The sequence below is a fragment of the Herbaspirillum rhizosphaerae genome, assembly GCF_046025915.1.
GTDB lineage: Bacteria > Pseudomonadota > Gammaproteobacteria > Burkholderiales > Burkholderiaceae_D > Herbaspirillum > Herbaspirillum rhizosphaerae_A.
This window is the reverse complement of record NZ_JAQQFR010000002.1, coordinates 57,479-113,850: the sequence shown is the minus strand read 5'-3', so window position 1 is coordinate 113,850 and position 56,372 is coordinate 57,479. Positions and strand designations below refer to the sequence as shown.

Genomic DNA, 56,372 nt, shown 5'->3' with positions numbered 1-56,372 from the left:
CGTCGTCGCCGCCGGGAAAGTGGCGCCTTCACCGAGGCCGAGTAGCAGACGCGCCAGCAGCAAGGACACCAGACCGCCCGCGAAACCCGTCAACACGGTCGCCAACGCCCACAGCAAGCCGCAATAAATCAGCGTGCGGCGCGCGCCGAATTTGTCGCTGACCCAGCCGCCGATAATCTGAAACACTAAATAGGGATAAGCGAAGGCCGAAAAGACCAGACCGATTTCCGTCTTCGAGAGGTTGAATTCCTTGCCAAAACCAGCCGCGGCGGTGCTGACGTTGACACGATCCAGGTAGGTGATGAAATACATCATGCATAACATCAATAGCACGACCGTGGTCGCGCGCAAACGCAGGTGTCTCATTGCATTGTCTCCAGTATTGGTACACCGGCACGCCGTGAAGCCGCTCTCTCGGGCGGCTTCGATTCCTCTGCGGGATATTGCTTCGCCGGGTTTTCGTTATTGATCCACGTAACCGGCGCAGCGCTTCTTCATGAAGGCGTGCTGCCCGGCGTTCTTTCCTCCGTTATTGCTTTTTTCTTTGCCGTGCTGTCTTGCGCTCCTTACAGCGCAAGACAGCACGGATACCACTGATACGACTGATACGATCTAGCGGATTCAGGCGACCTTCAACACTGGCTTGCTTTTCTTGGCGGTCAGGTTGTCCATCGCCGCCTGCACACCGCTGCCGGCCAGCTTCACGCCCGCCAGCTTCAGGCCCATTTCGCAACCGGACAGTGTCGCCATCAAGGTCAGATCGTTGGCTTCGCCCAGATGGCCGATGCGGAACATTCCGCCCTTCATCTTGCCCAGACCGGTTCCCAGCGACATGTCAAAGTTTTCGTAAATCACCTTGCGGATCGCATCGGCGTCAAAACCTGCCGGCGTCATCACACCGGTCAGCACCGGCGAATACACGGCCGGATCGGCGCACTGAATCTCCAGGCCCCAGGCCGTGACCGCCTGACGGCAGGCTTCGGCCAGACGCTCGTGACGTGCGAAAACGTTGTCCAGACCTTCGCCGAGGATCATGTCCAGCGCTTCATGCAAGCCATAGAGCAAATTGGTGTTCGGGGTGTACGGCCAGTAACCGGTGGCGTTCATCTCGATGATTTCAGTCCAGCCCCAGAAAGCCTTCGGCAGCTTGGAAGTCTTGCTGGCCTCGATAGCCTTCTTCGAGACCGCATTGAAGCTGATACCCGGCGGCAGCATCAGACCCTTTTGCGAACCCGAGACGGTAACGTCAACGCCCCACTCGTCATGGCGATAGTCTGCCGACGCCAGGCCGGAGATCGTATCCACCAGCAGCAGCGCCGGATGGCCGGCGGCATCGATGGCCTTGCGTACCGACGCGATGTCGGATGTCACACCGGTGGAAGTTTCGTTGTGCACCACGCAGACGGCCTTGATCTGATGGCCGCTGTCCTTGCGCAGACGTTCTTCAATCAGATCAGCCTGCACGCCGCGACGCCAGCCTTCAACACCCGGCAAGCCGAGGAATTCCGGTTTCAGGCCCAGCGCTTCCGCCATCTTCTTCCACAGCGTGGCGAAATGGCCGGTCTCATACATCAGCACGGTATCGCCAGGGCTCAGGGTATTGGTCAGCGCCGCCTCCCATGCACCGGTGCCGGATGCCGGATAGATCACCACCGGTTGCTCGGTCTTGAAAATCTTCTTGATACCCGCCAGCACATGCAAGCCCAGCGCGCCGAATTCCGGACCGCGATGGTCGATGGTCGGATAGCTCATGGCGCGCAAGATGCGATCAGGCACAGGGCTAGGACCAGGGATTTGCAAGAAATGGCGGCCGGCTGGATGAAAGTCTAGTTTTAACATTTACTCCTCCTTTGAAATCTTCACTTTGTTGAATTTTGTATTTTGAATGCAAAATACTTTATCAGCGAGATTCGGCCAGGTAAAGGTTTTTTTGATCCTGACAGCCCTTACCCCAGGTATCGAGTCGGCCCATGTTTTTGGTAAAAACTGCTTAAATAGATATACTTAGGATCACCAATGGGCGTTTCAGGCCAATATTTTTCATCTATACAACAGCGTAAAGCTGGTATTTTTGGCAATGAAACGAACACTGTTAAAATACGCCTCAGTAGGACATTAAGGATTTTGAATGCAAAATTCAGCAATTGGACTCGATATCAACGAGCCCCTGAACAAACCTGAAAACACCCCCGCCGCCCTGCCAAAACTGGAGCGCCAGCGTCTGCACGACACCGTCGTCGAGCACCTGCGCAATCTGATTGTTGAAGCAGTGCTGGTTCCCGGTACCAAACTGAACGAGCGCGAGCTGTGCGAAACGCTCGGCATTTCACGCACGCCCCTGCGTGAAGCATTGAAGGTATTGGCAGCCGAAGGCCTGATCGAAATTTCACCCAACCGCGGCGCGTCGGTATCCAAGATGTCCGAAACCGAGATCTGGGAAACCTTCGAACTCATGAGCGGCCTGGAAGCGATGTCCGGCGAGCTGGCCTGCGAGCGCATCACGCCGGTGGAAGTCGCCGAGATCAAGGCGCTGCACTACGCCATGCTGGCCTGCAAAGCGCAGAACGACCTGCCCGGCTACTACAGCCGCAACCAGACCATCCACAACAAGATCAACGAAGCCGCGCGCAACTCGGTGCTGCATCAGACCTACCTCGGCCTGAACCGCCGTCTACAGGCGCTGCGCTTCAAATCCAACTTCCGCCCCGAAAAATGGGACAGCGCCGCGCACGATCACGACGAGATGGTCAAAGCGCTGGAAGCACGCGACGGCAAGCGCCTGGCGGCAGTCCTGCGCCAGCATTTGCTGGACAAGCGCGATGCGGTGTTGAACGTGCCGGTGCCGGTCGCCGCTGCAGATACGCCCGCAGGCAAAACCAATAATCAATAAAAACAGTTGTGATTTGTCACTGGAAGCCATCGCTTGCGATGGCTTTTTTTATGGCTGCGCTGCATAGACTGCGTCTTACACGCACCTCTTGCCAGTTTCCATAGCGCGCAACAGACGAGCGAAATAAAGCCGCAGATCAAATCAAAGCCTTGACTCTGCGAGCACAGCAAAAGCAGAAAGGGTAATGGGGAGAAAAAGGGAGAGACAACAAATGCGGAAGATAAAAAGCAAAAATGGAAGCCGGGACTGCGCTTCCAATCTTTAACTTTGCTTTTGATGCTGTTTTTACGAAGGCACGATTGGACTTGAACCAACGACCCCGCGATGTAAAAAACCTTACGGATTTACGCTTCGTAATGGTAGCGGCACGAGGCCACCTCAATATCTGTTTCGGTTACCCGATAAACCAGTCGATTTGTATCATCAATGCGTCGCGACCAAAATCCGCTTAAATTCTCTTTCAACGGCTCCGGTTTTCCGATTCCATCAAACGGGTCTCGCATTGTTGCCTCCAACAGCTTGTTAATTCTCTTCAGCGTTTTTTTGTCCTGAGAGTGCCAATATTCATAGCTCCCCCATCCTTCCGGACTGAACTTCAGATTCCTCATGGGCGTCACTTCCTACATCAATCAGATTATGACGCTCAGCTTGACCAGCATTCAGCTGTGCGATGGATCGAGCCAAATGAGCTGCATTCGCGGGCGACTTCAGCAGATGAACCGTCTCCAAAAGACTACTGTAATATTCAAACGACATAACAACAGCGTCCGGCGCATCGCGACGAGCGATCACAGTGACATCTGCGTCATCAACGGCTTGATCTATCACGGCTTTCAAGCTATTTCGAGCGTCAGAGAAATTAATAATGCGCATTTCTATGTTTCTTCCTACCACAATTGGTATTAACACCTTTTAGGTGACCAATCCTCATGATGCAAACCGAGTCTTGGTTGACGATTCTCGCTAGTTTTGCTGTGTCATATTGTTTGTGTAACTAAATAGGTTATTCGGACCTTGTTAGCTCTTCTTGTTATGGGGTTGCCGCATGAAATTGCGCGCTTTATATCGGACTACATGTACAAGTAGTTGAACAAGTATAGGTGATTTAAGCTACATGTCAACGTTTTTTATGGCTGCGCTGCGTGAACGAGGCTTTATGCCTCCCCTCACCAACATCCATCGCGCACAATGGACAGACGAAATAACACCGCATGGCAAACGCTGCAAGCACAGCAAAATCAGAAAGGAAAATGGAAGAAAAAGGAAGGACAACAAATGCGGAAGACAAAAAGCAAAAATGGAAGCCGGGACTGCGCTTCCATTATTTCATTTTGCTTTTGATGCTGTTTTTACGAAGCCTCAGTTGCATGAACTTTCTGCTTCGATACCAATATTCAACAACATCAAGAATATTGGTAGGCACGATTGGACTCGAACCAACGACCCCTACCATGTCAAGGTAGTGCTCTAACCAGCTGAGCTACGCGCCTAGTGAAGAAGCGAGATTATAGGGGCATTTTTTATTTTTGGCTAGTCTTCGCGAAAAGTTTTTTAAAAAATCTTGTTCGCCGCTTCTTTCTCGATCTTTCAACGACCAGCCAACCCGCCGCAAAGCCTATTGCCTTCTGGCTTCCAGCACGCCCTTCACTTCGCGGATCACGGCCAGCGCCTTGATCAGTTGCGCAGTCGAGCCGATCTCGGCAGTGAATCCCATGCGCGCCTGCCCCTTCACGCTTTGCGTGCTGACGCCGATGACGTTGATCTTTTCGCGCAAGAAAATTTCTGAAATATCGCGCAGCAGGCCCTGACGGTCGCCGGCCAGCACGAAGATATCAACCGGATAAACCGTGTCCTTGCCCGAGTTGCCCCATTCGGTCTGGATGACGCGTTCGGGCGCCTTGCTGCTCATCTCGGCGAAGTTCTTGCACGTCAGCCGATGGATGGATACGCCCTTGCCGCGCGTGACGAAGCCGACGATGCTGTCCGGCGGCGCCGGTTTGCAGCAGCGTGCCAGTTGCGTCATCAGGCCTTCGGTGCCGACCACCAGCACGCCGGATTTGGCGCCCTGCACCACGCTCGATGCGCGGCTCTTGCGGGTGATGGAGGCTTCGTCGGTTTCGGTGTGCTTGCTTTCCTTGCCCTCTTCGCCTTCATGCAGCATCTGTTCGATCTGGCGCGGGCTGAATTCGTCCTTGCCCAGCGACAGGCAGAGGTCGTCGACCTTGCCGAAGCCGAGCTTGTGCGCGAGTTCTTCCAGGTTGACGGCAGTTTTGCCTTCGCGCTGCAGCGTTTTTTCCAGCACGGTGCGGCCGTGGGCCAGCGTCTCTTCCTGTTCGATGGCGTTGAACCAGGCGCGCACCTTGGAACGCGTGCGCGAACTGGCGGCGTAACCCGGACTCAGCCAGTCACGCGACGGGCCGACGCCGGGGCCGCTCTTGACGGTGATGATGTCGACGGTCTGGCCGTTTTTCAGCGGCGTGTTCAGCGGCACCATGACGCCGTCGACGCGTGCGCCGCGGCAGCGATGGCCGACGTCGCTGTGCAAGTGATACGCGAAGTCGATCGGCGTGGCGCCGTTGGGCAACTCGATCACGCGTGCTTGTGGCGTCAGTACGTAGATGCGCTCATCGAGCGTAGTCGACTTGAGCTTCTCGACCCAGTCGCGGCGCACTTCTTCCTGCTCGACCACGGCGTCGGAGACTTCGCTCTTCCACGCCAGCAGCTGACGCAGCCAGGCGATCTTTTCATCGTACTTTTGCGCCGCGAAATTGGAGCCGCCGCTTTCCTTGTAGCGCCAGTGCGCCGCCACACCGTATTCGGCGAAGTGATGCATCTCGTGCGTGCGGATCTGCACTTCCAGCGGGCGGCCGTCTTCGGCGATCACGACCGTATGCAGCGACTGATAGCCGTTCTGCTTGGGACGCGAAATGTAATCGTCAAACTCTTTGGGAATCGGCACCCAGATGTTGTGGATGATGCCGAGTACCGTGTAGCAGGTCTTGATGTCGTCCACGATGACGCGGAAGGCGCGCACGTCGTACAGTTCGGAGAAATCGATGGCCTTGCCGCGCATCTTGTTCCAGATGCTGTAGATGTGCTTGGGACGGCCGGAGACTTCCGCCTTGATATCGGCGGCGGTCAGCTCGGTACGCAAGCGGTCGATGGCGGTAGCGACAAACTCCGCGCGCTCGATGCGCTTTTCTTCCAGCATCTTGGCGATGCGCTTGTAGGTGACAGGCTCGATGAAGCGGAAAGACAAATCCTCCAGCTCCCACTTGAGCTGCCAGATGCCGAGGCGATTAGCCAGCGGCGCGTAGAGATCGAAGGTCTCGCGCGCATATTGCGCGGTGGTCTCGTTCTCCAGCTTGTTTTCGGCGAAATAACGCAAGGTCGTCACGCGCGACGCCAGACGCACCAGCACCACGCGCATATCGCTGGCCATCGCCAGCAACATCTTGCGCAAGGTTTCGACCTGCGCCGCAGCCTGTTGCGCCGCGTTTTTGCCGCGCAAGACTTCTTGCGGATGGTGGAAGGTCAGGCTGTGGAAACGCATCAGCTGGCGCACACCCGCGACCAGATCGCCGATGTCCTTGCCGAACTGATCTTCAATCGTCGCTGCAGCATCCAGATTGAGCGCATGCAGCTCGAACAGCAGACCGGCGATGCGTGTTTCGGCATCGACGTTCAGCGCGGTCAGCACGCTGACTACGCCCTGCACAAACTGCAAGGCATCCTGCCCCGATGGGATCGGCTTGCCGGCATACAGAGGCGCGACAAACGCCAGCGCGCTCAATACGCGCGCGGCGTCATCCGGACTCAATCCGGCGACGATGGGGGCGGTGCCCTCTTGCGGAACTGCGACGACTGAAACCATGAAACCTTGCTTGGATTATTTTTGAGCAGCGACGATGATGATCTCGACCAGCAATTCAGGACGGGCCAGCTTGGCCTCGACGGTAGCGCGCGGCGGCGTGTTGCCTGCAGGCACCCAGCTATCCCAGACCGAATTCATGCCTTCAAAATCCTTCACGTCGGCGATATAGATCTGGCACGACAGGATGTTTTCCTTGCTGCTGCCGGCTTCCGCCAGCAGACGGTCGATGTGGCCCAGCACTTCACGTGTCTGGCCTTCGATGTTTTGCGTGGTGTCTTCGGCGATCTGGCCGGCCAGATAGACGGTACCGTTATGAATCGCGGCTTCGGAGAGACGCTTGCCGACGTGGAGACGTTGTACTGTCATGATGTTTCCTCTGTAAGTGTGTGGGTTGATGTCCGGTGCTGCCGGCGCTATTGCCCTATCGCCGTTGCAGCCCGTTTTTGATGTTGGACGGTTCAACCTGTTAGTAATTCCATCGTTTCAGTCGATTTCATCGACTGAAACTGTTCAAACTGTTCAGCCGAGCAAAAAGTCTTTAGCCACCTGGATCTGCTCGGCATGCATAAATGTCGGCGCATGGCCGACACCATCAAACTCCACCAGCTTGGCCTTGGGACCGCGTTGCGTCATCGCCTGCGCCACCTCCGGCAACAGCAGGTCAGATTGCTTGCCGCGCACCAGCAGCGTCGGGCAGCGGATCGCATCATAGGCAGCCCACAACATCGCCTCGCCCATGCTCGCCGCTTCCGGTGTCATGGTCTTGAACGGCTCAGACAACCGCAGATCATAGTGGCGCGTCCACTTGCCGTCCTTGTCCTGGCGCAAAACATCCGCAGCCAGCTTGTGCCACTCCTCATCCGTATGCGGCCCAAAACTTGCCGAAATGGTGCGAATATATTGCGCCGCCTCATCAAAGGTAGTGAAGCGGACGTCCTGCCCGATGTACTCACCGATACGCGCCAATGCCGACGCGTTGATCGAAGGACCGATATCGTTGAGCACCAGACGGCGAATCGGATTCTCCGGCATCGATGCAAGACCCATGCCGATCAGCCCGCCCATTGACGTGCCGAACCAGTCCACCGACTCCGCATCCAGACGCGCCAGCAAGGTCACCATGTCGCTCACATACTGCGGAATCACGTAATACTGCGGCGCCTGCAAGCGCCCCGACCGGCCGCGCCCGACCACATCCGGGCACACCACCCGATACGTCTCGGACAACTCGCGCGCCATCACATCAAAATCGTCCCCCACGCGGGTCACGCCATGCACGCACACCAGCACATTGGGATTATGAGGATTGCCCCACTCCTTGTAAGCCATCGAATGCAAACCGGCAGGCGAAATACATTGAACTGTCTTCAATACAGCTTGTGTCATGGTCTCGACCAAGTCAGGTTGGAATACTCGATATTTTACTCCCTGACACGCCTGTTGTAGACCGGAAAGAGAAATGGAGACCAAGGCCAGACCAGAGACCGGCCCATGCCTGCTTACGGGCAACGCGGGCGTTAAAACGGCAGGAAACAGGAAGTCGTCATCACAATAGGCTGATTTCGGACGGAGTCGCTGCTATAATGCGTTCCTTTTCCGCGATACGACATCGCGAAAAACAGCTGCCTGAGTGGTGAAATTGGTAGACACAGCGGACTTAAAATCCGCCGCTTACCTGGAAAGGGGCGTACCGGTTCAAGTCCGGTCTCAGGTACCAAGAAGCTGTTTCAAAGCAAGTCCAAAGAAATTCAAAAGCCCGCACGCCGTATGGCCTTGCGGGCTTTTTTCTGGTGTTTTTTGATCCGGCCTTCACCGGCGAGCAAATGCTCACGACACGGTCGTACGCCTACATGTGCCAACTCACAAAAAAGCTACATCATTCGGTTTCGGAAGGGCCGCTATTCTTAAGCTCTGCAAACTTACCAGCCATCGTCGGATTGCCTCGCGTCAGTTTCTTAATTGTCACGTCCTGCGCTTTGTCGTTGGCAAGACGAAGATTCCGGTCAGTGCCGAGCAGGGCCTCCTTCGTCTTCTGCAGATGGTCAATAGACTTGTCGATTTCATCAATCGCCGTTTGGAAACGCTTAGAAGCGAGTTCGTAGTTCTTTCCAAATGCGGTCTTAAATGTCTCAAGCTCTGTTTCAAAGTTCGTGACATCCACGTTTTGCGCCTTGACCAGCGCAAGCTCTGATTTGTACTTGAGCGAGTTCATCGCTGCATTGCGCAGTAGCGTGATCATAGGGAGAAAAAACTGCGGCCGGACGATGTACATCTTGGGGTAGCGATGGAATACATCAACAATCCCGGTATTGTAGAGCTCACTTTCGGGTTCGAGCAGAGAGACCAGCACCGCATACTCGCACCCTTTCTCGGTTCTATCCTTATCGAGTTCCTTCAGGAAGTCTTCGTTCTTGTTCTTCGTGGCGGTACGATCACCTTCATTCTTCATTTCAAACATGATCGAGACAATTTCAGTGCCTGCCTCATCTGAGTCGCGAAAGATATAGTCTCCCTTACTGCCAGTCCGCGCGTCGTTGTCTTTCTCGAAATATGCCCTCGGAAATGCAGTCGCTCGAATACGATTGAACTCCGTCTCGCAGTGCTGTTCAAGGGTTTCTCCAACCATCTTGGTCGATAGGCGCGCCTTCATGTCTCGAAGACGCTCGATAGCATCATCGCGATCCTTAATCTGGGTCTCGTATTTATCTTTTAACGACTTTTCCGCAAGTTGCTTCTCAAGCTCTGCTCTTGCAACGCTCCCCTTCAGGTCGTCACGCTCTTTTTCTACTGCACCGACTGCTTCAGTAATCGCAAGCTTTTGTGAAACTTCGATGGCGTCGAGTTTGGCCTTAAGAGCCTGAATCTCCGCATCCTTAGTCGTAGCGGTTCTTTGCAGTTCATTTGCTAGCTTCGCCTCGGCTAGCTGAGAAGCGGTTTTTTTGTCATTCTTCGCCTGTTCAAGTTCGTTCGAAAGCGCATCGCGATCTTTCTCCACAACGCTAAGAGCCTCTGCCACTGCTAGTTTCCGAGCCATTTCTTCACCAGCGAGTTTGGATCTTAATTCCTGAATCTCCGCATCCTTCGTGTTGGAAGTCCTTTGGAGTTCGTTTGCAAGCCTCACTTCGGCTAACTGAGAGGCTGTTTGCTTTTCATTCTTCGCCTGCTCAAGTTCGTTTGAAAGTGCATCGCGATCTTTCTCCACTGCGCTAAGAGCTTCAGCCACTGCGAGTTTTCGAGCGATCTCTTCACCATCGAGTTTGGTTTTCAGTTCCTGAATCTCAACATCTTTAATTGTGGCAGCCCTCTGCATCTCGCTAGCAATTTTTGCTTGAGCCAACTCAATGGCATTCCGTTTGTCTTGCTCCGCCAGCTCAAGGCGCTCGTGCAACTGCTGCTCAAACTCGCTATCGTGCACCTGCTTTAGGATGTTTGCGTATCCAGCCTCGTCGATCTTGAATGCTTTCGCGCAGTGGGGACAGATTATCTCGTGCATGTTTACTTTCCTTCCGCTTTCGCCAAAATTTTTGTGAGCATTTCTGGCACGACTCCTTGAGTCTTCAACGTGGCCATCCGATACGCAAGTTGATTCTTGGAGAGACTAATTCCAGCAGCAGCTTCAACGTCGTTGCAGGCGCTGATCCATTCAGCCCAATTGGTAGCCAAGAACGCTTCAAGTTGATCGTCAAAAATCGCAACCTCGTCAGCAACAATGGCAGAAGGAAAGTCTTCTTCATTTCGACCGAAGTACTTTAATATCTTGCGATTCGCGGCTACATGCCCCTTTCGCTCCTCATCAATCTTGTCTTGCGACTTCCCGTTAGCCTTTGCTCTCGCTTCAAAGTCGCTATCCGCATCAAAGAGCGCGTAAGCCGGAATGCCAATCAAGGTTAAGATCGCGTGCGCAAGAGGAATCGATGTTTTCCCGCCTACAGGGACAATAGAAATTCCAGCGGCCTCAAGGGCTCCGAGAGATGCCTTATCGCCAATACCATAAAACACTGACGATTCCGTGGTGCCTTCCACGACAAAAGCTCGATTGGCAAAGAGCGCCACAGCAAGCTGATTCGTCACGACGTTATCAAGCTGACGATCAACTACATCGGCACTCATAACACCGTTCAACTTGTTTTTCACGTCGATGATCGTAGTGAAGTGAACAGTAACCACCGGAGTTTCGTCAGACGATCTTGTAAGCCTGCGGACCTGATCGAAATGCCTAGCCTCAAGAAAGAAGGGGCTGTGCGTAGCATAAGTCACTTGGATACGCTTGCTCTCGTCTTCAGCAAGCGATCTCAGCACCTTAGCAAAGGTTTGTGCCTGAATTGGGTGCTGAAACAGCTCCGGCTCTTCAATTGCCAAGCAAATGACACCTGCTGCTGACGCAGCACCTGATTGCGCCAAAAGCTGAAGTGCTGAAATTAGAAGCGTGCGCTGAAAACCGTGTCCCTGCCGCTCTACAGACGTCTCAGTTATACCATCGCGCACAGCCACCTCAAAAGTTGTACGAGGAGCCTTCAGTTCTACGTCCGCAGGCACAACCGAGACTGCTCGTCCAGGCGAGTAGGAAGTGAGAACTTCGTTGAGTTGTGCGGTCATGGTCTCGAGTTGCGTCTTAAATTTTTCCTCGTAAACTTTTTGCTGCTTCGTGCGGGACTCTTCGACAATCTTCGCGATCTCTTCGTCAGCAGCTGTACGATCTATTGAGCGCTCAAGAATTCGACCAATTATGCTCGACTTGCCATCAGTCGACTCCTCGCTTGCACGAAGATCCGCAGTGATCAACACAAAATCGAAGAGACCGCTCATTTTTCCACCGCTATTGAAACCAAAGAAATTGGTCTGCAGCGCCTCAGGAGCATCAACAAGGTGTTCGGTATTGGAGGACTCCCAAGCTGTCATCGCCTGCTCAACGGCTGTACCTGTAGTGGCGGATGGTAGCCCCAGATCCGAACGGATTCTACGGAGTTCCGCGTACAGCTCTTTCTTTGCTGTTACACCGGCCGCTGCTTTGATTACATTGAATTCAGGAAAACCCTTTGCGTTTGCAGACAGCACCTCCGTGCCGTCAGGCGATTGTCGCTTCCAAGCAGTGAACGTGGTAACCCCCTCTGGCGTGTACTTACCAAGCGCTTCGCGATCTTTCTCGGTGAGATCACAGAACGTGACCTGAACTTCAATATTCTCCCCATTAGCTCCGAAGGAACAGTCTCTTTCCGTTAGTGAGCTGGGCTTTCCGTTGAAATACCAGTCAAGCGCACGAAGCACTGTTGACTTACCAGCTCCATTTGGCCCGATGAAAGTCGTGACGGAATCGAATGGAATCGTTATATCTTTTAGCGTACGAAAGTTTTTTATACGAATGGATTGGATTTTCATTGTGGGTTCCAGATTATCGTGCGAGCTCACTCACGTATTGGCATTACTTCGTACCCGGCTTACCAGTATCTGGATTGACATTTCCTTTTGTCGACCAATTGTTCGTCTTCGTCTGATCTTTGGTAGATCGGTTATGACTATCAACGTGCTTACCCGTATGCGTGGAGTAGCTGCTGACATGTGTTTTCGATGTGCTGGAGCCGGTGCCTGTTGCAGCTCTATACGAATGACCAGAGCTCGAATGCCCACTGCCACCTTTTGCGTAAGCGGATGTCCCCATCGCAAGCAATATTGCGATGACACCTATCTTGATGCATTGATTCATATGCCCCTCCCCTTGATTTATCGTTATTTAGTACTTATCGATCGGCCACTTCTTGAAAGCAAATACCCAGATCACAATCCAGTTGACGACAGGAATAATTAAAAGAATTGCCCAGAGAGGACTATGGCCGGTGCGGGAAAGTATCTTCCCGAAAGGGACAAAAACCGTCAGGACAAGGATCAATAGAACAAGCCAGTGCCAGATGCTAAAAGAACCCATTTTTCACCTTTATTTTTTGATTTTTTCATTCGACTATACGAGCGGCGTGTGAGACCAACGTCCAGATTCAGGACGTAGACAGGTGTCATGCTTGGCAGTTAGACCTCAGCGAGAATAGCCACGCGCTTATCGTTGTACTCTTGCTCCGTAATCAAATTCGACTCTTTGAGCTTGGCGAGCTTTTTAAGACGCTCTTCAATCGAATCAGAAACGACCTCCGCGAACGAAGACTTAAAAGTGGCAGCACCGGCGCAAGCGGCATTGATGTCATTCATCAATGCAACCTCGTCGAACATCGTGACTCCTTTTTTATTTCTCGTTAGATTGGAGTAATGACGGCCTTTAGCCAGAGTGGCTTGCCTGAGTTCGGGATTTGCTGGATGTTGCTTCAGCTCCTCAAGGCTGTTGATGTAGCTGACTTTTGCGGCTTCTAGTTCTCGTTGTTTTTTTATTGCATTCCAAATCACTGCGGCAATGCCAAGAACAACCACTATCCAAAAGACTTCCATGCTTCCCCCGGTTATTGTTTGTTATTCGTTTGTTTTCGAGTAATTGATAGTCAAGCTTGCAGATTACTTGGATATCAAACTGGTACGCAATAGGATGACGATACTTTATTCCGCATATATTCGAATTTAAAGAACGTACATCTGAGTATGTTTTAATTTGCGAAATAAAATTGCCACGGTGCATCATAGAAAGCTGTGACTCTATGATTTATATCCAACGTGCACGCAGAGACATGCCAATTTTCGAATTTGATTTTGGGAAAATTTTAGGAGGAGACAATGAAGAAACAAGAGACGACCGCAACCCAATCCGCATCAGACCTCATCACCCAAAAAATCTCCAGCCTCGCAGACTGGCGTAGCGTAACCCTCGCCAGAATGCGCGAGCTGATCCTGCAAGAAGATCCGGAAGTCATCGAAGAAATGAAATGGGGCGATGTGCCCGTGTGGTCGCACGATGGCATCATCTGCACCGGCGAGTCTTATAAAAAGGTGGTCAAGCTGACCTTTGCCAAGGGGGCATCGCTGCAGGATCCGGCGTCACTGTTCAACTCAAGCCTTGATGGCAAGGTGCGGCGCGCGATTGATATTCATGAAGGGGTGGAGATTGATGCGGCGGCGTTCAGGGCCTTGATTCGTGAGGCGATCACCTTGAATAGTGCCGGCAAGTTGGCTGCAAAATCGAAGTCGGTGAAGAAGGCGAAGGTTTAGATTTACTGCAGATATGGCAGTCGTCGATGCTGCCGACGATGATACAACTATTCAGTCAGAGGCGGTCTTTGAGAGAGGGACATCCAAGGCGCTTTCGCTTCAGAACAACTCCACTCCTCCGCCTCCACGCATTCATCCCCGCTCTCTGCATTCAGTACTGACAAGCAAGACTTGCAACAAGGTTTAAGCGTCCCGTTCTACGCGATTGCGGCCGCCGTGTTTGGCTTTGTACAAGGCGGCATCGGCACGTGCGTAAGCGTCTTCAAAATCTGCGCCGACGTCGCTCCAGGAGATGCCGAAGCTGGATGTCACCGGACGTGACGGCAGGCAGGGAAAGGCTTCTTGCACGATGGCGAGGCGGATTTCTTCTGCGATGACTACCGCTGCGTCGAGCGACACGCCGGGCAGCAGGATGGTGAATTCTTCGCCGCCGACACGGCCGACTTCACCTTCGCCGTTGAGGGTGTGACGCAGGCGGTTGACCAGTTCGCGGATGACGGCGTCGCCGGTTGGGTGGCCGAATTCGTCGTTGATGCGTTTGAAGAAATCGATGTCGAGGACGACGAGGGATAGCGAGGTTGTCTTGAGGAAGTGATGCGCGCGCTCGAAGATGGCGCCGCGGTTGAGCGCGCCGGTGAGGTTGTCGTGCCGGGCTTTGTAGTCCAGCTCGTCGGTGAGTTGTTGCAGTTTGGAGTTGAGCTGATTGAGTTCGCGCTCGGTGCGGTCGCTGCGGGCGATCAGGCGGCGGCTTTCGCGCATGAGGCGGCCGTAGCTTTTTACCAGTTCTTCCAGGGCTTGCCGATATTGCTCGGGCTCGTCAGCGCCGCTGGCCACGACTTGCGTGGCGCGGGTGAGAACTGCGGTCTCGGCTTCAAAGAGGTCAACGTCGCTCATTCGCTTTTTACTGCCTGATCGTGGAAAACAAGATTGGGAAAGTCTTCACTCAGCTCTTGCCCGAACTCGAAGATGGTGTCGTCTTCTTCGTCGTGGTACCAGTTGAGGATGACTTCGGTGCCGGACTTGGCTTTTTCGTTCAGCGTGCCGAACAGCGAGAACAGCATCTTGGTGCTGGAGCTGTTGAAGTAGGCCAGCGCGACGTTGACCGTGATGCTTGTGCCGTCAGTTTCCTGCTCCAGAAACTGGCGCAGCACGGCGATGATGTCGCCCCAGAACTGCGCGGCGTTTTCTGGATAGGACTCCCCTTTCAGCGAGAGCTTGCGCTCGTCGAAGCGAAAATCGACTTCAGGGGAACTGGCACTGGCCGCGATAAATAAGTTATCCATATTTACATTCTTTATTCAAACAAACCACGAGGAACATCTCTTCCGCCATCACGCTGCCACATTCGACAACGCACGGCATGGCGGGTCAGATCGTCGCTCTTAAATAAAACATTGAGGTGCCGTCGGCTGCCGGCGGCGAGAATTCAAACTCCAGCGGCTCGCTGGCGTCGCGCGCCATCGTCAGGAAACCGAGGCCTGCGCCTTTGCTGTCGGGCGGCGTCTCGGAGCGCAGCATCTCCTTATACTCCAATTTGATTTCGTCGATGGTGAGCGAGCGCAGATGCTCCAGCTTCTCGCGCAGCTTTTCGGCGACGACGGCATTGACCGGATTGGAGCAATGCAGGTAGTAGCGCTCGTTGGTCAGCGAGATGAAGACTGCGCCGTGACGCATGCCTGCTTCTGCGATGCCGTCCTTGTCATACGAATCGGCCGAGTAATGCACGATGTTTTGTGTCATCTCGATAAAGGACGAAAACAACTTGCGGCGTGTGACGGCGACCGCGCCGGTGTGCTCCGCGCGCAGTTTGACGGCATCGGCCATGGCGGCAATGATCGTTTGCGAAAAATACCCGACGTAATAAAAGATGACGTCGCGCCGCTCGACGCATCGGTGAAAATCATCCCACTGCTGTTGAATCCCGTTCATAGCTGTCTGCACTCAAATCTACTTGCTGTTAATCGATCCGCGCAGGCGGAAACTGAAAAAGGTCAGGTCGTCGCGGCGACGTTGCTGGCCCTGGTAGTTCTTTTGTTCTTCCATGATCTTCTTGCCGAATTCGGCCATGGGCAGATCACGGTTGGCGAGCATGGCGTTGCGCAGCCGTTGCTTGCCGAAGGCGATGTTCTTGGGGCCGCCGATCTGGTCGATGATGCCGTCGGTGGCGGTCATGACGACCGCGCCTTCACTCAGTTGCACGCTACGGTTGCTCCACTTCATGTCGTCGGGCGTGTCGATATAGCCGAGGCCGGTGCGCGCACCGTCGAAGGTCTGCACTTCTTCTGCGCCGGGCAGGAGCACCAGCAAGGGCATCTTGGCGCTGGCGTAGGTCAGGCTGTCGGTGGCGGCTTCAAACCAGAAGAAGCAGGCGTCCATGCCGTCGTCGGATTCGGAACGCTGCTCTGCCGTGGCGTGCTGGCCGAGGACGGTCTTCATGCTGCGATTGACCTCGCCCATGACGCGTGCGGGATCGTGCGGGCCGTGCTGTTCCAACGCTTGCTTGAGCGATGAGGACGCGATTAGCGTGAGGAAGGCGCCGGGTACGCCGTGCCCGGTGCAATCGGCCACGGCGGCAAACCAGCCGTCGGCATAGCGCTCGAAATGATAGAAGTCGCCGCCGACGACGTCGCGCGGCTCCCAGATCAGGCAGGCGTCGGCCAGCGCTTGCGACATCGCCGTGCGCGAGGCGCTCAGCATGGCGCGCTGGATGACGCTGGCGTAGTCGATGCTTTGCATGACCTGGCGATTTTTTTCTGCTTGCAGTGCGACCATCATGCGCATCAGATCCAGGCCGGAACCGAGGCCGGTGAACTTGCCCTGGTTGACGATCATGAAGCCGTCTGCCAGCGTCTTGTCGCCGGATTCCACCGCCAGCGCACCGAGCGTCTCGATGGAGGTGTCGACTTCGACGATGAGCGGGTCTTTGTCCATGAAGGCGATACAGCTCTTCTTTTCGTAGAGCTCGCGATGGTAAGGCTTGGACATCTGCGACATGAAGATATTGCGGCTGATGAGTCCGATCGGGTGGCCGTTCTCCAGCACCGGCAGGCTGATCAGCTCGCGATGGCGTCCGAATACCTCCAGCACCTTGGCGTTGTTCTCTTCGAAGGTGACTGCGGGTACGCTCACCGCCAGCGCGCTGGCTGTCGGTTGTTGCATATGACGCCCTGCCATCGGCGCAAGGCTAAAATCGGTGTCCACGTGATCCCTGTCCCTGTTAACTGCAAAACGGCAAATTGTTGTTTAACCAGCAATTTTAGTTAACTAGTGTGACAGCGATATGACGCTCTTAACATCCAGGCGGGACGGGCGATACAGGCGGCCTGCGGCCTGATTCCCTTCAAAACAGACTACTTCCTCACGCTCAGCCGGTATGCCGTAGTCTGGCGGTAGACCTGGCCCGGCCGCAGGATGACGGCTTCGCGCTCGGGCGTGTTGACCTGATCCGGATAGGCTTGCGCTTCCAGACAAAAGCCATCGTGGATGGCATAGGCTTGCGTCGCGCGCCCCTGCACGCCTTTGAGAAAATTGCCGCTGTAGAACTGCAGGCCGTTCTCGGTGGTCGAGACGGTCAGCTCACGCCCTGAACCCGGATCGTAGACCGTCGCCACGTCGCGCAGCGGCTGGGCCTTGCGTCCCGGCTCATCAACATCATCGTTGGCCCGGCGCAGGCAATAGCAGTGGTCGAAGCCACCGGCCACGCTGAGCTGTTCGTCGGGCCATGCCAGACGCGGGCCGATGGGCGCAGGCTGGCGGAAGTCGAAGGCGCTGCCGGCGACATTGGCGACTTTTTCAGGAATCAGTCTGCGGTCAACTTGCAGGTACGCGTCGGCATCGATGGAGAGGATGTGGTCGCAGATGTCGCCGGTACCGCCGTTGAGGTTGAAGTAGCCGTGCGAGGTCAAGTTAATCGGCGTGGGTGCATCGGTCGTTGCGGTGTAGTCGATGCGCAGCTGGCCGTCGTCATCCAGCCGGTACAGCACCGAGGCCAGCACGTTGCCGGGAAACCCCGCCGCGCCGTCCGGCGACGCCAGCGTCATCCTCAGCCCTTCCGGATCGGCCTGCACCTGCCATGGCATCAGGTGAAATCCCCCCTTCCCGCCGTGCAGATGATTGTCGCCTTCGTTGCGGTCGATCTGATAATCGACGCCGTCCAGGGTGAACCGGCCATTGGCAATGCGATTGCCCCAGCGTCCGATCACTCCGCCGAAGAAGGCAGGATTGGCGAGGTAAGCATCGCAGTCTGGATAACCGAGCAGGACGTCGGCTTCGCGGCCGTAGCGATCAGGTGCCCACCATGAAATCAGCGTGGCGCCGCGGTCGCTGATGACGACGCGCATGTCGTGGGCATTGCGCAAGGTATAGAGGGTGATGCCATGGTCGGCGGGAGCGCTGGTGATTGTGAAATGTGTCATCGTCTGAAAAATTGGCGATGGATTGAATGCGTCAATCCATTCGTTTGATTGCTTATGCGTTCGTCTATGCGTTTGTCTACGTGTTCCTAAGTGCTCGTACTTTGCTTACACGTTGTGTTCTCTCAATATCGATGCAGCAGCGGGAGATTTCTTCCTTGGGAGTGCAACCGGTGGCGGCGCATCGGCGGCCATCTGCTCCTGATATTCCCGTGGCGTGCATCCGAGTTCGCGCTTGAACACGGCGTGCATGTATTGCACTGAGGTGAAGCCGCAACTGACGGCGATGTCGGCAACGTTGCTGTCGGCCTGTTGCAGCAAGCGCTTGGCGGCATCCAGTTTGAAACGCAGGATCTCGTCATGCACGCTGCGACCCAGTTCGCGGCGGAAGTACCACTCCAGCGAAGAGCGCGAGATGCCGACATAGTCGGCCACCTGTTCGGTCTTGATGCCCTGGCAGGCGTACTGGCGAATGAAATGCATGGCCTGCATCACGTGGGGATGATTGCGTGCCTCGTGCCGGCTCGACGCCAGCACGTTGATGCCGGCCGGCGGCACCAGGATGCGCGTGTCGGCAAAGCGTGCGCCGTGCAGCATCTGGTGCAGCAGGTGCGCTGCCGTGCGCCCCATCTCGACCGTTCCCTGAATCACCGAACTCAATGGCACCCGCGTCAGGATGCGCGCCAGCGGATCGTTGTCGATACCGATCAGCGCAACTTGCTCGGGCACCGCAATGCCTGCGCACAGGCAAGCCTGCAACAACTGGCGGGCGCGCGCATCAGTCACGGCAATGATGCCGATCGGCTTGGGCAGGCTGCGCACCCAGGCGATCTGCTGCTCGACGGCGGTATCCCAGGATGGCGCGCTGGTGCCGACGCCGCGATAGATGTGTCCCTGAATACCGTCGCGCTGCATCAGCGCTTCGAAGGCTTTTTCGCGCTCTTGCGCCCAGCGATTGACGTCGGCCTTGGGCAGGCTGAAGCAGGCAAAATTTTGCAGCCCGGCTTCGATCAGATGATCGTAGGCGAGTTTCACCAGTTTGAAATTGTCGGTCGCAACGTAGGGAATAGCTTGCGGGTAGTCGGCAGCGTCGGCATAGGAGCCGCCAACGGCCACCACCGGCAGGTGCACTCCCGCGAGGGCTTCGCACGTGGCGGGGTCATCGAAGTCGGCGATGATGCCGTGACCTTGCCAGCGCTCGATGCCTTGCAGGCGGCAGCGAAAGTCTTCCTCCAGGTACAAGTCCCACGAGGCGCGCGTGCTGGTGAGGTATTCGCCGATGCCGGCGATGATGTCGCGATCGAATATCTTGTTACCGTTGAACAGTAGCGCGATGCGATGCACGGTCGGTACTCTTGTCACTTCATAGTCTCCTGATGCCCCAACTGCCTTGCCTCACCGACCAACAGGACGGTGACGGCTTCCTCCAACGATCAGCATTTTTTGATTGACGTTTTGATTAACAAAATGCCATCTATTTTTTATGACTTGCTTTGGGTTGCTGTTCTTATTCAGCGCCATCAATTGTAACGACGCGTCAGGCCGGCGTCAGTCCAAATACCGCTTTGTGCAACTGCAATAGAAAGAATCGCTATCCCGGTTGGTGAATTTCGTAATTGTAGACGCCTGTCGCTGGTTGCTAGTATGGCCCCACATCAAAACCAGCAGGGATCTTCTGCAAGGAAATGATGGCAGAGCAGCAAATGAAAGCAAATGAGCAGCAGATGAGCGGAGCGCCTTCCCACCTGAGTTTGCAGGGCGGGACAGCGAACCGCTTCATCCTCCCGGCAGGGCGGCGAACCACAAATCAAACCACGAAAAGTCGCCGGTAAAAAAATGGAACGCAAGTTTGACGCCGACCATGCACGGGAGCATTCCCCTTAAAAATCATAATGAAACTGGAGACCAGGCAATGAACGCAATCCTGAAAAAAAGTGTTTTGGCATTGATGGCGGTGACCACGATCTCGCTGGTCAGCACAAGCGCCATGGCGGATGCCAAAAATCCGAAAATCGGTTTTTCCATCGATGACCTGCGCGTTGAGCGCTGGGCGCGCGATCGCGATTTCTTTACCGCCGCCGCAGAAAAGCTGGGCGCCAAGGTCTTCGTCCAGTCGGCTGACGCCAGCGAATCACGCCAGATTTCGCAGATCGAAAACCTGATCTCGCGCGGCGTTGACGTGATCGTGATCGTGCCCTTCAACGCGACCGTGCTGACCAACACCATCAAGGAAGCCAAGAAGGCCGGTATCAAGGTGCTGTCGTATGACCGCCTGATCCTCAACGCGGACGTCGATGCCTACATCTCCTTCGACAATGAAAAGGTCGGTGAAATGCAAGCCGAAGGCGTGGTCAAGGCGCAATCGAAGGGCAACTTCTATCTGCTGGGCGGCTCGCCGACCGACAACAACGCCAAGATGCTGCGCGAAGGTCAGATGAAGGTGCTCAAGCCTTACATCGACAAGGGCGACATCAAGATCGTCGGCCAACAATGGGTGAAGGATTGGAATCCGACGGAAGCCTTGTCCATCGTTGAAAACGCGCTGACCGCCAATAACAACAAGATCGATGCCATTGTTGCCTCCAACGACGGCACGGCAGGTGGCGCCATCCAGGCGCTGGCGGCGCAAAAACTGGCCGGCAAGGTGCCGGTCTCGGGACAAGATGCCGACCTGGCCGCGGTCAAACGCGTGGTCGCAGGTACCCAGACCATGACGGTGTACAAACCCCTCAAGCTGATCGCCACGGAAGCCGCCAATCTGTCGGTGCATCTGGCCCGCAACGAGAAGCCGGCTTACAACTCGCAATACGACAACGGCCTCAAGAAAGTCGATACGGTGCTGCTCAAGCCGATTCCTCTGACCAAGGCCAACGTCAATGTGCTGGTGGATGACGGCTTCTACACACAAGCGCAAATCAGCGGCAAATAACAAAAACAAGAAGCAATCCGGGCAGGCCGCAAGCCTGTCCGGCATTGCCGTTTTTTTTGCCTGATTGCAGTTAGCGGTTACGCGTGAATTGTGGCGACCCGGCCACGGCTATTGCGCAGTTTTTACTCCACGAGAGCATGCATGTCTGAGTACTTGTTAGAAATGAAGGACATCGTCAAGAAGTTTGGCGGCGTCCGCGCGCTGGATGGCATCGACATCAAGATCAAGGCCGGTGAATGCGTCGGCCTGTGCGGCGAGAATGGCGCCGGCAAATCGACACTGATGAAAATCCTCTCCGGCGTCTATCCGCACGGCACCTGGGATGGCGAGATCCTGTGGGACGGCAAGCCGCTGGTGGCGCACTCGGTGCGCGACACGGAAGCGGCCGGCATCGTCATCATCCATCAGGAACTGATGCTGGTGCCCGAGCTGTCGGTGGCGGAAAATATTTTCATGGGCCATGAGCTGACACTGCCCGGCGGCCGCATGAATTATCCGGCCATGTATCACCGCGCCGAAGAACTCATGCGCGAGCTGAACATGCCCGACATCAACGTCGCCCTGCCGGTCATGCAATACGGCGGCGGCCATCAGCAACTGGTGGAAATCGCCAAGGCGCTCAACAAGAAGGCGCGCTTGCTGATCCTCGATGAGCCTTCGTCGTCGCTGACCTCATCGGAAATTGCGGTCCTGCTCAAGATCATCAAAGACCTCAAGGCCAAGGGCGTGGCCTGCGTTTATATCTCGCACAAGCTCGATGAAGTGGCCGAGGTGTGCGACACCATCTCCGTGATCCGTGATGGCAAGCACATCGCCACCACGCCGATGCAAGCGCTGGATGTAGACCAGATCATCATGCAGATGGTCGGCCGTGAAATCACCACCATGTATCCGACGCGCGACCACGAGATCGGTGAAGTGATTTTTGAAGCGCGCCATGTCACCTGCTTCGACGTCGACAATCCCAAACGCAAGCGCGTCGACGATGTGTCCTTTTCGGTGCGTCGCGGTGAAATTCTCGGTATCGCCGGACTGGTCGGCGCAGGCCGTACAGAACTGGTGTCGGCCTTGTTCGGCGCCTATCCCGGACGCCATGAAGGCGAAGTGTTCATGCATGGCGCCAAGGTCGATACCGCGACGCCGCTCAAGTCGATTCGCCTGGGCCTGTGCATGGTGCCGGAAGATCGCAAGCAGCACGGTATCGTGCCGGACCTCAGCGTCGGCCAGAACATCACGCTGACGGTGCTCAAGGACTTTTCTCGCCACACCCGCATCGATGCCGAATCCGAACTGAAGACGGTGCAGGACGAGATCGGACGCATGCAGCTGAAGACCTCCAGCCCTTTCCTGCCGATCACGGGACTGTCGGGCGGCAATCAGCAAAAGGCCGTGCTGGCCAAGATGCTGCTGGCGCGGCCGAAGGTGCTGATCCTCGACGAGCCGACACGCGGTGTCGACGTCGGCGCCAAGGCGGAGATCTACCGGCTCATTTCAGAACTGGCCAGACAAGGCGTGGCCGTGATCATGGTGTCGTCCGAACTGGCGGAAGTGCTGGGCGTGTCCGATCGCGTACTGGTCATCGGCGAAGGCAAGCTGCGCGGTGATTTCGTCAATCAGGATCTGACGCAGGAGATGGTGCTGGCGGCGGCCATCAACCAATCGCCGCAGCACCGCACATTGCAAGCCACAGCATAAGTAAAACAACCTGGAATCAATCCGTATGAACTCGATTAACTCACTTAGCTCGATCAGCTCGACCAACATCAAGCAGCTTTTCAGCCGCTACAAAATCATGGCGCTGCTCATCGCCATCGCCATCATCTGGGCCTTCTTCAGCTGGAAGACCGAAGGCGGATTCGTGACGCCGCGCAACCTCTCTAATCTGCTGCGCCAGATGTCGGTGACCGGCATTCTCGCCTGCGGCATGGTGCTGGTGATCATCGCCGGTGAGATTGATCTCTCGGTCGGGTCCCTGCTGGGCCTGCTTGGCGGCATCGCGGCGATCATGGATGTCACCTATCATCTTCCGCTGCCGATCAATCTGGCGCTGGTCTTGCTGTGCGGCCTCGCGCTGGGCTTGTTCAACGGCTACCTGACGGCGTACATGCGCATCCCCTCTTTCATCGTTGGTCTCGGCGGCATGCTGGCGTTTCGCGGTGTACTGCTGGGTGTCACGGGCGGTCTGACGATTGCGCCGGTGTCCAGCGAGCTGGTCTATCTGGGACAAGGCTATCTGCCACAACAACTGGGCGTGGCGCTGGTGATCGTGCTGTTCGTCCTGGCGCTGGTGTTGACCTGGCGTCAGCGCGTCAACCGAGTGCGTCACTCACTGCCGGTGCATGCGCTGTGGCGCGACGCGGTGAAGGTGCTGATCATCGGCGGCGTGCTGCTGGCTTTTGTGCGCACGCTCAACAGCTATGACGGCATCCCGGTGCCGGTCTTGCTGCTGCTGGCCTTGCTCGGTCTGTTCAGCTACATCACGACGCAGACGGTGTTCGGCCGCCGTATCTATTCGGTCGGCAGCAATATGGAAGCGACGCGGCTATCGGGCGTCAACGTGCAGTCGGTGAAGCTGTGGGTGTTCGGGATCATGGGCGTGATGTGCGCGCTCGCCGGTCTGATCAATACGGCGCGTCTGGCGGCGGGTTCGCCATCGTCGGGCAGCATGGGTGAGCTGGACGCCATTGCGGCCTGCTTCATCGGCGGCACCTCCATGCGCGGCGGATCGGGAACCATCTACGGCGCACTGATCGGCGCACTGGTGATGGCGAGTCTGGACAACGGCATGTCGATGCTCGATGTCGGCACCTACTGGCAGATGATCGTCAAGGGCAGCATTCTGATGCTGGCAGTGTGGGTGGACGTCAGCACCCGTTCAGGACGCTAAGCGCACTCAGCGTAAAGACCGCGCTGAAATCAATACGACTATTTACACAGGGAAGTGCTATGCAATCTACGATGCCATCTATTCAGGCACAAGCGGTTTTACCGGCGGATTTGTCCGATGCCTTGCTGGTCGGACGCGTCTGGCGAAACAGCAAAATCAATGGCCCCTGCGTCGTCGTGGTTCGCCGTGGCGAGGTGTTCGACATCACTGCCACCGCACCGACCTCAGCAGACTTGCTGGACGCCGATGACCTGTTGGCGCTGGCGCGCCACGCACCGGGCGAGTCACTGGGCAGCGTAGCGGATCTGGTTCGCGATGCGCTTGATCCATTTTCAGACAAACGCTTGCCACGATTGCTGGCGCCTTGCGACGTGCAACCGATCAAGGCCTGCGGCGTGACCTTTGCGGTCAGCATGCTGGAGCGCGTGATCGAAGAAAAAGCCGCAGGCGATGCCAGCCGCGCGGAGTCGCTGCGCAAGGAGCTGCAAGCGAGTATCGGCTCCGACCTGTCGGCGATCCGGCCGGGTTCGGAAGCGGCGATGAAGCTGAAGCAGGAATTGCTCAAGCGCGACGCCTGGTCGCAATACATGGAAGTCGGCATCGGCGCCGATGCGGAGGTGTTCTCCAAATCGCAGGCCATGTCGGCGGTCGGACTGGGTGCCGAAGTCGGCCTGCATCCCGAATCGCAATGGAACAATCCCGAGCCGGAAATCGTACTGGCCGTGAACAGCCGCGGAGAAGCGGTCGGCGCCACATTGGGCAACGACGTCAACCTGCGCGACATCGAAGGCCGCAGCGCCCTGCTGCTGGGCAAGGCCAAGGACAACAACGGTTCGTGCGCCATCGGCCCTTTCATCCGCTTGTTCGATGAGCGCTTCACCATCGATACCGTGCGTCAGGCGGAAGTCACCTTGCTGATCGAAGGCGAGGATGATGGATTCCGTCTGAACGGCGCCAGCTTCATGCGCGAGATCAGCCGCGATCCGCTCGATCTGGTGGCGCAGACCTGCGGCACACATCATCAGTATCCGGACGGCTTCCTGCTGTTTCTCGGCACCATGTTCTCGCCGATCAAGGATCGCGACGCAGCCGGTTCCGGCTTTACCCATCATCTGGGCGACCGCGTCACTATCGCCAGTCCGGCGCTGGGTGCACTGGTCAATCGCGTGCAGCGCTGCGACGCCATCGCACCGTGGACCTTCGGCATTCGCGCCCTCTATCACCATCTTGCCGGGCGTGGCCTGGCGGGAACCTCACCCTCTTCCAGGAGTGCTTCAGAATGACCGTATCAGTTCAAACCGTGCCGGCCCCATCCACTCCCGTGGAACACGCCATTTATCGTAGTCTGGCCGGCAAGCGCGTCGTCATCACCGGCGGCGGCACCGGCATCGGTGCAGCGCTGGTGGAGGCCTTTGCCGGACAAGGGGCGCAGGTATTCTTCCTCGATATCGCGCTGGAAGAATCGCGTGCGCTGGAAGAATCGCTGAAACATTCTGCGCTGCCGCCGACCTTCCTGCATTGCGACCTGCTCGATCTGGATGCGCTGGCGGCGACCTTCATCGGCATCGAAAAAATGGCCGGCACCGTCGATATCCTGATCAACAACGCCGCCAACGATGACCGCCACAAGATCGCTGATGTCAGCCCGGCATATTGGGATCAGCGCATGGCGGTCAACCTGCGCCATCAGTTCTTTTGTGCGCAGGCGGTGACGCCCGGCATGCGCGAGCAAGGCCGTGGCGTGATTCTCAACTTCGGTTCGATTTCCTGGCATCTGGCTTTGCCGAGCCTGACGCTGTACATGACGGCCAAGGCGGCGATCGAAGGCCTCACGCGTGGTCTGGCGCGCGACCTCGGCCCGCATGGCATCCGGGTCAACTGCATCATCCCCGGCGCAGTGCGCACACCGCGCCAGATGCGTCTGTGGCACAGCCCGGAAGAGGAAGCCAAGATCCTCGCAGCGCAATGTCTGTACGAACGCGTGGAGCCACATGACGTCGCCGCGCTGGCGTTGTTTCTGGCGTCCGACAGCGCGGCCAAATGTTCCGGCCGCGATTACTTCGTCGACGCCGGCTGGTACGGCGCATGACTGCCTCGGTGCCCGGTTGTGTCTGGCCGGTCGGCGCCGAACTGGGCGAGGGCCCGATCTGGCACGCGCAGGACAAAGCGGTCTATTTCGTCGATATCAAGGGCAAGGCGATCCATCGCTGCGCCGCCGATGGTAGTGAGCGTCAAAGCTGGCCGACACCGCATGCGCCGGGATTCATTGCGCCCTGTGACGACGGCAGTTTTATCTGCGGACTGCAGGGCGGTCTCTACCGGTTCAACCGGGACAGCAAGGACTTCTCGCTGATTCAGCCGGTTGAGCAACACTTGCCCGGCAACCGCGTCAACGATGGCTTTGTCGACGGCCAGGGGCGGCTCTGGTTCGGCACGATGGACAATGAAGAGAGCCGCCCGAGCGGCGTGCTGTATCGATGGGAGCGGTCACGCGGGATGCAGGCGCAGGATCGCGGCTACGTCATCACCAACGGTCCGGCCATGAGTCCGGACGGCAAAACGCTCTATCACACGGACACATTGCAGCGAACGGTATATGCTTTCGATGTCGACGCTGCAGGAACACTATCACGCAAGCGTCCGTTCGTACAAATCGAAGGCACCGGTTATCCCGATGGTATGGCTGTCGATGCTGAGGGTTTTCTGTGGGTCGCCTTGTTCGGCGGATGGCGCATAGAGCGCTTTTCGCCATCGGGCGAGCTGGCGGGAGTCATTCCCTTCCCTTGCGCCAATGTGACCAAGCTGGTCTTCGGCGGAAACGATTTGCGGACGGTTCATGTCACAACAGCATGGAAAGGTCTGTCGTCTGAAGAGCGGGCAAGGCAACCGCTCGCAGGCGGACTGTTTTCCTTCATCGCCGACACGCCGGGCCTGGCTCAACATCACCTATCAACTGAGGTAAAGAAGTGAAGAATCAACAGACACCCCGCCGGTTCCGCTCCCAGGACTGGTTCGACAATCCCGATCATATCGACATGACCGCGCTGTATCTCGAGCGCTTCATGAACTACGGCATCACCGCCGAAGAATTGCGTTCCGGCCGCCCGATCATCGGTATCGCGCAGAGCGGCAGCGACATCAGCCCATGCAATCGCATCCACCTCGAACTGGCGCGCCGCGTGCGCGACGGCATTCGCGATGCGGGTGGGATTCCGATGGAGTTTCCGCTGCATCCGATTTTTGAAAACTGCCGCCGTCCGACCGCGGCGATTGACCGCAATCTGTCTTACCTCGGCCTGGTGGAAATCCTGCACGGCTATCCGATCGATGCCGTGGTGCTGACCACCGGCTGCGACAAGACCACGCCCGCGCAGATCATGGCGGCGTCCACGGTGGACATCCCCGCCATCGTCTTGTCAGGCGGGCCGATGCTTGACGGCTGGATGGACGGCGAACTGGTCGGCTCCGGCGCGGCGATCTGGAAGGGCCGCCGCCAGTTGTCGGCGGGCGTGATCGACAACGACAAATTTCTGGAAATCGCGGCAGCGTCAGCGCCCTCTTCCGGTCACTGCAATACGATGGGCACCGCGTCGACCATGAACGCCATGGCGGAAGCACTGGGCATGTCACTCACGGGTTGCTCGGCTATTCCGGCGCCGTATCGTGAACGCGGCCAGATGGCTTATGAGACCGGCCGCCGCATCGTCGCCATGGCGCATGAAGATCTGCGTCCGTCCGCGATCCTCACGCGCGAAGCCTTCCTCGATGCGATCGTGGTCAACGCAGCTATCGGCGGCTCGACCAACGCCCAGCCGCACATCATGGCGATGGCGCGCCATGCGGGTGTCGAACTGAAGTCGGAAGACTGGATGGAATACGGCTATGACGTACCACTGCTGCTCAACATGCAGCCGGCAGGCAAATATCTGGGTGAACGCTTCCACCGCGCCGGCGGCGTGCCGGCCATCATGTGGGAGCTGCAACAGGCGGGCAAACTGCGCTCCGATCGTCTTACCGCTACCGGCAAGACGATGGTGCAAAACCTGGAAGGCCGCGAGAGCCACGACCGTGAAGTTGTCTTCCGCTTTGACGCGCCGCTGCGCGAGCGTGCGGGCTTCCTGGTGTTGAAGGGGAATCTGTTCGACTTCGCGATCATGAAGACCAGCGTCATTTCGGAGACCTTCCGCGAGCGCTATCTGAACACACCGGGCAGTGAAGGCATCTTCGAATGCAAGGCGGCGGTGTTTGATGGCTCTGACGACTACCATGCGCGTATCAATGATCCTGCGCTGGGCATCGATGAAAACACGATCCTGGTGATTCGCGGTGCAGGCCCGGTCGGCTGGCCGGGATCCGCCGAGGTGGTGAATATGCAACCGCCTGATGCGCTGTTGCGCCGTGGTATCACCACGCTGCCGACACTGGGCGACGGTCGCCAGTCAGGCACCTCGGACAGCCCGTCCATCCTCAACGCGTCGCCGGAAAGCGCCGTGGGTGGTGGTCTGGCTTACCTGCGCGATGGCGACAAGGTACGCATCGATCTCAATACCGGCCGTTGCGACATGCTGATCAGCGACGAAGAGCTGGCCAAGCGCAAGGCGGAAGGTATTCCGGAAGTGCCGCCGAGCCAGACCCCATGGCAAGAGATTTATCGCAGCACTGTCGGCCAATTGGAAACCGGCGCTTGTATGGAATTGGCAGTCAAGTATCAAGGCGTGGCGAAGGTCTTGCCGCGTCATAACCACTAAGAAGCCGCTGCCGGTCCGGATGATGATCACCGGGCCGGCATGTTCTCTGCCTTAGATTGACTTCAAATCAGAATCGCTGTGCGCTGAACGGCGCCAGATCGATTTCCGGTTTCTGCCCAGCCAATAACTGAGCAACCAGACGCCCGGTTCTCGCCGATGTGCCGAGTCCGATATGGCCATGCCCGAAGGCATGGATCACATCTGCGCTGCGTGTTGACGGGCCGATGCAGGGCAAGCCGTCCGGCATGCTGGGACGCCGTCCCAGCCAGTAGCGCACGCGGCTGGCCGGCAGATCGCGTGGTAGTGCAGGGAAAAGTTGCAGCGCGAGGTCGCGCATGATTTCTGCACGACGCCAGTCCGGCTCAGCCTCGAAGGAGGCAATCTCAACCTGCCCCGCCACGCGCAAGCCAAGCTCGGTCTGCGTGGCGATGACCTTGCGATCCATGATCATCATTGGTGTGCGTGGATGGCCTTCCGGATGTTCCACCATGGCGTGATAACCGCGCTCGGTTTCCAGCGGCACGTTGTCGCCCGCTTGTGCCGCCAGCATCTTTGCTTGCGCGCCGGCGGCGATGACGGCGGCATCGCAGACGATCTCGCCCTCTTCGGTTTGCACCGCAGCCAGACGATCACCGGCAAAACGGAATCCGGTGGCCTTGACGGCGCGCAGACTTGCGCCGCGATCGCAGGCGTGCTGAATCAGTCCTGCGATATAGGCACCCGGGTTGCGGCAATGACCGGCTTCATTGATGAACACGCCGAATCCATAACCGGGATCCAGATCAGGCTCTCGCTGATGCAATTCTTCAGCTTCAATCTCTTGCCATCCAATGCCCAATTCACGACGGATACGCCAGCCTCTGGCGTCGCCTTCAAAATGCTGCCGCGAACGATAGACGTGCAGCAGACCGCTGAGCTCAATCAGTTGACCGACACCCGCCTTCTCGGCGATCTGTTGATGCAAAGGGGCGGCACCGGCAAGCAGGGTTCGCAATGCTTTAGCCGTCTCGGTGATCCGCGCCTCGGTCGAGCCGGCAATCAGATAGCGCAGCAGCCACGGCAAGGTGCGCGGCAGGTAGCGCCAGCGAATCGACAATGGCCCCAAGGGGTCGAGCAGAAAACCCGGCACCTTCTTCCAGACGCCCGGCTCGGATGGCGGGAGAATGGAGTGCGACGATAGCCAGCCTGCATTGCCATAGCTGGAGGCATGTTCGCCGCCAGGCGTACCCGGATCGACGATAGTGACCTGCATACCCTGATCAATCGCGTGCAGTGCGCTCATTGCGCCGATAGCGCCAGCGCCGATGATGACCACTTGACGTGATATGGAAGATGGCGACGATGGCGATGACGAAGCTGAACTAGCGGAAGAAGATGACGAGGGGGAAGACATGGAGGACATAAAATTCGGTGGTTTTCCTGAGCTGCCGGGAGATGTAGGCGTGTTGCATGCAGGCATACATCTTACCGCGATACCCGGCAACCAGTGAGATCCGTGGGAATCGATGTAGATATGCTGATCCCTGAGCAGATCCGTTAGGGATTGCTGCAGCTCGGTGGACGCATCCTCTCCGAATGCAGGCGCGCAAATATCTGCTGTACGCGCAGCGCGCGAACAAACCCCGGGCGAGGAAAAAACTCAGCTATTGAAAGGATAGATAGGCTCTGTTGCGGCAAGCAGCAACAACATTCCGGTCACCATGACCAGACTGATGCCTGTAGCGACGATGTATGCGATTTTCTGAAAATACTTCATGATTCCCCTGCCTAAAAAATGACGCCTGAATTTGGCACTGACGCTTGGCGTTGTGCCCTGCCGCTCCGGATCCCACGAACGTCTATCTGGGCAAATCCTGGTTTGCCACAACCCACAGAATTGCAGCCAGTAGTCCTGCCGCCAATACGGCCAGCACATGCAAGAGCCAATCGAAAGTCATCATGCTCTTCCTCGCGTCTGATCAGCACGGCCTCATCGCATCGACAGACGCGATCACCCATGCATGGATGCCAGTATAAAAAGAGGCACCTCAGAAGTTCGTCAACGCGGCGTAAAACCTCGCAAATTTGTGCAAAGAGTCGCGCGCCGCACGTGCTACCGGGGCATGCTTTCACAGGTTGAACTGGAGTGGGTTCCGGGGTGATTTTTGTTGTGACTCAGTGGCGATTCAGCGCCAACGCAGTGGCAACTCAATGGCAACTGATGCGCGGATCACGTGCTGAAAGATGTGTCTGTGCAGATGAAAACTTTGCACTTCTGCTTTTGATGCGGGGTCGGCATGATCATGAGGGGCAGTTCACGCGTGCGTGGTGCGTGATATCAGCACGTGATTGCAATGACAATGAAATGTGCAGGTTCGACTGTATAACTGCACATTTTTTGCCGAAGCTATTAGTGACACGACAATGAAATAGAAATATTTCACCTAAGTTGCACATGTGAGAACGCGCCCGACACCTGCTTCGTGCTACGATTTTGCTCTATTCAAGGGAGATTTACAGAATGCCTGACGGTCACGATTGCGTTGAACTACCGACCATCATCAACAATGTTGAGTATTTGCTTCAGAGCCGCACGGTCGCGACAGCAGATGGTGCACGACACAGTGAATATCGCGTGCTGCTGGATGGCGTGGTTGTCAAATCATGGACGCCTGGCGACATCCGCGCTTACTTCGCCATCCCCGGCTAACACCTGCTTTTTGCAGGCTGCCGGTCTCGGGTTAAGCGATCACGATAAGACTTAGCTTGGCTATCAGCCAGCCGCCATACTTGCGCGTCTTGCCAAAATCTTCTCGATTTTTTCTTTCAATGTAGCTGCGTTGAACGGCTTGACGATATAGCCGTCTGCGCCGGCTTGCGCTGCTTCAACGATATTTTCCTTCTTCGCTTCCGCGGTGATCATCAGCACCGGCAAATGCGCCAGCGAGGGCGTTGCGCGAATCTTCTTGAGCAAGGCCAGACCGTCCATCACGGGCATGTTCCAGTCGGTCAGAACGAACGTGATCGCAGCCGCACCGCCCTCCAGTATCTTCATGGCCGCGGAGCCGTCTTCAGCTTCAGCCATCTTGGTGAAGTCAAGCTCTTTGAGCAAACCGGTAACGATGCGCCTCATCGTGGAAAAATCGTCCACTACCAGGAAATATTGATCATCTGCCATTTTGGGTAATTGGTATCTTGCAAGGTTGAAAGTGAGAGCGAATACTTAATTTTTCGAATATTTTCGATTTATTGCCAGTGTAAAACATTTCCGATCATTTCCATACTTTGCGGCATGCAAACAAAAATTCAATTATGAATATTTAAAAGAAATGCCGTCAAATACCGGAAAAATCACGCTAATAAATATAAAGACATCGCAAGGCCATCTGATGTTCAATAAATTGCATTCCCGGTCGCCATCGTATTTCTACGCGGAAACAAGAAAATCGTCCTGGATACCAGGACAAATGAAGAGTGGATCGTAGGGGAGTTATTTCTTCAGAAGCTCGATCGCGTCTTCGGCAACACTGCGCAAATTGGTGATCGTTGCGTTCAGATCGGCCAGCTCCCGCGCGGTCGGAGGCTCGTCCATGCCCCCCTTTACCAAAGACGCCTTGATAATCGTTGCCGCCATATGCCAGGCCGCACGATTATGCGCATTGATCAATTCTCTGCGGATCCGCTCCAATTCCGCTTTCTTTATTTTGTCCATCGCTATCTTTTTAGCTCGTCGGTTGTTCGAATCTGGCTGCTACCCCTACATCCAAAATATTTCCAAGGGGAAATATAACATGCAGGACCAAGGTCATACTATGCATGAATTCTTTCAAGCTTGTGACTCGCGTTCAGCACAGTATATTGATATACCGCAATAAACCTTACACGTTATCTTTCAGCTGAAATGAATAATTTTGAAGCTTGAGTAGAATTTCTTACATGAAGCTGATCTTCGTCAATTTATTCTCCTCTTACCGGACGTCGAGCAGCGTTTCCCAGGCAACGCTGCTGCACCTTGACCAAATCCAGTATCAAATCCAGCGCTTTACCAGCCTGCAGCCAACTCGCGCGTAAGTTCGGCGGCGGGAATCTCTTTGCAGCCGCGCGCATTCTGCCCCGACCACAATGGAGAAAAATCTCCGCTGCCCAAGCTCTCTGCCTTGCTGCGCAACGGCGCAATCGCAGAAGTCGCCAAGGGAAAAGCTGGCGCAGCAGGACTCAGCGAACCGAGTTCGCGCATGAGGCGATTTACCACGCCACGAGCAGGACCGCCGGTAAACAAGTTGGTCAACGCGGTGTGCTCAACGGCATCGCTCTTCAGCACGGCGCGATGAATGGCGCTGGTGGTTGCCTCGGGCGTGAGCATGTAGGCTGTACCGATCTGCACGCCTGCCGCACCTAACAATTTGGCGGCAGCAACGCCTTTGGCATCGACGATGCCGCCTGCGGCGATGACGGGGATGTTCACGGCCCGGACGATTTGCGGCAGCAAGGCGAAGGTACCGAGTTGCGTGGAAATGTCGTGCGACAGGAAAAAGCCGCGATGCCCTCCGGCTTCCAGGCCTTGCGCGATGATGGCGTCGACGCCCTGCTCTTCAAGCCAGCGCGCTTCGGCAACGGTGGTCGCGGAAGATAGCACTTTGGCGCCCCAGCTGCGTACACGAGCGATCAATGCGGCGCTTGGCAGACCGAAATGGAAACTGACCACAGGAGGCCTGAATTCGCTCAACAGTTCGGCGGCTTCGGCTGTGAAAGGTGCACGACCGGGGCCTGTGGGGATGGTGTCGGCATCGATGCCGAATTCACGATAGTACGGTGCCAGTGCGGTACGCCATGCGGCTTCGCGCGTTGCATCGGGTTCGGGTGGCGTATGCGCAAAAAAATTGACGTTGTAGGGCTTGTCGGTGCCGGCACGAATGTGCTCCAGCTCTTTGCGCAGCACTTCAGGCGTGAGCATGGCGCAAGGTAAAGAACCCAGGCCGCCGGCATTGCAGACTGCCGTTACCAGCGCATGTCCCTGTACGCCCGCCATCGGTGCTTGAATGATCGGCAGGTCGATTCCCAGCAGCTTTTGCAACGATTCCATGTGTTCTCCGGTCTATTCGTGACATTGCTCATGGTACTGCGCATGGTTATTGGCAAAAGATGACAACAAAAATGAAGAACGTTACGGCGCACTTTGCAGCGCTGATCGCACGTTTTCAGGTGATCCAATCAAATAACCAGCAATAACTATTCGAATGACAAGTATATCGGGGAGTCGATATTGATGCTGCCGGCCGCCAACTTGTTACCGATCCTTACGTTCTGCTTCGACTTGTGACCTTGCCGATAATTTACAATTGCAGCATTGACCTATCATCAGGAGATTCCAGGCATGCGCCGCTTGCTTCCTTCGTTATCCGTTTATGCCCTGCTGATCACCGGCGTTGCCGGCCTGGCAGGCTGCTCGACGTCAAAGCCGTCGTTCTATCATCAGGAAGATTTCAGCGAGACCGACACCTATTCACGCAGCTTCGGTGCCAGCGATAATGCGGTCTGCGAGGCAGCACGCCGCGCATTGCTGGGTCAGGGTTACATCATCAGCAAAGCCCAGGCCAATATCGTCGACGGCACCAAGAGCTTTCAACCGGAAGCCGATCAGCACGTGGAGATTGCTTTTCATATCGTCTGCGCGCCCAACGGCAAGGCAGACCACAATGCTTCGTTATTTGTGAGTGCAACGCAGGATCGCTACGCGCTGAAGAAGACCAACAACTCTGCCAGCCTGGGCGTCGGCGTGCTGGGCTCGGTATCGATGCCGTTCGGCTCCAGTGACGATTCGCTGGTGCGCGTCGCTAGCGAGACTATCCGCTCCGGTCATTTTTATGACCGTTTCTTTGGCGCGGTAGAACGCTATCTGGATCCGGCAGAAGACGATGCCGCCAAAGCTGCCAAGACACAACTGGATGGCCCGGTCGCACAGCCAGAAAAAAAGGAGTCCAAATAGGACTCCTTCTTCAAGACTTATTCAATGCGTCTTTAACATTTCTTCAATGTTGTCACCAACTGCCTTATTTTGAGGCGGGACAACTAAGTTCTTCGGAATCAAACACTTAGCAGTTTCCCCCAGACTTGCTCACAAACTTATCCACCGTTTTTGTGGGTAAGTGTGGGTAACTCAGTGTGGGTAACTCAGGCAACTGAGGTCAGGCATATCGGCCACTATCAGTGATTACCAACGGCGGTCGTGATAACCGTGGTGACGGTAGCCATGGCGATAATAGCCGGGGCCATAGCCACGGTGGTAGTAACCGCCTCGCTCAACGTAAATTGGCGCAGGGGCGACATAAACCGGGGCTGGGCGCACATACACCGGAGGTGGCGGCGCATAGACCGGGGCCGGAGCGTAATACACTGGTGGTGGCGGTGCGTACACCGGCACACCGATATTGATACCAACGCCGACATGCGCGGCCATCGCCGGTGCCGCAAACAGACTTGCGGCGAGCACGCCAACCGATACGACTGTCACGGAGAGAAGAGATTTTTTCACGATGGCTCCTTGGGTGCATCTGAAGATGCGTATGCGTTATGTGCTTGAGATTCGAGCTTGAACTTCGCGCTGAAAAGAAGGTACTACGCGGCTAAGAACTCGTTTAACTATTGACTCTATTAAAATCCAATTCGATCCCGATAACCAGTCAGTACCCGGTAAGCCTTGTAACAAGATGCTACAAATTCCTGACCGGATTTCACATCCGCCCTCTTTCTCTTTACTCCTCAGACCTCACAGTCGGACATAAAAAAACGGACACTGCTTTCGCAATGTCCGTCTTCTGTCTTGACCAGTTACCCGGCCAACCCGCAAAAACCAATCAGGCCGCGTTCAGCACCGGTGCCACGCTTTGCCCTGCGTTGAGACGCGCGATCTTGCCGACCGTGTCGGCGCAAGCGCGCGCGGCTTCCTGGCCCTTGACCACGAAATGCGCGTGGTAGAACTCCTGATGCTCGCTGTGCGAATGGAAATGATGCGGTGTCAGCACGGCGGAGAAAACCGGCACTTCGGTTTCCAGCTGTACGTTCATCAGGGAGTTGATCACTGCTGTAGCGACGAAATCGTGACGGTAAATACCGCCATCGACAACCAGGCCGGAGGCGACGATACCCGCATACTTGCCGGTCTTGGCCAACAACTTGGCGTGCAGAGGGATTTCAAACGCGCCCGGGACTTCAAAGAAATCAATGCTGGATTCCGGGAAGCCCAACTTAGCGATTTCGGCGGTGAAGGAAATGCGGCATTGATCGACGATCTCTTTGTGCCAGCAAGCCTGGATAAAAGCGATGCGATTTTTGGCGGGAGAAGTATTGGTATTGTTTGCTGCGTGTTGCATTTGTTCAGGACTCCTGTTTGGTGACTAAAACAGGGCGCATGGAAACGAGCAGGCGCATGCAAGCGTGCATGCGCGCGGCAGATTTCCGTTCTCTTTCATCCGGACTATGACCGTCGGCCCTGGGATCTCACCAGGTCTGCTGACCTTGACGGACGGGCGTCCACCAAGCGCTCGCGGGCTCGCTGCAATCACATCGCAACATTACCGCCGGTGGGGATTTTCACCCCGCCCCGAGAACATCGTGTGCAGAAAATTCAAACTATTTCGAAATTTTCGCCACACAGAAATTTATCACGATTGTACAAATGCTGCAGAGCACACAGCGTTTTCTATGCGATCAGGCGCGTGCACGATTCTGCAAGGAAGCGATGCGCGACTCAATCGACGGATGGCTGGAGAACAAACCCATCCACGACTCACGCCCCGCAATGCCGGAGGCTTGCAGATTTTGCGGCAAACCATCGGCTTCCATTCCTCCCAGGCGACGCAGCGCGCCGATCATCGGTGTCGATGATCCCATCAGCGATGCTGCGCCCGCGTCGGCACGGTATTCGCGCTGGCGTGAGAAGTACATGACGATCACGCTGGCTAGAATACCGAAGACGATTTCGCAGACAACTACGGTCACCATGTAGCCGATGCCGGGGCCCGACGACTGCTCGTTGTTGCGGCGCAAAGCCGAGTCGACGAAGTAGCCGACGATACGCGCGAAGAACATGACGAAGGTATTCACCACGCCCTGGATCAGCGTCAGCGTGACCATGTCGCCGTTGGCGATATGCGCGACTTCATGCGCCAGGACGGCTTCCACCTCTTCCTTGGTCATGCCTTGCAGCAGACCGGTCGATACCGCCACCAGCGAGCTGCTCTTGCTGGCGCCGGTGGCGAAGGCGTTTGGCGGGCCGTCATAGACGGCGACTTCGGGCATGCTCAAACCCGCGCGCGTAGCCAAACGGTTGACGGTATCGACCAGCCACATCTCCGTGGAGTTTTGCGGATGCGCGATGACGCGCGCGCCGGTGGACCATTTGGCGATGGTCTTCGACATCAACAGGGAAATGAACGAGCCGCCGAAGCCCATCAGCGCACAGAACATCAGCAGCATGCCGAAGTTGAGGCCGTTGGCCGTCATGTAGCGATTGATGCCGAGAACGCTGGCGGTCACGCTCAGGACCAGCATCACGGCAAGATTGGTGACGAGAAAAAGAATGACGCGTTTCATGGTGCTTCCTAAATAAAAAATACGAGAAGTTGCAGCAGCGATGCCGCCGCCGCAGGGCAATAGCGATGAAAACCGGTGAAAAATAGAGAGATGCGCGCAACAGCCGATCTCGGTGCCGCAGTTGATCGAAAACGATCAGCTGCACCGTGTCGGAGAGCGCGCGGTCAGGCTAGCGGTGGAGGACGCTGCAGATCAATGAACGCGGAGGTGCCGTCGTTCACGAGGGGATAAAAATGAGGGAAAGGATGCCAATCCAGTGGCAAGGTGGCCAAAGGAACCGGTAAGGTCTGGTCTTCCAGATCGCCTTGCGCCGTCAGTTTTTTACTGTCGGGCTGGTCACTCATCTCTCCGGCCATGATGTCAACAATATCGTGAGCCGTTTCGCATGCGGATTGTTGCGCGCCATCTTGTGAGTGCGCTTGAGCAGCCAGCACGATCGCAGGTGTCTCACTCAGTTGCTTTGCCATAGGCTCAAGCGTCCCTGCAAATAACTGCAAGGGAAACAGGAATGCCAGCAACAAAAAACAGAATCGGCGCATGAGCGAGGCGGTAAAGACAGCAAAAAGCATCAAGGAGCGCATTATACGCAAGATATCCACAAGATCGACGAGCGGGCGAATGCAGCCATATCGACAAGTTGGCGCGCACCAAAGTTACCCACAGAAAATGTGGTCAACCCTGTTGATAACTTGTTTATGACAATGCGCAAGCCGCGTCCGTTCAGCTTTTGCGAGGATTGTTCCGCTTCCGTTCAAAAACAGGCAGAACCGCGCTTAAACGCCGCTGACGACCTGATTGCGTCCCTGCTTCTTTGCCCGGTATAGCGCTTCGTCGGCGCTGTCGAGCAAAGCCGTACCGTCGCTGCTGACATCAGGTGTCATGGTGCAGACGCCGACGCTGATGGTCATGTGCGCGCCGGACTGGGATTTCTCATGCGGAATGCCTAGATCGCTGACGCTGACGCGCAGACCTTCGGCAAATTTCTCCGCCTGGACGTCGGTAAAGCCCGGGATCAGCATGATGAACTCTTCGCCGCCGTAACGCGCACAGACGTCGTTGGGGCGGCGCATTTGCGCGCGCAGGACGTTGGCGACCAGTTTCAGTGCCCTGTCGCCTTCGCCATGACCGTAATGATCGTTGTATTGCTTGAAGTAATCGATGTCGATCATGAGCACCGACAGGCTGGTGTGGTTGCGCTTGGCGTCGCGCAGCGCCAGCGCATAGCTCTCGTCAAAGAAACGGCGATTGTAGATACCTGTCAGGCTGTCGGTAATCGCCTCTCGCTTGAGCGCATCGGAATGCGACATCAGCATTTTTTCACGCTTGACCGAGGTGCTGGAGTCGCTGATCTGGATCAGGCATGTTGGCTGCCCGTCGTCGGATCGCAGCGGCGTCATGATGATGGATTGATGCATGCGCACCGGCACATCGCTTTTATCCTGTTCGACAAAAAGCGGCAACGGCGAACGATGGAATGCGCTGGACAAGATTGCCGGCAAGCCGTAGCCGATGGCGTTGTTCAGTGCCCGCAGGAAGCCCGGTGTAAGTTGTTCGCCGAACAGCGCGATGATGTTTTGCCTGAGCGCCTGCTCGCGGCCGATGCGGCTGTGACGGCTCATCCAGTCATTCCACAGCAGGATCTGCAAGTCGCGATCGACCACGACGAGTCCCAGGTTGACGTTGTTGACAACCTCATCTGCTGAAAAACCAAGTGGAACCGGACTGCTCATGGACATACCGTTTAGAGAATATTGTTCAGATACTGCTGAATATGTGAAATCAGCTTGCTCAGCGATGTAGAGCTCAGCAGGAAAATCAGATGACCTTCGGTATGGTGTTTTTCCAACACCAGATCAATGTGGAGAACCAGGATGTAGCTGTCGTCGCGACCCTGCTCGGCCAGGCGCGCAGTGATTTCCTCTGGTGACGACATGGTATAGCTCGGCAGCGAACTGCTGAGACTGATCTTGAGCATGTCGGCCATGGCCGACAAACAGGCATTGAGGATGATGTTGCCGAGCTCGCACATGGCTTCTTGTTCGAACTCCGCCAGATCCTCGATGCTCATCTGCGAGCCCATCATGTCGCGCACGATTTCCAGCGCATAGTTCTTCGTGAACAGGAGCACGGCTTCGGCGTCGAAAGGACCAGTGAACAACTGGCTGACGGTGGCAAACTTGTTGTCCTTGAGCGTCAACACGCGGTCATTGACCTCGTCGGCCTTGAGTATCTCGATCGATGGCACCGACAGCAAGACTTCCTCGCCGACGATTTCGCTCAGGCTCAACGCGGCGCGGCCTGCACCAACGTTGAACACTTCGGTGAGCGCATCAAGTTCGATCTCTGACAGGACTGTCACACGGCCCCCGTCAGTCCGGCGGCACCTGTGGCACCGGTGAAATAGCCGATTGCCTGCGCAATGGATTTTTCCGTCACCGGTTTGGCGACAAACAGAGCACCAAGCTGCTGCGCGCGCGATTGCGCGGCTTCCTGGATGTTTGCTGAAAAGATCACGATACGCACACCGGGATATTTGCCGAGAATGATCTCGGCGGCGTCCGTGCCAAGCATGCCCGGCATATTGATATCCATGGTGCAGTAATCGGGCTGATCCTTCTCAATCATGGCGACAGCCTCATCGCCGGTCGTGGCTTCTTGCACGACCCAGTCAGCATGAACGGCGAGGATGTGCGCCTTGATCACCATGCGCGAGACTTTGCTGTCGTCGACGATCAGAATTTTTTTGAGAGAAATGTCAGACATGAGCTCTAGCTTGTCGATTTATAAATATTGTCTTTTTTTCTACATTTTACTATTTTAGCCACCCAGCTTTTTCTAGTGTTGCAGAAAAAAAGCCAAAATCAACAGCCATTTTTTTGAAGAAATCTTGCATTAAAACAATGACTTGAAGCGACTTTATTGAAAGTGCCCCCGGGCGCCACGCCCATGCCCACTTTGCTTTGCGTGCGGCCATGAAAAAAGGAAGCGCAAAGGCTTCCTTTTGAACAACTATGCCGATTTTGATGTGGATGATGAACAACACCATTTTCACCAGGCTTTCGATGAGGCCCTTTGAGCCTTCCTGGGTCTGCCCGGGCCTGCTTTGGCCTCAGAGCTGCAAAGTCAGCACTTCCCCAAAAGCAATGGCATGGGCATTGATTGCAGCATGCTCCGCCATCTTGGGTACGGACAAATTCAAGGCCCGTGCTTGCAGCATTCGAATGGTGCCGGCGTGGCAAACAATAATCGCCTGACCATGGCCGCGCGACAGCAGATCGGTGCAAAACGCGTCGATACGCTGCGCCACGTGCAGCACGTTCTCGCCGCCACCCGGACGGTAGCCGACGACGTCAGCCGCCCACTGGTCAATCTCCGCACGCGGCAAATCGTCCCAGGCACATTGCTCCCAGGTGCCGAAGTGCATTTCCATCAAACGAGGGTCGTAACGCACGGGACCGGCGCTGAGTGCTGTCGCCAAAGGCTCGGCTAGGAAGACACAACGTTGCAGCGGGCTGGAATATAAAGGCGCATGCGGCGGCAGGACCGGGCTGACCTGATCAAGCACCTTGCGGCAGTCTTCTTCAGTCACGGCAAGATCACTGCTGCCATAACAGAGGCCCTTGCCGATGACAGGCTGAGGATGACGAATTAGATGCAGCAACATGATGGACCTTTCTGTCTATAAGGACGATGCCGGCGACACCACAGCCAGCAGGCCCAGGTAAATCGCGATTTCGCTAAGTTGTTGTACAGCGCCGAGGCAATCGCCGGTGTAGCCGCCGATGCGGCGCTGAAATTTATACGCAAGGAAAACCGTGGCGGTAAAACCCAGCAGCAGCGCCAACAGCAATCCTTGCCATGCAAACCATCCCATCGCCGCACACAGCACGACCGGCAGAAAAGCGGTAAATGCAGCGACGGCAAATTCAAACGTGCTCATTTGTTGCGCCAGAGGTTTGACCTTACCCTCTTCCCGTACATAATCCATGCGCCAGATCAGGCCCGCCGCCAGGCAGCGCGAGACCGGATGCGCCAGCAGCAACGCCGGCATGACCTGGCTCGACGGCAGGCTGGCAAGTGCAGCGAGCTTCAGTCCGACCAGCATCACAACACCGATCACACCATACGCGCCAACACGCGAATCGCGCATGATCTCCAGAATACGCGCCGGCTGCATACCGCCGCCGAAACCGTCGCAAACATCGGCGAAACCATCTTCATGAAAAGCACCGGTCAGATAAATCCCAGCAGCCGTCGACAATAATACCGCCACGACTTGCGGCAATACGAGCGCAGCCAGCCCATACACAATCGCACATGCCATCCCGACCAGAATACCGACCGCCGGAAAATAACGCGTGGCATGCTGCAGCCACGCCGCATCAAACCCTACCCAGCGCGGTACCGGCAAGCGGGTGAAAAACTGCAGCGCCGTAAAGAACAGCCGCAGTTGATAGCGCAAGCCGGAGCCGGCGTTGGGAACGACCGACATGTCAGGCGCTTTTCTCACTGACTTGCGCCGAGGAGAATGTCGCCATCTGCGCCAGGAAATTTACCGCCGCATGCAACAATGGCAGGGCCAACGCACTACCGGTTCCCTCGCCCAAACGCAGATCGAGCTGCATCAACGGACGTCCCTTCAGATAGTCCAGCATACGCCGATGTCCATGCTCGTCCGAGCAATGCGAAAAGACGCAGTAGTCGAGAATCGCGGGCTGCAGCTTTGCCGCCACCAGCAAGGCCGATGTCACGATGAATCCGTCGATCAGCAGCACGCAACGCTGCTCTGCCGCTTTGAGCATGGCGCCGACCATCATGGCGATTTCAAAACCGCCAAAGGTCTGCAAGATTTCCATCGGTGCCTCGATACCCGCATGGTGCGCCACCGCCTGCTCAATGACCTGCTGCTTGTGGCGAATGCCCTCTGCCGCCAGACCGGTGCCGGCCCCCACGCATTCGGCCGCGGCAATACCGGTAATCTTGTGCATGAGCGCGGCCGCAGTTGTGGTGTTGCCAATGCCCATTTCACCGAAGCCGATGACGTCAACCGGCATCGCCGCCACCAGATCCATGCCGTGCTGAATCGCTTGCTGGCATTGCTCAGCGGTCATCGCAGGTTCTTTTGCGAAATTGCGCGTGCCGGGCCCGACTTTTCTGTCGATCAGTTCAACGCGCTTGCCAAAGTCGTGATTCACGCCGGCATCGACGATATGCAAGGCACAGTCGTTCTGACGCGCAAACACATTGATGGCGGCACCTTGTTGCAAAAAATTTTCCACCATTTGCCAGGTCACGCTTTGCGGATAAGCCGAAATATTCTCAGCGACGATACCGTGATCCGCAGCGAAGACGACAATCGCCGTGCGATCGATACGCGGGCTGGAGGTCTGCTGGATCAGGCCTATGCGGTGCGCGATGAACTCCAGCACGCCCAGACTTCCCTGCGGCTTGGTTTTGTCGTCAATCAGGCTCTGTAAAGCCGATGACAGCGCGGCATCTTGGGTAGACGATAGTTGTGGAATAAGCATAGCTGGATCAGACTCCGTTGGCCGTGATTTGAAAACAGTCGACGGATACAGAATTAACGAAAGGACGTCAGTATAAGAGATAGTCGGGCGTTGCAACCGAACGCATCGTGCCGTCTGGTCGTTCTTTACATTCTTGCGCAGCCAATCGTTGCGGACTTGGACGAACTGCATTGCGGCAAATATTGCGTGGCCTGGATTACCCAGTTCTTCCAGAATGAAAAAATGCCGTTTGTCATTGCAAGAAATGACAAGCGGCATTTTACGTATTTATTTGACGATCGCCTGACGATGCGCTGACGGAAACTATTTTCCTCCCAGCGCCTTACTGATAGCTGCAGTCAGGTCTTCAATCACAAACTTGGCCACATAGCCGTCAGCACCGATGTTCTTGACGTGCTCTTCGTTGGCAGAGCCGGACAACGAAGAGTGAATCACCACTGGAATCGCCTTCAATGCATCGTCGCGTTTGATGTTGCGTGTGAGCGTGAATCCATCCATTTCCGGCATTTCCAAATCGGTCAGCACCATCGCTACACGATCCGTGATGGGTACCCCTTGCGCCTTGATTTCACCACGAATTTCCAATAGTGCTTCCCAAGCCTCTTTGCCCGTTTTATACATGCGAAATGGTAATCCCAGTGCCTTCAGACCACTCTCGACAAGAGACCGCGCTACTTTGGAATCGTCCGCAGCGATGATGATTGAGCCAGGCTTGAGCTTGATGTGCTCTATACCTACGAACTCCATGTCGCGCTCGGTTGGCATGATCTCGTGCAAGATCTGCTCAACGTCAAGCACCTGCGCTAACCGGCTGCTGTTGAGATCATCGTCAAGTCGCGCGATGCTGGTGACAAAATTACCGCCGGCCTTGGATTCTGCCGACAAGACCTGACTCCATTCGAGACGCACGATTTCATCAACCGACTCGACTGCAAATGCCTGCGTGCTGCGAGCATATTCGGTAACCAGCAAGATATTCAGGCCGGATTTAGGCGTACAGCCAACTACCGCGGGTAAATCGATCACGGAGATGATCTGACCACGGATATTGACCATGCCCAGAAGCGGAGAACGTGTGCCGGCAGCCTTGGTAATTTCGGGCATCGGAACAATTTCACGGATCTTGAAAACATTAATACCGAATAATTCCGAACGTACGCCATGCGGATCCGAGCCAAGACGGAAAAGCAGCAACTCAAACTTGTTTGAGCTGGTCAGGTTGGTTCTCTCGTCGATCTCTTTTTGAAATGCATCCATATTTACACCCCCGTGTTATACGCCATTGCGATTAATGAACCGCGATTGAACGACATGCCAATGTAGAGTGTAATTGCATAAAAAACAATTACATCCGACAAAATACGACACAAATTCAATATTTAGCGCACTGCGCTGGTGCAGGCAGGAAACAAGCCGGGAGGAAGCCGAAGTGAGGGTGAAAATGGAAGCGAAAGTTGGAGCAGAAAAGAAAAAAGGAAGCTCATTGCTGAGCTTCCTTTTTAATATGGAGCGGGAGAAGAGGCTCGAACTCTCGACCTATACCTTGGCAAGGTATCGCTCTACCAACTGAGCTACTCCCGCATGGAGCATTTGGAGGCGGGGGTCGGGATCGAACCGGCGTAAACGGCTTTGCAGGCCGCTGCATAACCACTTTGCTACCCCGCCAGGGGACACTGATATTACTGTCTATTCGTTGCTTATTGCGACTGTTTTTTCTCAACCGACTTCAACAGATTTTCTACTGAAATTCCATGAAGCTTTTTCGATTGATGCGAACTCTCACAATGAAAAAAGGAAGCGTTTTGCGCTTCCTTTAGTAATTCTGGAGCGGGAGAAGAGGCTCGAACTCTCGACCTATACCTTGGCAAGGTATCGCTCTACCAACTGAGCTACTCCCGCATCAACAACAGAGCGCTATTATAGAGCTTCCATAGAGGAAGTCAAGCGCCACTTTTACTTTCTTGCACTTTTTTTATCAATGGCCATGCCTTCTGCAAGTAGTAAAACATCGACCATACTGTGAGCACAGCGGCGATCAACAACAACCACTTGCCCAGCACCTGCGTATTGATGAACCCGAACAGATCGCCGTAGAACAGCAGCATCGGAATGGCGATCATCTGTGCAGTGGTTTTAATTTTTCCGAGCGAGCTGACTGCCACTGATTTGGAGGCGCCGATTTGCGCCATCCATTCGCGCAGCGCCGAAATCGCGATCTCGCGACCGATGATGATGAAGGCAGTAATCGGATGCACACGATCCAAATGTACCAGCACCAGCAAAGCGCCGGTCACCATCAGCTTGTCTGCGACAGGATCAAGGAAAGCGCCGAATGCAGAGGTCTGATCCCAGCGACGGGCGAGGAAACCGTCGAACCAATCGGTCGCGGCGGCAACGACGAAGATGATCGTCGATGCAATACCTTGCTCGTAGCGCGACAACCCGATTTCCGGCACATAAAACACACCGACTACCAGTGGAATCAGGGCGACACGCAACCAGGTAAGCAAAATGGGAATATTGAATGGCATACGTTTATTTATTATCGTGAACTTCTGCGCGGAGTGAAATTTACCGAGATAGTATCAGAGCCGCCTCTTAAAACCTGTTACCGGAAGAAATCAGTACGAAAATCAGTGCTGCGGCTGAAAGGCTTCAGGCGTTTCCTGCCAGGTCTCCAGCTACATGCAGGCATTGAGGTGGAATTCAATGGCAGGCAAGCACCCGCCGCTGAATCAATGGAATTCAATGCAATTGACGGTAGATTTCTTCCGCCAGTGTGTGTGAAATCCCCTCCACCGATGCCAGCTCATCGATGCTGGCATCAGCGACGCCGCGCAAGCCGCCGAAGCGCGCCAGCAGCTTCTGGCGGCGTTTGGCGCCGATGCCTTCGATCTCTTCCAGCCGTGAAGTCTGCCTGGCCTTGGCGCGTTTGGCGCGCATGCCGGTGATCGCAAAGCGGTGCGCTTCGTCGCGGATCTGCGCGATCAGCATCAATGCCGCCGATTCCTTACCCAGCTCTTGTGGCGCGCGGCCATCGACGAAGACCAGCGTCTCCAGACCGACCTTGCGCCCTTCTCCCTTGGCGACACCGACGATCAGGCTGATGTCGAGTCCCAGCTCGGTGAACACCTGACGCGCCATTTCAACCTGCCCTTTGCCGCCGTCAATCAAGACGATGTCGGGCATGGTGCCTTCGCCATTGGCGACTTTTTCATAGCGGCGCATGAGCACTTGGCGCATCGCGGCGTAATCGTCGCCCGGCGTGATGTCGTTGATGTTGTAACGACGGTATTCGCCGTTCTGCATGGCGTGATGATGGAATACCACGCACGAGGCCTGCGTCGCCTCGCCTTGCGTATGACTGATATCGAAGCATTCCACGCGCAGGGTTTCGACATCTTCGACTTCGCTGCCCAGCGCCTCGACCAGCGCGCGCGTACGTGCCTGTTGCGAGCCTTGCTCGGACAGCAGGCGTGCCAGCGCGATCTCTGCGCCTTTGTGCGCCATCTCCAGCCATTGGCGACGCTGGCCTTGCGGCTGCAACGTCAGCGTGATGCGATGACCGCACTGCTCCATGAGCGCCAGCATCAGCGCGGGATCGTCGAATTCGGTATTAAGGATGAGGTTGCCGGGAATGAATTTATCGATGTAATGCTGGGCCAAAAAGGCCTTCATGACTTCGGCTTCCAGCGACTCTTCGCCGTCCGGGATGGCGCCATCAACATGCGTAGGGAAATAGGCCCGATCGCCCAGATGACGGCCGCCACGCACCATCGCCAGATTTACACATGCGCGACCGCCTTGCACGATGACGGCGATGATGTCGATGTCGGCGTCGCTACCAGTTTCCATCGTTTGCTGATGCAATACACTGGAGAGCGAGGTGATCTGGTTACGCACCGCCGCGGCCTGCTCGAACTTGAGTTCGCCGGCGTAGGCGTGCATTTTTTGCTCAAGTGTATTAAGCACTTCGGTCTGGCGTCCGCGCAAAAATTTGGACGCATTCTCGACATCGAGGGCGTAGTCTTCCTGCGTCACCAGATTGACGCACGGGCCGCTGCAGCGATGGATCTGATGCAGGAGGCAGGGTCGCGTCCGGTTGGCGTAGACTGTATCTTCGCAGGTGCGCAGCAGGAACACCTTCTGCAGAATCTGAATCGATTCCTTGACCGCCCAGGCATTCGGGAAAGGCCCGAAATACTGGCTCTTCTTATCCACGGCACCACGGTAGTAGGCCATGCGCGGAAAGGCGTGGCCGGTGATCTTCAGATAAGGATAGGACTTGTCATCGCGAAACAGGATGTTGAAGCGCGGCCGCAGCGTCTTGATGAGATTGTTTTCCAGCAGCAGCGCTTCGGCTTCGCTGCGGGTAACGGTTGTCTCCAGGCGCGCGATCCGATCGACCATCATGGCGATGCGCGGACTACTCAGGTTCTTCTGAAAATAGCTCGATACACGCTTCTTAAGATCACGCGCTTTGCCGACGTAGAGGACATTGTCTTCCGCATCGAAATAGCGATACACGCCCGGAAGATGCGGTAGCTTGGCTACCGTCTCAAGGACGATATCCCGCGGGTTCGGAAGATTCGAAGAGTCCGAAGAATCCGGCAGATCAATGGGATCGGTTGGCAAAGTATCGGACATGCTGGCTCGGGCAATTCGTCTCGTGGACAGCTATTGATATCGTTTTGGCGTAGTAACGCAAGGGCGTGCTGAAGCGACTCAGATCAGCGTCAACACCAGTTTTTTAGCAACAAAGTAACGTTCGTCCTTTTGCAGGCTGTCCCAATCCGGGGCGTCACTTTGCGGCACCAGCGCCGCGATGCGCGCCGCCGATGCGGCAGAAACCTTGGTCTTCAGGCCTGCCAGCAACTGATCCGCCTTGTCTGGCGAGTTACAGATCAGCACCATGTCGCAACCTGCTGACAGCGCTGCTTGCGCCCCCTCAAGGGCGCTCCCGGCGACGCTGGCGCCCTGCATGCTGAGGTCGTCGCTGAAGATCACACCTTGGAACCCGATATCCTTGCGCAGGATACCCAGCCATTTCTTGGAAAATCCCGCCGGGTGCTTGTCCACTTTAGGATAGATCACGTGCGCCGGCATCACCGCCGTCAGGCTCATGCCGAGCCAGTCGTAGGGCATGGCGTCGTCGCCAATGATGTCCTGATAGGCGCGGTCATCGACCGGCGTGTCGATGTGCGAATCTGCCTGTACGTAGCCATGGCCGGGAAAATGCTTGCCGCAATTGGCCATGCCGGCCAGCGCCAGTCCATGATTGAGGCTCTTTGCCAACAGTGTCACAACACGCGGGTCGCGATGGAAAGAGCGGGTGCCGATCACCGTCGACACGCCGAAGTCCAGATCCAGCACCGGCGTGAACGACAAATCGACGCCGCAGGCGCGCAGTTCAGATGCCAGCACATAACCGACGGCGGTCGCCAGGCGGGTCGCTTCCAGTACGTCGTGATCCCACAGTTCGCCCAGTACGCGCATGGCGGGGAGATGTGTGAAGCCGTCCGTCTTGAAGCGCTGCACACGGCCACCTTCATGATCGACCGCAATCAAGACTCCCGGACGCGCCGCGTGGATCGCTTGCGCCAACGCCGTGATCTGTTTGCGGTTCTCGTAGTTGCGCGCAAACAGGATGACGCCGCCGGTCAGCGGATGCTGAATGCGGCGAATGTCTTCCGCCGTCAAGGTGGTGCCGATCACATCGAGCATGACCGGGCCCAAAGCTTGTTTCGCTTTTTTTGCTTGTTTCGACGGTGTTGTCAGACCTGCTGCCTTCATGTTTTCTCCGCTATGACAAATGCGACCGCGTACTCCACCTCATCGGTGATCGAGACTTGCGCGGTCAGGCCCTGCTCTTCCATCCATGCTTTCAGTTTGCCGCTACACACGACGATCGGTTTTCCGCTGGGCGCATTGAGCGTCTGCATCGAGCGCCACGTCATCGGCATGCGCATGCCCAGACCAATCGCCTTGGAAAATGCCTCTTTCGCAGCAAAGCGCGTCGCCAGGAAACTGATGCCGCGCGCTTCGACCTTGGCTTTACGGCTGAGGTATTTGACCATCTCTTCGGGCCCTAGAATCTTTTCCGCAAAGCGGTCGCCACGCCGCTCAAGCGTGGCCTTGAGACGCGAAATCTGGAGAATGTCGGTACCGATGCCGTAGATCATGATCAGACCCTGCCAGTAGCGTCCAGGCGTGCCTTGAGCATGATGGCCTTCATGTCGCTGACTGCTTTTTGCCAGCCGACGAACACCGCTTGCGCGACGATGGCATGGCCGATGTTGAGTTCAGCAATATTCGGAATGGCGGCAATCGCCTGCACGTTGGTGTAATGCAAACCGTGACCGGCATTGACTTTGAGTCCGCGGCGAATGCCTTCCAGCACGCTGGCCTTGACGCGTTCCAGTTCTTTTTCCTGCTCGGCCTGATCATGCGCTTCAGCGTAGCGGCCGGTGTGCAACTCAATCACCGGCGCGCCGGTTTCGGCGGCCGCCTTGATTTGTTCGTCGTCAGGATCGATGAAGAGGCTGACGCGAATGCCTTCGGCCTGCAACTGCCTCACCGCTGCTTGTACTTGCGCAAAGTGCGTCACGACGTCGAGACCGCCTTCAGTCGTAATTTCGGTGCGCTTTTCCGGCACAAGGCAGGAATCCTGCGGCTTGATACGACAAGAAAAATCGATCATCTCGCTGGTGACGGCGGCTTCCAGATTCATCCTCGTGCGCAGCAGCGGACGGATCGCTTCGACGTCGGCGTCGCGGATGTGGCGGCGGTCTTCGCGCAGATGCAAGGTGATGGCATCGGCGCCCGCCTCTTCGGCCTGCAATGCAGCCTGGATAGGATCGGGATAGCTCGTGCCACGCGCATTGCGCAGGGTCGCGACGTGATCGATATTGATGCCCAGCTCGATGGCCGGACCGACAGGGTTCAAGAAACTCATGACAATTTTCGCTGTGCGCTGTGAGGTGATTGTGAAGACGAGGCTGGAATTTTATCGTGCATTGCTTCCGGCGTCGCTTGTGTAAAGGGATTTGAGGACGGCGTACTTTTCCATTGCCAGTTGAACACCAGCATGGCGAGACCGCCTGCGACCAGTCCCCAGAATGCAGTGCCGATACCGAATAGAGAAACGCCCGATGCTGTGACCAGAAAAGTGATCAACGCGGCCTCGCGCTGTTTTTCATTGGACATGGCGACAGTGAGGCCGTTGGCGATGGTGCCGAACAGGGCCAATCCGGCAATCGCCATGATCAGCGCCTTGGGAAACGCGGAGAACAGCGCCACGACCGTCGCACCGAAGATGCCGGCCACCAGGTAAAAGACGCCGGCGGCCACGCTTGCCATGTAGCGCTTGGTGGCATCCTCATGCGCTTCCTTGCCCATGCAGATGGCGGCAGTAATCGCCGCCAGACAAATCGAGAAGCAGCCGAAAGGCGCCAGCACAAGGGTTGTCAGGCCCGTCCAGGTCATCAATGGCGATACCGGTGTGTTGTAGCCGGAGGCGCGCATGATCGCCACGCCGGGAGCATTCTGCGAAGCCATGGTCACGACAAAAAGCGGAATGCCGACGCCGAGCAGGCTGGTCCAGGCAAATTCAGGCATGACGAACTCCGGCGTGGCAAGGGCCACGTGGAAGGTCTCGAACTTCAACAGTCCCCGCGTGCTCGCAAAGACGGTGCCAAGGATCAGCACGATGATGATGGCGTAACGCGGCAAGAGGCGCTTGGCGATCAGATACACCGCAAACATGAGCAGCACCAGCGCAAACTCCAGCTTCATGGCGACGAAGACGTCCATACCGAAGCGCGCCAGAATACCGGCCAGCATCGCTGCCGCGATTGAGATCGGAATGCGGTTCATGGCGCGTGCGAACAAGCCGGTGATGCCGCAAATGGTGACCAGCACCGCCGAAAACATGAACACGCCGATTGCCTGCGGCATCGAGAGGCCTGCCAGCCCGGTGATCAGCAAGGCGGCTCCGGGTGTGGACCAGGCCGTGACGACAGGTGTACGGTAGTAGAGGGAAAGTCCGATGCAAGTCACGCCCATGCCCAGACCGAGCGCAAAGATCCACGAACTGATCTGGGTTGGAGTTGCACCCGCAGCGGCGGCTGCCTGGAAGATGATCGCGGCGGAACTGGTGAAACCGATGAGCACAGCGACAAAACCTGCCGCCATACCCGACCAGGAAAAATCTTTAAACACGTTGTTCCCGGGGGCTCAGAGTTGCGTCAGATCGATCAGAATCTGTCGCGTATTCAATTGCGCGCCGCCGAGATGATGCGACAACAGCGAGCGCATCAGGAATTTGCTCTGCGTCTGCGTGTTGAGGTCGCTGTAGTCTTCCTTCTCCATATCGAGCAAGGTCTTGCCGGAGACTTTGGGCCAGGCATCAGACAAGCGCGGGAAGCGCACGCCCTGCTCCGGATCGACGACATATGTCTCTTCCGGCTCAACCGTTTTACCGTTGGTGACACACCTGGTCCAGTCGCCGGCAACGCCGGTTTCCTTGAGCAAGGCACGCTCAAATTTGCGTAGCACGATGGGAGCGGACTCGCCATGTGCGAGCTGATTCAGCGTCGATACGTAATGATCGAACAGTGCCGGATGCGCATCATCACGCGCGAGCAATTTGACGAGTAATTCATTGAGATAGAAGCCGCACAGCAAGGCGGATTTTTCCAGCGGCAGCATGCCGCCGACCCATTCAGCGATGGTCAGGGTACGTACTTCGGACTTGCCGGCCCAGCTGACCGACAAAGGTTGAAAGGTCTGCAACACGCCACGCAATGCGGAATGCGGGCGCTTGGCGCCTTTCGCGACCAGTGCAACTCGACCGTGATCGCGCGAAAACACGTCGACGATCAGGCTGGTTTCTTTGTAGGGGTAGCTGTGCAGCACAAATCCCGGCTGAGCCTGGATGCGGGTTTCTTTTTCCGGCACCTTGGCACGGCGCGGCGTTGCCGATGCGCGCGTGCTGCGTCTGGGTGCGGCTGTATTCTTGGCGTTGTCCAGCGCAGACTGCGTCGCCGCAGCGCTCAGTGCTTCTGCATCGAGTGTCTGACCAACTGCAGTATCGGCGATGATCTCAGCCATAAAATGTATAAGTTCTATTCGTAGCCGTAAGCACGTAACCCGGCTTCATTATCAGCCCAGCCGGATTTGACCTTGACCCAGATTTCGAGATAAACCGGACCGCCGAACAGGCGTTCCATGTCCAGACGCGCCTGCGTCGAGATTTCTTTCAGGCGCGCGCCCTTGTTGCCGATCACCATGGCTTTGTGCCCGTCGCGCTCCACCAGAATGGCGGCGAAGACGCGGCGAAGATCACCTTCCTGCTCAAACTTTTCGATCAGAACGGTGCTGGTGTATGGCAGTTCTTCACCGACAAAACGGAAGACTTTTTCGCGGACGATTTCCGAAGCCAGGAATTTCTCGCTGCGGTCGGTGATGTCGTCTTCGCCAAACATCGGCGGATTATTCGGCAGCAGCTTGCGGATCTCTTCCTGCAAGTGATCCAGCTGGAAACGTTGCTTCGCCGAGACCGGAACGACCGCTACAAAATTGTGCTGTGAAGCGACTTCTTGTGCGAACGGCATCAGCACCGATTTGTCCTTGCTGCGGTCGGACTTGTTCATCACCAGAATGCACGGCACGTTGGCCGGCAGCAGCGCCATCACCTGCTTGTCGGCCGGGCCGAAGGTACCGGCTTCGATCACATACAAAATCACATCAACCGCGGTCAGCGTTGTCGTAACAGTGCGGTTGAGTGTCTTGTTCAGGGCATTGCTGTGGCGTGTCTGGAAACCCGGCGTGTCGATATAGACATACTGAGTGTTTTCGATCGTCTGGATGCCGGTGATGCGATGGCGCGTGGTTTGCGCCTTGCGTGAAGTGATGCTGACTTTGGCGCCAACCAGCACATTCATCAATGTCGATTTGCCGACGTTCGGGCGACCGACAATGGCGATGTATCCGCATCGGTAATCGTTCGATGCGTCGGAAGGAGCTGTAGTGTCTGTCATGCGGTTTTACTTTGTGTAACGGGTGGTGCAGAGGCCACGGCCTCGCTTCGGTTTTCGTTCAAATCGGTGGCAGTCAGTTGCGCTTTGTTGTCGCTCCTGCTGTCACCCTTGTCGTTCTTTGTTTCTGCTTTGCTGTCGGCTTTGTTATCAACTTTGTTGTCCGCTTTGGCGTCGCCTTTTGCGGCGTCGGACTTGGCCGCTTTGATGGAGACAGGCTTTTCCACCTTATTTTCCACTTTAGTCGCAACCTGCTCCGCCAGCAATGGCAGCTCCTCGTTCGGAGCATCAGGCTGTATCGTCGCAATACCTGCCAATTTAAGCTGTGTCGTCCGTGTACGCGGCTTGCGTGCCGACGCAGGCGCCTTAACCATTGCGGCTTGCACCGCTTCCAATGCCAGTTTGGCTGCGGCCTGCTCGCCTGCGCGACGGCTACCACCAGTGCCGAAAACCTGAATCTCCAGCTTGGGCACCAGGCATTCGATTTCGAATTCCTGATTATGCGCCGCACCGTGCGTGGCAACCACGTTGTATTGCGGCAAGGGGATCTTCTTCCCTTGCAGATATTCTTGCAGCAAGGTCTTCGCGTCTTTGCCCAGTGTCTTGGGATCAACCGTATCGAGAATCGGGATATACAGCGAGCGAATCACGTCGCGCGCAGCATTGAATCCAGCATCCAGAAAAATGGCGCCGAACAGGGCTTCCAGCGTGTCCGCCAGAATGGACGGGCGACGGAACCCGCCGGACTTCAACTCACCTTCGCCGAGTCGCAGGAACTGCGACAAATCAAGGCGCTGGGCGATTTCGTAAAGGGATTGCTGTTTGACCAGATTGGCGCGCAGGCGCGACAAATCGCCTTCGTCGATCTTGCTGTAGCGGTCAAACAAAAGAGAGGCGACGACACAGTTAAGAATCGAGTCGCCAAGGAATTCCAGGCGTTCGTTATGCAAGCTGCTATGGCTACGATGTGTCAAGGCCTGCTGCAATAACGTAGCGTCCTTGAAAGTGTGCCCCAGCCGATTTTGCAATACTAATGGATCCATTTATTCATCCGTCGCTTAGAAGTCCAAACCCGGATGCGCCCGGCTGTTTGCCCGCAACGCATTCGATCGACCTCTCAGGCCACCCGGCCCGTTATCTGCAACCAACCACGGTATCGTTACCAGACGCCATGGTCGGCTGACAGTAGGATTTTCCTGGACTGAAAAAATACCTGAAAAAGGTTTTTTCTCCCCTGCTCCAAAAAGATGATGCCTGACAGAAACTTAATGAAAACTGCCAATACGCTTCAAATTACCCAGATTCATCCAGACAAAGAATGCTTTTCCGACAATGTTTTCATCCGGGACAAAGCCCCAATAGCGGCTGTCCAGGCTGTTGTCGCGGTTGTCGCCCATCATGAAGTACTGACCGGTCGGTACCGTGCAGGCAAAGCCTTCGGCGTTGTAAGAGCACAGGTCTCTCATTGGATACTGATGCGGATCAGGCACAAAATTCGGAGCCCGCTCGTCGGTCAGTATGTTGTGCTCAACGCCAGTCAGCGTTTCTTGCCATTGCTTATAGTACGTCAGATTCCCATCATCCAGATAATCTGGCAATGGCTTGTAAGAAACTTCTTTACCATTTACCGTTAGGCGCTTGTTTTTATAGACTATTTTATCACCTGGCACGCCTACAACACGCTTGATGTAGTCAACTGACGTATCTTCAGGATACTTAAAGACCATGACGTCGCCGCGCTGCGGATTATTCACATTGATGATTTTTTTGTTAATGATCGGCAGGCGAATACCGTAGGTATATTTGTTCACCAGAATCAGATCACCGACCTGCAGCGTCGGCACCATCGAGCTCGATGGAATCTTGAACGGCTCATACAGAAACGAGCGCAGGAAAAACACCAGCGCGATGACCGGAAAAAAGCTTCCCGAGTATTCAATCCAGATCGGCTGACGCAACAAGCTTGCTTCAAGCGCCGCACGCCCATTGGTATCGCTCTTTATGCCCTCACCGCTCAGCTTGGCGATACGCGCATCGAACTCTGCCAATGCTGCGTCTGCTTTGGCGCGACGCTGCTTGGACCAGAAGAACACATCAAGAAACCAGATCACTCCGGTCACGATCATCAGCACAAACAGAATCAGCGCGAAGTTACCTAAGAGGGACTGCAAGTTCATTTTTCATCCACTTGTAAAATTGCCAGGAACGCTTCCTGCGGAATCTCCACCGAGCCGACTTGCTTCATGCGCTTCTTGCCGGCTTTTTGCTTTTCGAGCAGCTTGCGCTTACGGCTGATGTCGCCGCCGTAGCACTTGGCCAGCACGTTCTTACGCAAGGCCTTGACGTTTTCACGCGAGATGATCGTGGCGCCGATGGCGGCCTGAATCGCCACGTCGAACATCTGACGCGGGATCAGTTCACGCATCTTGGCGGCCACTGCACGGCCGCGGAATTGGCTGTTGGCGCGGTGGACAATAATCGCCAGCGCATCGACCTTTTCGCTGTTGATCAGCATGTCGACCTTGACCACATCTGCCGATCGGTATTCCTTGAATTCGTAGTCCATCGACGCATAACCGCGCGAGGTCGACTTCAGACGATCGAAGAAGTCGAGCACGATTTCAGCCATCGGCATTTCGTAGGTCAGTTGCACCTGTTTGCCGTGATAACTCATGTTGATCTGCACGCCACGCTTTTGTGTACACAGCGTGATGACCGAGCCGACGTATTCCTGCGGCATGTACAGATTGACGGTGACGATAGGCTCGCGCACTTCTTCAATCCGCGACGGCTCCGGCATCTTCGACGGATTGTCGACCATCAGGATGGTGCCTTCGCCATCGCGCATCACGACTTCATACACCACGGTCGGCGCAGTCGTGATCAGGTCCATGTCGAATTCGCGCTCAAGACGTTCCTGCACGATTTCCATGTGCAGCAAACCGAGGAAGCCGCAGCGGAAGCCGAAGCCCAGCGCTTGCGAAACTTCAGGTTCGTATTGCAGCGCTGCATCGTTGAGCTTGAGTTTTTCAAGCGAGTCACGCAAGGCGTCGTATTGATTCGCTTCCACCGGGAACAGGCCGGCAAACACCTGCGGCTGGACTTCCTTGAATCCCGGCAGCGGTTCGGCAGCCTTGTTCGCCGCCAGCGTGACGGTGTCACCAACCTTGGCTGCTTTCAATTCCTTGATGCCGGCAATGATGAAACCGACCTGCCCTGCGGAAAGCGTCTCGCGCGATTGCGACTTGGGCGTAAAGACGCCGATGCTTTCAGTCAGGTGGGTAGACTCTGTCGCCATTAGGAAAATCTTTTCCTTCGGACGCAAGGTGCCGTTGACGATACGCACCAGCATGACC

56 protein-coding genes, 5 tRNA genes and 1 riboswitch (2 of these 62 running past the window's edge) are annotated in these 56,372 nt (G+C 56.1%); of the genes, 14 read left to right on the top strand and 47 right to left on the bottom strand.

Features of this window, described 5'->3' with window-relative positions; translation table 11 throughout:
* On the bottom strand, positions 1 to 366 hold the 5' portion of the coding sequence (locus PQR63_RS03075; RefSeq protein WP_408165547.1) for an MFS transporter. It extends 918 nt beyond the left edge of the window; only the first 366 of its 1,284 coding nucleotides appear in the window; it begins with the start codon at positions 364 to 366; the stop codon falls past the left edge of the window.
* 255 nt (positions 367 to 621) lie between these two features.
* Entirely contained in the window at positions 622 to 1,839 is a 1,218-nt protein-coding gene (locus PQR63_RS03070; RefSeq protein ID WP_408165546.1) for a pyridoxal-phosphate-dependent aminotransferase family protein, read from the bottom strand.
* A 289-nt stretch (positions 1,840 to 2,128) separates the two neighbouring features.
* Between PQR63_RS03070 and PQR63_RS03065 the strand changes: the two genes are divergently transcribed.
* Positions 2,129 to 2,890, top strand: a complete 762-nt coding sequence (locus PQR63_RS03065; protein ID WP_408165545.1) for a GntR family transcriptional regulator — start codon at positions 2,129 to 2,131, stop codon at positions 2,888 to 2,890.
* A 344-nt stretch (positions 2,891 to 3,234) separates the two neighbouring features.
* On the opposite strand, the gene PQR63_RS03060 is transcribed toward PQR63_RS03065, so the two are convergent.
* The 6 genes from PQR63_RS03060 to PQR63_RS03035 form a co-directional block, all read right to left on the bottom strand.
* Positions 3,235 to 3,498 (bottom strand): Txe/YoeB family addiction module toxin, encoded by a 264-nt coding sequence (locus tag PQR63_RS03060; RefSeq protein ID WP_094563225.1) that lies wholly within the window; start codon positions 3,496 to 3,498, stop codon positions 3,235 to 3,237.
* The gene (locus PQR63_RS03055; protein ID WP_408165544.1) at positions 3,455 to 3,763 is read right to left on the bottom strand and encodes a type II toxin-antitoxin system Phd/YefM family antitoxin; all 309 of its coding nucleotides are present in this window, start codon (positions 3,761 to 3,763) and stop codon (positions 3,455 to 3,457) included. Before PQR63_RS03055 ends, PQR63_RS03060 begins: the two co-directional genes overlap by 44 nt.
* Before the next feature lie 540 nt (positions 3,764 to 4,303).
* Positions 4,304 to 4,380: transfer RNA gene (locus PQR63_RS03050), tRNA-Val, on the bottom strand.
* 125 nt (positions 4,381 to 4,505) lie between these two features.
* Positions 4,506 to 6,764, bottom strand: a complete 2,259-nt coding sequence (locus PQR63_RS03045; protein ID WP_408165542.1) for a RelA/SpoT family protein — start codon at positions 6,762 to 6,764, stop codon at positions 4,506 to 4,508.
* Positions 6,765 to 6,779: 15 nt separating this feature from the next.
* The gene (locus PQR63_RS03040; RefSeq protein ID WP_094563222.1) at positions 6,780 to 7,130 is read right to left on the bottom strand and encodes a RidA family protein; all 351 of its coding nucleotides are present in this window, start codon (positions 7,128 to 7,130) and stop codon (positions 6,780 to 6,782) included.
* A gap of 153 nt (positions 7,131 to 7,283) precedes the next feature.
* A complete protein-coding gene (locus tag PQR63_RS03035) occupies positions 7,284 to 8,150 on the bottom strand; it encodes an alpha/beta fold hydrolase (RefSeq protein ID WP_408165540.1) in 867 nt (288 codons plus the stop codon).
* Between the two features lie 238 nt (positions 8,151 to 8,388).
* Here PQR63_RS03035 and PQR63_RS03030 point away from each other — a divergent pair.
* Positions 8,389 to 8,481, top strand: a tRNA-Leu gene (locus tag PQR63_RS03030).
* Positions 8,482 to 8,640: 159 nt separating this feature from the next.
* Here the strand turns inward: PQR63_RS03030 and PQR63_RS03025 are convergent.
* From PQR63_RS03025 to PQR63_RS03015, 3 genes are all read right to left on the bottom strand, one after another.
* Positions 8,641 to 10,257, bottom strand: coding sequence for a DUF2130 domain-containing protein (locus PQR63_RS03025; protein WP_408165538.1), 1,617 nt, complete (start codon positions 10,255 to 10,257; stop codon positions 8,641 to 8,643).
* Positions 10,258 to 10,259: 2 nt separating this feature from the next.
* Entirely contained in the window at positions 10,260 to 12,140 is a 1,881-nt protein-coding gene (locus PQR63_RS03020; protein WP_408165536.1) for an ATP-dependent nuclease, read from the bottom strand.
* Between the two features lie 642 nt (positions 12,141 to 12,782).
* Entirely contained in the window at positions 12,783 to 13,193 is a 411-nt protein-coding gene (locus tag PQR63_RS03015) for a hypothetical protein (RefSeq protein ID WP_408165535.1), read from the bottom strand.
* A 279-nt stretch (positions 13,194 to 13,472) separates the two neighbouring features.
* On the opposite strand from PQR63_RS03015, the gene PQR63_RS03010 reads away from it, so the two are divergent.
* Positions 13,473 to 13,904, top strand: a complete 432-nt coding sequence (locus tag PQR63_RS03010; protein ID WP_408165533.1) for a DUF1801 domain-containing protein — start codon at positions 13,473 to 13,475, stop codon at positions 13,902 to 13,904.
* Positions 13,905 to 14,087: 183 nt separating this feature from the next.
* On the opposite strand, the gene PQR63_RS03005 is transcribed toward PQR63_RS03010, so the two are convergent.
* The 6 genes from PQR63_RS03005 to PQR63_RS02980 form a co-directional block, all read right to left on the bottom strand.
* Positions 14,088 to 14,798 carry a GGDEF domain-containing protein gene (locus PQR63_RS03005; protein WP_408165531.1) on the bottom strand — a complete coding sequence of 237 codons (711 nt, stop codon included), beginning with the start codon at positions 14,796 to 14,798 and terminating at the stop codon, positions 14,088 to 14,090.
* A complete protein-coding gene (locus PQR63_RS03000; RefSeq protein WP_408165529.1) occupies positions 14,795 to 15,187 on the bottom strand; it encodes a DUF1987 domain-containing protein in 393 nt (130 codons plus the stop codon). Before PQR63_RS03000 ends, PQR63_RS03005 begins: the two co-directional genes overlap by 4 nt.
* 85 nt (positions 15,188 to 15,272) lie before the next feature.
* Positions 15,273 to 15,833, bottom strand: coding sequence for a SiaB family protein kinase (locus PQR63_RS02995; RefSeq protein WP_408165527.1), 561 nt, complete (start codon positions 15,831 to 15,833; stop codon positions 15,273 to 15,275).
* An 18-nt stretch (positions 15,834 to 15,851) separates the two neighbouring features.
* The gene (locus PQR63_RS02990) at positions 15,852 to 17,063 is read right to left on the bottom strand and encodes a SpoIIE family protein phosphatase (protein WP_408165525.1); all 1,212 of its coding nucleotides are present in this window, start codon (positions 17,061 to 17,063) and stop codon (positions 15,852 to 15,854) included.
* Positions 17,064 to 17,254: 191 nt separating this feature from the next.
* Complete coding sequence (locus PQR63_RS02985; protein WP_408165523.1) at positions 17,255 to 18,319, bottom strand: aldose epimerase family protein; 1,065 nt, start codon at positions 18,317 to 18,319, stop codon at positions 17,255 to 17,257.
* Between the two features lie 105 nt (positions 18,320 to 18,424).
* On the bottom strand, positions 18,425 to 19,678 hold the full coding sequence (locus PQR63_RS02980) for a XylR family transcriptional regulator (RefSeq protein ID WP_094564687.1): 1,254 nt from the start codon (positions 19,676 to 19,678) through the stop codon (positions 18,425 to 18,427).
* 586 nt (positions 19,679 to 20,264) lie between these two features.
* Between PQR63_RS02980 and xylF the strand changes: the two genes are divergently transcribed.
* The 7 genes from xylF to PQR63_RS02945 all read left to right on the top strand — a co-directional run bounded on the left by xylF (position 20,265) and on the right by PQR63_RS02945 (position 28,880).
* Positions 20,265 to 21,245: a D-xylose ABC transporter substrate-binding protein gene (gene xylF, locus PQR63_RS02975; protein WP_408166126.1), complete on the top strand. Its 981-nt coding sequence runs from the start codon at positions 20,265 to 20,267 to the stop codon at positions 21,243 to 21,245.
* 141 nt (positions 21,246 to 21,386) lie between these two features.
* Positions 21,387 to 22,940 carry a D-xylose ABC transporter ATP-binding protein gene (xylG, locus tag PQR63_RS02970; RefSeq protein WP_408165522.1) on the top strand — a complete coding sequence of 518 codons (1,554 nt, stop codon included), beginning with the start codon at positions 21,387 to 21,389 and terminating at the stop codon, positions 22,938 to 22,940.
* 25 nt (positions 22,941 to 22,965) lie between these two features.
* Positions 22,966 to 24,132 (top strand): sugar ABC transporter permease, encoded by a 1,167-nt coding sequence (locus PQR63_RS02965; RefSeq protein WP_408165520.1) that lies wholly within the window; start codon positions 22,966 to 22,968, stop codon positions 24,130 to 24,132.
* 71 nt (positions 24,133 to 24,203) lie between these two features.
* Positions 24,204 to 25,415, top strand: a complete 1,212-nt coding sequence (locus PQR63_RS02960) for a fumarylacetoacetate hydrolase family protein (RefSeq protein ID WP_408165518.1) — start codon at positions 24,204 to 24,206, stop codon at positions 25,413 to 25,415.
* Positions 25,412 to 26,221 (top strand): D-xylose 1-dehydrogenase, encoded by an 810-nt coding sequence (gene xylB, locus PQR63_RS02955; protein ID WP_408165516.1) that lies wholly within the window; start codon positions 25,412 to 25,414, stop codon positions 26,219 to 26,221. Before PQR63_RS02960 ends, xylB begins: the two co-directional genes overlap by 4 nt.
* Positions 26,218 to 27,102 carry an SMP-30/gluconolactonase/LRE family protein gene (locus tag PQR63_RS02950; RefSeq protein ID WP_408165515.1) on the top strand — a complete coding sequence of 295 codons (885 nt, stop codon included), beginning with the start codon at positions 26,218 to 26,220 and terminating at the stop codon, positions 27,100 to 27,102. The genes xylB and PQR63_RS02950 overlap by 4 nt, the downstream gene beginning before the upstream one ends.
* Positions 27,099 to 28,880 (top strand): IlvD/Edd family dehydratase, encoded by a 1,782-nt coding sequence (locus PQR63_RS02945; protein WP_408165513.1) that lies wholly within the window; start codon positions 27,099 to 27,101, stop codon positions 28,878 to 28,880. The genes PQR63_RS02950 and PQR63_RS02945 overlap by 4 nt, the downstream gene beginning before the upstream one ends.
* 67 nt (positions 28,881 to 28,947) lie before the next feature.
* Here PQR63_RS02945 and PQR63_RS02940 read toward each other — a convergent pair whose 3' ends face one another.
* Complete coding sequence (locus PQR63_RS02940; protein WP_408166124.1) at positions 28,948 to 30,273, bottom strand: NAD(P)/FAD-dependent oxidoreductase; 1,326 nt, start codon at positions 30,271 to 30,273, stop codon at positions 28,948 to 28,950.
* Here PQR63_RS02940 and PQR63_RS02935 point away from each other — a divergent pair.
* Positions 30,206 to 30,370 (top strand): hypothetical protein, encoded by a 165-nt coding sequence (locus PQR63_RS02935; RefSeq protein ID WP_408166147.1) that lies wholly within the window; start codon positions 30,206 to 30,208, stop codon positions 30,368 to 30,370. The genes PQR63_RS02940 and PQR63_RS02935 overlap by 68 nt on opposite strands.
* 1,010 nt (positions 30,371 to 31,380) lie before the next feature.
* Complete coding sequence (locus PQR63_RS02930; protein WP_094564694.1) at positions 31,381 to 31,569, top strand: hypothetical protein; 189 nt, start codon at positions 31,381 to 31,383, stop codon at positions 31,567 to 31,569.
* 63 nt (positions 31,570 to 31,632) lie between these two features.
* Here PQR63_RS02930 and PQR63_RS02925 read toward each other — a convergent pair whose 3' ends face one another.
* The 3 genes from PQR63_RS02925 to PQR63_RS02915 all read right to left on the bottom strand — a co-directional run bounded on the left by PQR63_RS02925 (position 31,633) and on the right by PQR63_RS02915 (position 33,942).
* Positions 31,633 to 32,037 carry a response regulator gene (locus tag PQR63_RS02925; protein ID WP_408165511.1) on the bottom strand — a complete coding sequence of 135 codons (405 nt, stop codon included), beginning with the start codon at positions 32,035 to 32,037 and terminating at the stop codon, positions 31,633 to 31,635.
* A 312-nt stretch (positions 32,038 to 32,349) separates the two neighbouring features.
* Positions 32,350 to 32,571, bottom strand: a complete 222-nt coding sequence (locus PQR63_RS02920; protein WP_050476718.1) for a hypothetical protein — start codon at positions 32,569 to 32,571, stop codon at positions 32,350 to 32,352.
* Between the two features lie 330 nt (positions 32,572 to 32,901).
* Positions 32,902 to 33,942, bottom strand: coding sequence for an NAD(P)H-dependent flavin oxidoreductase (locus PQR63_RS02915; protein ID WP_408165509.1), 1,041 nt, complete (start codon positions 33,940 to 33,942; stop codon positions 32,902 to 32,904).
* Between the two features lie 291 nt (positions 33,943 to 34,233).
* Here PQR63_RS02915 and PQR63_RS02910 point away from each other — a divergent pair, with 291 nt between their 5' ends.
* On the top strand, positions 34,234 to 34,845 hold the full coding sequence (locus PQR63_RS02910) for a DUF2242 domain-containing protein (RefSeq protein WP_408165507.1): 612 nt from the start codon (positions 34,234 to 34,236) through the stop codon (positions 34,843 to 34,845).
* 225 nt (positions 34,846 to 35,070) lie between these two features.
* Here the strand turns inward: PQR63_RS02910 and PQR63_RS02905 are convergent, their stop codons facing one another.
* From PQR63_RS02905 to cobT, 11 genes are all read right to left on the bottom strand, one after another.
* A complete protein-coding gene (locus PQR63_RS02905) occupies positions 35,071 to 35,391 on the bottom strand; it encodes a hypothetical protein (protein WP_198361715.1) in 321 nt (106 codons plus the stop codon).
* Between the two features lie 322 nt (positions 35,392 to 35,713).
* Positions 35,714 to 36,229 (bottom strand): 6,7-dimethyl-8-ribityllumazine synthase, encoded by a 516-nt coding sequence (locus PQR63_RS02900; protein WP_408165505.1) that lies wholly within the window; start codon positions 36,227 to 36,229, stop codon positions 35,714 to 35,716.
* A gap of 83 nt (positions 36,230 to 36,312) precedes the next feature.
* Positions 36,313 to 36,471: riboswitch (FMN riboswitch) on the bottom strand.
* A gap of 95 nt (positions 36,472 to 36,566) precedes the next feature.
* Positions 36,567 to 37,451 (bottom strand): protease HtpX, encoded by an 885-nt coding sequence (gene htpX / locus PQR63_RS02895; protein ID WP_408165503.1) that lies wholly within the window; start codon positions 37,449 to 37,451, stop codon positions 36,567 to 36,569.
* Positions 37,452 to 37,615: 164 nt separating this feature from the next.
* On the bottom strand, positions 37,616 to 38,020 hold the full coding sequence (locus PQR63_RS02890; RefSeq protein ID WP_408165501.1) for a hypothetical protein: 405 nt from the start codon (positions 38,018 to 38,020) through the stop codon (positions 37,616 to 37,618).
* Positions 38,021 to 38,224: 204 nt separating this feature from the next.
* Positions 38,225 to 39,181, bottom strand: coding sequence for a sensor domain-containing diguanylate cyclase (locus PQR63_RS02885; protein ID WP_408165499.1), 957 nt, complete (start codon positions 39,179 to 39,181; stop codon positions 38,225 to 38,227).
* Between the two features lie 11 nt (positions 39,182 to 39,192).
* Positions 39,193 to 39,810 (bottom strand): chemotaxis protein CheX, encoded by a 618-nt coding sequence (locus tag PQR63_RS02880; protein WP_408165497.1) that lies wholly within the window; start codon positions 39,808 to 39,810, stop codon positions 39,193 to 39,195.
* Positions 39,807 to 40,214: a response regulator transcription factor gene (locus tag PQR63_RS02875; RefSeq protein WP_408165495.1), complete on the bottom strand. Its 408-nt coding sequence runs from the start codon at positions 40,212 to 40,214 to the stop codon at positions 39,807 to 39,809. The genes PQR63_RS02880 and PQR63_RS02875 overlap by 4 nt, the downstream gene beginning before the upstream one ends.
* A 49-nt stretch (positions 40,215 to 40,263) precedes the next feature.
* Positions 40,264 to 40,503 carry a hypothetical protein gene (locus tag PQR63_RS02870; protein ID WP_408165493.1) on the bottom strand — a complete coding sequence of 80 codons (240 nt, stop codon included), beginning with the start codon at positions 40,501 to 40,503 and terminating at the stop codon, positions 40,264 to 40,266.
* A 57-nt stretch (positions 40,504 to 40,560) separates the two neighbouring features.
* The gene (locus tag PQR63_RS02865; protein ID WP_408165491.1) at positions 40,561 to 41,115 is read right to left on the bottom strand and encodes a histidine phosphatase family protein; all 555 of its coding nucleotides are present in this window, start codon (positions 41,113 to 41,115) and stop codon (positions 40,561 to 40,563) included.
* A gap of 15 nt (positions 41,116 to 41,130) precedes the next feature.
* Entirely contained in the window at positions 41,131 to 41,943 is an 813-nt protein-coding gene (locus PQR63_RS02860; protein ID WP_408165489.1) for an adenosylcobinamide-GDP ribazoletransferase, read from the bottom strand.
* Between the two features lies 1 nt (position 41,944).
* Entirely contained in the window at positions 41,945 to 42,979 is a 1,035-nt protein-coding gene (cobT, locus tag PQR63_RS02855) for a nicotinate-nucleotide--dimethylbenzimidazole phosphoribosyltransferase (protein WP_408165487.1), read from the bottom strand.
* A 90-nt stretch (positions 42,980 to 43,069) separates the two neighbouring features.
* Between cobT and PQR63_RS02850 the strand changes: the two genes are divergently transcribed.
* The gene (locus tag PQR63_RS02850) at positions 43,070 to 43,276 is read left to right on the top strand and encodes a hypothetical protein (RefSeq protein WP_408165486.1); all 207 of its coding nucleotides are present in this window, start codon (positions 43,070 to 43,072) and stop codon (positions 43,274 to 43,276) included.
* Between the two features lie 6 nt (positions 43,277 to 43,282).
* Here PQR63_RS02850 and PQR63_RS02845 read toward each other — a convergent pair whose 3' ends face one another.
* The 15 genes from PQR63_RS02845 to lepA all read right to left on the bottom strand — a co-directional run.
* A complete protein-coding gene (locus tag PQR63_RS02845) occupies positions 43,283 to 44,236 on the bottom strand; it encodes a chemotaxis protein (RefSeq protein ID WP_408165484.1) in 954 nt (317 codons plus the stop codon).
* Positions 44,237 to 44,484: 248 nt separating this feature from the next.
* A tRNA-Gly gene (locus tag PQR63_RS02840) sits at positions 44,485 to 44,560 on the bottom strand.
* 10 nt (positions 44,561 to 44,570) lie between these two features.
* Positions 44,571 to 44,644 (bottom strand) — tRNA-Cys (locus PQR63_RS02835).
* Positions 44,645 to 44,802: 158 nt separating this feature from the next.
* Positions 44,803 to 44,878 (bottom strand) — tRNA-Gly (locus PQR63_RS02830).
* Positions 44,879 to 44,919: 41 nt separating this feature from the next.
* Positions 44,920 to 45,510: a CDP-diacylglycerol--glycerol-3-phosphate 3-phosphatidyltransferase gene (gene pgsA / locus PQR63_RS02825; RefSeq protein ID WP_408165483.1), complete on the bottom strand. Its 591-nt coding sequence runs from the start codon at positions 45,508 to 45,510 to the stop codon at positions 44,920 to 44,922.
* Between the two features lie 214 nt (positions 45,511 to 45,724).
* Entirely contained in the window at positions 45,725 to 47,626 is a 1,902-nt protein-coding gene (gene uvrC, locus PQR63_RS02820; protein ID WP_408165481.1) for an excinuclease ABC subunit UvrC, read from the bottom strand.
* A gap of 78 nt (positions 47,627 to 47,704) precedes the next feature.
* Positions 47,705 to 48,772 carry a beta-N-acetylhexosaminidase gene (nagZ, locus tag PQR63_RS02815; RefSeq protein WP_408165479.1) on the bottom strand — a complete coding sequence of 356 codons (1,068 nt, stop codon included), beginning with the start codon at positions 48,770 to 48,772 and terminating at the stop codon, positions 47,705 to 47,707.
* Positions 48,769 to 49,161 carry a holo-ACP synthase gene (gene acpS / locus PQR63_RS02810; RefSeq protein ID WP_094564712.1) on the bottom strand — a complete coding sequence of 131 codons (393 nt, stop codon included), beginning with the start codon at positions 49,159 to 49,161 and terminating at the stop codon, positions 48,769 to 48,771. Before acpS ends, nagZ begins: the two co-directional genes overlap by 4 nt.
* Before the next feature lie 2 nt (positions 49,162 to 49,163).
* On the bottom strand, positions 49,164 to 49,934 hold the full coding sequence (gene pdxJ, locus PQR63_RS02805) for a pyridoxine 5'-phosphate synthase (protein ID WP_408165477.1): 771 nt from the start codon (positions 49,932 to 49,934) through the stop codon (positions 49,164 to 49,166).
* Positions 49,931 to 51,199, bottom strand: coding sequence for a benzoate/H(+) symporter BenE family transporter (locus tag PQR63_RS02800; RefSeq protein ID WP_408165475.1), 1,269 nt, complete (start codon positions 51,197 to 51,199; stop codon positions 49,931 to 49,933). The genes pdxJ and PQR63_RS02800 overlap by 4 nt, the downstream gene beginning before the upstream one ends.
* Before the next feature lie 15 nt (positions 51,200 to 51,214).
* A complete protein-coding gene (gene recO / locus PQR63_RS02795) occupies positions 51,215 to 52,090 on the bottom strand; it encodes a DNA repair protein RecO (protein ID WP_408165474.1) in 876 nt (291 codons plus the stop codon).
* A 14-nt stretch (positions 52,091 to 52,104) separates the two neighbouring features.
* On the bottom strand, positions 52,105 to 53,019 hold the full coding sequence (era, locus tag PQR63_RS02790; protein ID WP_408165472.1) for a GTPase Era: 915 nt from the start codon (positions 53,017 to 53,019) through the stop codon (positions 52,105 to 52,107).
* A complete protein-coding gene (gene rnc, locus PQR63_RS02785) occupies positions 53,016 to 54,059 on the bottom strand; it encodes a ribonuclease III (RefSeq protein ID WP_408165470.1) in 1,044 nt (347 codons plus the stop codon). Before rnc ends, era begins: the two co-directional genes overlap by 4 nt.
* A 222-nt stretch (positions 54,060 to 54,281) precedes the next feature.
* Entirely contained in the window at positions 54,282 to 55,193 is a 912-nt protein-coding gene (gene lepB / locus PQR63_RS02780; RefSeq protein WP_408165468.1) for a signal peptidase I, read from the bottom strand.
* A protein-coding gene (gene lepA, locus PQR63_RS02775) for a translation elongation factor 4 (protein WP_408165466.1) crosses the window boundary here: on the bottom strand, positions 55,190 to 56,372 show its 3' portion. It continues 617 nt past the right edge of the window; the window shows 1,183 of its 1,800 coding nt (coding positions 618–1,800); the start codon falls outside the window, past its right edge — the gene reads right to left on this strand; the stop codon is at positions 55,190 to 55,192. Before lepA ends, lepB begins: the two co-directional genes overlap by 4 nt.

Excerpts from the sequence above, each read along its gene's own strand:
- PQR63_RS03070 (WP_408165546.1), bottom strand. The coding sequence starts at position 1,839 with ATGTTAAAACTAGACTTTCATCCAGCCGGCCGCCATTTCTTGCAAATC.
- PQR63_RS03065 (WP_408165545.1), top strand. The coding sequence starts at position 2,129 with ATGCAAAATTCAGCAATTGGACTCGATATCAACGAGCCCCTGAACAAA.
- PQR63_RS03060 (WP_094563225.1), bottom strand. The coding sequence starts at position 3,498 with ATGAGGAATCTGAAGTTCAGTCCGGAAGGATGGGGGAGCTATGAATAT.
- PQR63_RS03055 (WP_408165544.1), bottom strand. The coding sequence starts at position 3,763 with ATGCGCATTATTAATTTCTCTGACGCTCGAAATAGCTTGAAAGCCGTG.
- PQR63_RS03045 (WP_408165542.1), bottom strand. The coding sequence starts at position 6,764 with ATGGTTTCAGTCGTCGCAGTTCCGCAAGAGGGCACCGCCCCCATCGTC.
- PQR63_RS03040 (WP_094563222.1), bottom strand. The coding sequence starts at position 7,130 with ATGACAGTACAACGTCTCCACGTCGGCAAGCGTCTCTCCGAAGCCGCG.
- PQR63_RS03035 (WP_408165540.1), bottom strand. The coding sequence starts at position 8,150 with ATGACACAAGCTGTATTGAAGACAGTTCAATGTATTTCGCCTGCCGGT.
- PQR63_RS03025 (WP_408165538.1), bottom strand. The coding sequence starts at position 10,257 with ATGCACGAGATAATCTGTCCCCACTGCGCGAAAGCATTCAAGATCGAC.
- PQR63_RS03020 (WP_408165536.1), bottom strand. The coding sequence starts at position 12,140 with ATGAAAATCCAATCCATTCGTATAAAAAACTTTCGTACGCTAAAAGAT.
- PQR63_RS03015 (WP_408165535.1), bottom strand. The coding sequence starts at position 13,193 with ATGGAAGTCTTTTGGATAGTGGTTGTTCTTGGCATTGCCGCAGTGATT.
- PQR63_RS03010 (WP_408165533.1), top strand. The coding sequence starts at position 13,473 with ATGAAGAAACAAGAGACGACCGCAACCCAATCCGCATCAGACCTCATC.
- PQR63_RS03005 (WP_408165531.1), bottom strand. The coding sequence starts at position 14,798 with ATGAGCGACGTTGACCTCTTTGAAGCCGAGACCGCAGTTCTCACCCGC.
- PQR63_RS03000 (WP_408165529.1), bottom strand. The coding sequence starts at position 15,187 with ATGGATAACTTATTTATCGCGGCCAGTGCCAGTTCCCCTGAAGTCGAT.
- PQR63_RS02995 (WP_408165527.1), bottom strand. The coding sequence starts at position 15,833 with ATGAACGGGATTCAACAGCAGTGGGATGATTTTCACCGATGCGTCGAG.
- PQR63_RS02990 (WP_408165525.1), bottom strand. The coding sequence starts at position 17,063 with ATGCAACAACCGACAGCCAGCGCGCTGGCGGTGAGCGTACCCGCAGTC.
- PQR63_RS02985 (WP_408165523.1), bottom strand. The coding sequence starts at position 18,319 with ATGACACATTTCACAATCACCAGCGCTCCCGCCGACCATGGCATCACC.
- xylF (WP_408166126.1), top strand. The coding sequence starts at position 20,265 with ATGGCGGTGACCACGATCTCGCTGGTCAGCACAAGCGCCATGGCGGAT.
- xylG (WP_408165522.1), top strand. The coding sequence starts at position 21,387 with ATGTCTGAGTACTTGTTAGAAATGAAGGACATCGTCAAGAAGTTTGGC.
- PQR63_RS02965 (WP_408165520.1), top strand. The coding sequence starts at position 22,966 with ATGAACTCGATTAACTCACTTAGCTCGATCAGCTCGACCAACATCAAG.
- PQR63_RS02960 (WP_408165518.1), top strand. The coding sequence starts at position 24,204 with ATGCCATCTATTCAGGCACAAGCGGTTTTACCGGCGGATTTGTCCGAT.
- xylB (WP_408165516.1), top strand. The coding sequence starts at position 25,412 with ATGACCGTATCAGTTCAAACCGTGCCGGCCCCATCCACTCCCGTGGAA.
- PQR63_RS02950 (WP_408165515.1), top strand. The coding sequence starts at position 26,218 with ATGACTGCCTCGGTGCCCGGTTGTGTCTGGCCGGTCGGCGCCGAACTG.
- PQR63_RS02935 (WP_408166147.1), top strand. The coding sequence starts at position 30,206 with ATGGAAGATGGCGACGATGGCGATGACGAAGCTGAACTAGCGGAAGAA.
- PQR63_RS02940 (WP_408166124.1), bottom strand. The coding sequence starts at position 30,273 with ATGTCTTCCCCCTCGTCATCTTCTTCCGCTAGTTCAGCTTCGTCATCG.
- PQR63_RS02930 (WP_094564694.1), top strand. The coding sequence starts at position 31,381 with ATGCCTGACGGTCACGATTGCGTTGAACTACCGACCATCATCAACAAT.
- PQR63_RS02925 (WP_408165511.1), bottom strand. The coding sequence starts at position 32,037 with ATGGCAGATGATCAATATTTCCTGGTAGTGGACGATTTTTCCACGATG.
- PQR63_RS02920 (WP_050476718.1), bottom strand. The coding sequence starts at position 32,571 with ATGGACAAAATAAAGAAAGCGGAATTGGAGCGGATCCGCAGAGAATTG.
- PQR63_RS02915 (WP_408165509.1), bottom strand. The coding sequence starts at position 33,942 with ATGGAATCGTTGCAAAAGCTGCTGGGAATCGACCTGCCGATCATTCAA.
- PQR63_RS02910 (WP_408165507.1), top strand. The coding sequence starts at position 34,234 with ATGCGCCGCTTGCTTCCTTCGTTATCCGTTTATGCCCTGCTGATCACC.
- PQR63_RS02900 (WP_408165505.1), bottom strand. The coding sequence starts at position 36,229 with ATGCAACACGCAGCAAACAATACCAATACTTCTCCCGCCAAAAATCGC.
- htpX (WP_408165503.1), bottom strand. The coding sequence starts at position 37,451 with ATGAAACGCGTCATTCTTTTTCTCGTCACCAATCTTGCCGTGATGCTG.
- PQR63_RS02890 (WP_408165501.1), bottom strand. The coding sequence starts at position 38,020 with ATGCTTTTTGCTGTCTTTACCGCCTCGCTCATGCGCCGATTCTGTTTT.
- PQR63_RS02885 (WP_408165499.1), bottom strand. The coding sequence starts at position 39,181 with ATGAGCAGTCCGGTTCCACTTGGTTTTTCAGCAGATGAGGTTGTCAAC.
- PQR63_RS02875 (WP_408165495.1), bottom strand. The coding sequence starts at position 40,214 with ATGTCTGACATTTCTCTCAAAAAAATTCTGATCGTCGACGACAGCAAA.
- PQR63_RS02865 (WP_408165491.1), bottom strand. The coding sequence starts at position 41,115 with ATGTTGCTGCATCTAATTCGTCATCCTCAGCCTGTCATCGGCAAGGGC.
- PQR63_RS02860 (WP_408165489.1), bottom strand. The coding sequence starts at position 41,943 with ATGTCGGTCGTTCCCAACGCCGGCTCCGGCTTGCGCTATCAACTGCGG.
- cobT (WP_408165487.1), bottom strand. The coding sequence starts at position 42,979 with ATGCTTATTCCACAACTATCGTCTACCCAAGATGCCGCGCTGTCATCG.
- PQR63_RS02845 (WP_408165484.1), bottom strand. The coding sequence starts at position 44,236 with ATGGATGCATTTCAAAAAGAGATCGACGAGAGAACCAACCTGACCAGC.
- pgsA (WP_408165483.1), bottom strand. The coding sequence starts at position 45,510 with ATGCCATTCAATATTCCCATTTTGCTTACCTGGTTGCGTGTCGCCCTG.
- uvrC (WP_408165481.1), bottom strand. The coding sequence starts at position 47,626 with ATGTCCGATACTTTGCCAACCGATCCCATTGATCTGCCGGATTCTTCG.
- nagZ (WP_408165479.1), bottom strand. The coding sequence starts at position 48,772 with ATGAAGGCAGCAGGTCTGACAACACCGTCGAAACAAGCAAAAAAAGCG.
- acpS (WP_094564712.1), bottom strand. The coding sequence starts at position 49,161 with ATGATCTACGGCATCGGTACCGACATTCTCCAGATTTCGCGTCTCAAG.
- pdxJ (WP_408165477.1), bottom strand. The coding sequence starts at position 49,934 with ATGAGTTTCTTGAACCCTGTCGGTCCGGCCATCGAGCTGGGCATCAAT.
- recO (WP_408165474.1), bottom strand. The coding sequence starts at position 52,090 with ATGGCTGAGATCATCGCCGATACTGCAGTTGGTCAGACACTCGATGCA.
- era (WP_408165472.1), bottom strand. The coding sequence starts at position 53,019 with ATGACAGACACTACAGCTCCTTCCGACGCATCGAACGATTACCGATGC.
- rnc (WP_408165470.1), bottom strand. The coding sequence starts at position 54,059 with ATGGATCCATTAGTATTGCAAAATCGGCTGGGGCACACTTTCAAGGAC.
- lepB (WP_408165468.1), bottom strand. The coding sequence starts at position 55,193 with ATGAACTTGCAGTCCCTCTTAGGTAACTTCGCGCTGATTCTGTTTGTG.